Below are 57,671 nucleotides of genomic sequence, written 5' to 3'. Positions count from 1 at the left end.
AGTCGCAGCCCCTGTTTGAGTTGATTTAGCAAGATTTTCAACGGTTTTTCCCGATGTGTAATATTCAGAAATAAGCCCTATTGCCATACCAACAACAATCCCAGATAAAATTGTCCAAAATATACCCATTCTATCCGGCATTAAAAACATAACTAAAAAGTATGAAGAAATAATAAACAATATCCCTGAAATGTATGTTGCATACCTTAATGCAGATTGAGGATTGAGTTTTTGCAAAAAGTTCATAGAGAGCGTTCCGACAAAAGATGCCAAAGTTCCAAAAACAATTAAAAGCAGGGGAAGGGCCATCCATGCGAATGGATTTATCATCAAAGCACCAAGCGCGATTGTGGCAACAACAGCCCCTACATATGATTCAAAAAGATCAGCTCCCATCCCCGCGACATCTCCCACATTGTCTCCTACATTGTCAGCAATTACTGCAGGATTGCGAGGATCATCCTCCGGAATGCCGGCTTCAACTTTTCCTACAAGATCAGCGCCAACATCCGCCGATTTTGTGTAAATTCCTCCTCCGACACGGGCAAAAAGAGCGATAGATGATGCTCCCATAGAAAACCCGGATACAATCTGCGCCTTTAAAGCTATGTCAGGGACTAAAAGCCATATAAGACCTATACCCAACACTCCCAAACTTGCAACAGCCATACCCATGACAGACCCGCCACGAAATGCCATGCCTAACGCTTTGCCAATATCTTTTGATGATGCGGCATGAGCTGTTCTGACATTTGCTCGTGTGGCCGCGGACATTCCTATAAAACCCGCGATCATTGAAAAAAGTCCGCCGCAAACATAAGCGATTGCCGTATAAACGCTGATAAAATAAGAAATCGCGATAAAAACCACAACCATAAAAATAGCAATGCTTGTGTATTGCCTTTTTAAATAAGCCATGGATCCATCGTAAATTGCTTTTGAAATCTCCTGCATCTTAGCAGTGCCGGGATTTCCCCGAACTATAAGCCACAAAAGAAATAAAGAATACAAAACACCTAAAACTCCAACAACAGGAACCAATGACATGATATCCATCTTTTACCCTCTCCTTTTTTTATTTTTATCTATTCGAATACGCCTTAATTCCCAAATATGTTGCACTGCTTCCCAATTCTTCTTCAATTCGCAGTAATTGGTTATATTTTGCTACGCGATCGGTTCGTGCAGGGGCTCCGGTTTTGATCTGCCCGCAATTTAATGCTACGGCCAAATCGGCAATTGTTGAATCTTCGGTCTCCCCTGATCTATGGGATGTAACCGCGGTATATCCGGCTTTCTTTGCCATGTTTATAGCTTCTATCGTTTCGGTCAGTGTCCCTATCTGGTTGACTTTAATAAGAATTGAATTTGCAATACCCTTCGCAATGCCTTCTTTTAGGATCTTTGGATTTGTGACAAAGAGATCGTCTCCGACAAGTTGAATTTTTTTGCCGAGTTTGTCGGTCATAATTTTCCAGCCCTCCCAATCCCCTTCCGCCAAACCGTCTTCAATAGATACGATTGGATATTTTTCAACCCATGAGGCATAAAGATCGACCATTTCAGATGAAGTTAAACTTTTGCCTTCTGTTTTAAGTTCATATTTTCCGTTTTTAAAAAATTCAGACGATGCAGGATCCATGCAAATGCAAATATCTGTCATGGGTTTATATCCCGCTTTTTCGATAGCTTCCATTATAAGCTTGAGGTTCCCTTCATTAGATCCTGTCTTTGGAGCAAACCCACCTTCATCTCCCACAGTTGTCGGGAATCCTTTTGATTTAACAACAGATTTGAGCGCATGGTAAACTTCAGTTCCCATCCTCAATCCTTCTTTAAAAGATTTGGCACCAACTGGAGCAATCATATACTCCTGCATTTCAGTCGACCATCCGGCATGGGCTCCGCCATTTAATACATTCATCATAGGAACAGGAAGTGTAACAGCGTTATCCCCTCCCATGTATTTAAATAGAGATTTCCCTTGCGATTTTGCGGCAGCATGAGCAACAGCCATGGAAATGCCAAGTATCGCGTTCGCGCCAAATTTGCTTTTATTTTCTGTCCCGTCAAAAGAGATCATCTTTTTGTCTATCTCTTCCTGTTTTGTAATATCCATACCTATAAGCTCTTCAGCAATAACAGAAACATTTGCAACTGCTTTTGTAACTCCTTTACCCAAATATCTTGATTTATCGCCATCTCGTAGTTCCAAAGCTTCACGACTTCCGGTTGAAGCTCCTGATGGGACGATTGCGCGGCCTAAAACACCATTATCCAGAATAACATCGACTTCGACTGTGGGGTTTCCTCTTGAATCCAAAACTTCGCGGCTAACGATCCTTTTAATGCTTGCCATTTATCATTTCCCTCTCTTTCTTCTCCCCAAACCCTTTGGTACGGGAATAAAAAAACAATAATTTATTATAACATATTTTTGTCTGTCAGGGCATTTTAGGTGTTGGGGTAAACTTTTTACTTTAATCGGATTATATCCCTACTCGTATGATATTGCATATTTTTTTGACGACAGGAAGTTTTTTAAGACGTAAAACTGCCTCCATTAAATTTTTTTCTTTCACCTTATGAATAATAATAACTATTGTGGCAATATTATCTTTTGTCTCTTTCTGCAAAACCGTGGCAATAGAAACCTTATGATCGGCAAAAACTTTTGATATTTCCGACAATACTCCATGCTTATCAGCAACTTTCAACCTGATATAGTAACGGCTCTCAATTTCATCGATGGATTTTACTCTTAGTTTTTTAGAAGTGTAATTAGCAACTGTACTCTGTATTTTGTAATTAGCGCAAAAGATTATATCAGAAACAACGGCTGACGCAGTCGGATTTCCCCCCGCCCCCTGGCCGTAAAACATTAATTCTCCAACCATATTCCCCTTCACATAAATGGCATTCATAGGCCCAAAAACAGATGCCAATGGATGATCCTGCGCAATTAAAGTCGGATGGACTCTAACTTCACAGCTAGTATCGCTCTTTTTGGCAATGGCTAAAAGTTTTATTACATAACCTATCTCTTTTGCATAAACGATATCTTCCTGTTCAATTTTATCAATCCCTTCAAAAAAAACATCTTTCCAGTCAATGCTTGAATTGAAAGCTATCGATGCTAAAATTGCAGCTTTATAAGAAGAGTCATATCCTTCAATATCTTTTTTAGGATTTGATTCTGCAAACCCAAGTTTTTGAGCCTCTTTTAAAACATCAGAAAATTCCGCTTCCTCTTTGGTCATTTTGGATAAAATATAATTCGTTGTCCCGTTTACTATGCCATAGACCTCTTCTATCTCATTAGACAAAAGATCATGTGAAAGAGGCCCGATTATCGGGATGCCACCGCCGACCGCGGCTTCAAACTTAACAGAAACACCTTTCTCCTTTGCCAATTCAAGAATCTCATCCCCATGAAGGGCTATAACCTCTTTGTTGGAGGTTACAACATTTTTTCCGCTTTTTATAGCAGCAAGTATAAAATTTAAAGCGGGTCTCTCTCCACCGATTGCTTCGACTACAACATCAATTTGATCATCTTGTATAACATCAAACGGATCTTTAGTCAAAAATTTGTGCTTAACCTTTGTAGAATTGTCACATACCTTTAGAACTTGAAGATCTAATCCTGTGCGTTTTTGAATTAAATCGTGATTTTTTCTAATTAGTTCATCTACAGAAGAACCAATTGTTCCATAACCCAAGATTCCAATATTTATTTTTTTCATTTTTCCCCCATTTGTAGAAGTTGCTTCCTACATCTTCTATTGTGTTATAATTTTAATATTAAATGAAAGATTTATCAATAATAATAGTAAACACCAACAACAAAAAAATTCTCGGAGAATGTCTGGCATCTATTTTTCAAAACACCCATAAGAGATCGCTTGAAGTAATAGTTTCCGATAACGGATCAACGGACGGTTCGCAAGAGATGATAAAATCCAATTTTCCGCAAGTCTCTCTAATTGAAAACAGAGAGAATCTCGGGTTTATAAAAGCAACTAATAATGGGCTTAAAATCTCAACAGGTAGATATGTATGTTTACTAAATGACGATACAATCGTAAAAGAAGACGCTTTTGACAAAATGATCGAATTTATGGAAAAGTCTCCCAATGAGATCGGCTGCTGCACGCCAAAACTCTTAAATATAGACGGAACATATCAACATCAAGGCGGATTATTTCAAAGGAAATTCTGGCGATCAAAAGAGCCAACGGAAATTTCATTTGCTATTGGAGCTTGCTTGCTTCTGCGGCGGGAAGTAATGGAGAAAATCGGCTATTTAGATGAAAAGCTCTTTTTCTATAATGATGACCTTGATTATTGCTTGAGAATCAAAAAAGGGGGCTATAAGATTTACTATGTTCCCAACGCAGAAATAATACATTACGGAGGTTACAGCAGTAAAAGAACTTTTAACAGGAGATTGTTTGTTGAGGGATTTTACGGCGGGCTCTATTTCTGCAAAAAGCACCACGGCATAGCAGCATACCTTTTATATCGTCTTTTTCTATTTATAGGGGTTTTATTCTTTATCCCCATATTAATACTTTCTTATCCGTTTAAAAGAGAAAAGTTTTTGGATAGATTGCTCGCATATTTTGATATACTAACTATATCTTAATAAAAATACCTTCCGAATTACACACCCTTGCAAGCAGCCTCTTTGCTACAAAAGTATCGACGCTATTATACTCATCAAAAAAACCCCAATCATTTGGAAATGAAACAGCTTCATGCAATGATAAATTATTTGTATCCACAAACCCCCGCGCAAAAGAATGTGTTGATTCTCCAGCTTTCCTATTTGTCTCTATTTTTTCCATCCAGAGATTTGCTTCATGATAGGCGGTAGCATCAACATTTCGTATTTTCAACTGGAGAAGTTGCAAGAGGTTTTCCTTTTTTATCCCGGACAAAAACAACTTAGGATTAACAACCTTAGTTTGAACATCTATCCCCAACAATAAAAGGTTATTTTCAAGGGCAGTTACTAACTCCACATCATTATGAAGGTCGGGTGATAATAAAGCTAATGCGACGTCTCTCTCAGTTAACATCTCAGACTTTAAAGCCACCCGCTCTTTTCGCATAAAACCTTCACTAATAAGACGCCCCGCTCTCCTTTCAACTCCTGTATAAGATTGTCTTTCAACAGAACTAATCATAACCATACAAAATCTCCTCCTCTTTTATTTTTCAATACAGCATCTTAAAATGATTATCAAAACAAAATTTTAAAAATTTCAGATGATTTTTAAGAATTATTCACCAAAGTAAGCTATGAACCCCGATTAGGAAATCGGGGTTCATACCTGGGAAAAGTTCCAACCCTCTGCTAGAATTCTGTTCGTCCATGAATAATCGGGGTGTAATCTTTTTTATACTCTTAAGATAAGATCAATCTTTTCTTCATTAGTCGTGTCTCATTAAGTCATTCTTCATTCAAACTATGGCATAACAGTTAAAACCCAAGACTTGGGCTCAACTCTGACATTATGAACAGAAAGTCCCCAATGCAAATGAGGACCAGAAGATATCCCAGTATTTCCTGTTAATCCCAAAATATCACCCTTATTTAAATAATTCCCCGCTTTAACAAAAATTTTCGATAAGTGGAAAAATAAAGAGAAAACTCCTTGGCCATGATCCACTACCACCGTTCCTCCAAAAGCTTTAAATTTATCAGTCAATACAACCTTGCCATTATTGGGAACTTTTACTTTAGTCCCTATTGGCGATCTTAAATCCCAACCCCGATGACGATTTCTATATTTATTATTTATATATTCTCTAACTCCAAACGCCATTGTAGTTATGCCGGGAACCGGTTTTAAAAATTTTCCTTCCCATAACTTTAACGGAGATTCTTTTAAAAGAACTTCTTCAATGATTGCCCACTCGTCAACCATTATAGACCCTTTTGTAAGACTCTTTTTAGCAGGTGGCAGAGAAAAATCAATTCTTTTATAATCAAGAGGAATAATATTAACCGGAGTTTCACAAAAAAAGGCTCTTTTGTCTTTCATAACAACTTCAGCTGTAAGAATAAATTCTCCGGTCTTTTCTTCCGGCATAGTAGGAATATGAGCGCGAAAACCCTCATCACAGAGAAAAAAAGGATAGGTTTTATCTCTAAACAAAGCTATCGCACTTTCAACTTCTTTAGATTGGCTTAAAAAAGCTATAAATGTCTGGCCTTGTGGAATTTGAGCATGAGCTATAACTTGCACACTCGCAATTCCCTGCAATTGAAGAAAACCCATTATTATAAATGTTAAAATTATTTTGTACATAAGTAAATAAAAACAAGCATTACGCAACAAAATCAACACAGAAAACCAGATACTAACCCCAATTATCCTGATCGGGTTAAAGCTGAGATTCTTCTATCTTTATAGAATTATCTTTAGTTAACAACACAACTTTCGGACTATGTCTCTTGGCCTCTTCCTCGGAAAATATTCCATAAGACAGGATAACAACTCTCTCCCCTATTTTTCCCAATCGAGCCGCTGGGCCGCGAAACCCAATTTCGCCCTTTTCTCCTTTTATAATATAAGTTTCAAAACGGTTCCCATTATCAAAATTAAAAACAGCAACCTTTTCTCCGATATAAAAACCTGCAGCCGCTATTAAATCAGGAGAAACTGCAATGCTCCCTTCGTACTCAAGTTTTGTTGAAGTTATCGTCGCCATATGCAATTTAGATTTTAGTAATTGTATTAACATAATTTTAACCCCGATTATTCACCCCGATATAGATAATCGGGGTTAATCTCAGTTTTTTATAATATTTCATTTGGTTTAAGCATTGTCCTTTCAGCAACTTTTGTCTCTTTATGAATCTTACACCTATTACTAATTATACATTTTGGGTTGATTTTGACCCCTTCACTTATAAAGCACCAGTTCCCAACCACACTCTCTTTAATATCGCTATTTTTTGATATAAAAGTATCAGACCAAATAATGCTGTCTGATATTTTTGTATCTACTCCTACAACTCCCATTTTACCTATAATTGAGTCTTTAACAAATGCTCCGGCCCTTATTTCGCATCGATCGCCCACGATTACACACCCTTCAAACTTCACAGATTCGTCAATCCTGCAATTCTTTCCTATCCATACACAAGCAGAAACTTTTTTGCCAGGAATATTTATTCTAACCGTGCCATGCATTGCGTCATAATTAGCTTCTCTGTAAGCATCTAACGTGCCGACATCCGACCAGTATTCAATCATATGATATCCGTATACAGGAATATTCTCTTCCATCAAACGTGGAAATAAATCTTTGCCAAAATCATATAATTTATTTTGCGGAATCATATCAAGAATCTCCGGCTCAAAAACATAAATGCCTGTATTTACCAAGTTGCTGATAGCTTCTTCCTTCTTAGGTTTTTCCTGAAACTTAAGCAATCTATTATCGTCATCTATCTTTACAACTCCAAAATGCTCAACACTTTTAACTGGAGACAGAGCAACCGTCGCAAGGGCTTTCTTCTTTTTATGAAAATCAATCAGCCTCTGCAAATTGACATCTGTCAAAGCGTCTGAAGAGAGGACCAAAAACGTCTCATTAATTTTATTTACAACCCGACCCATCCGCCAAACTCCTCCCGCCGTTCCCATAAGCTCCTCTTCAAAAGAATAAGTCAAATCAACTCCAAAATCATCCCCGTCCGCAAAATAATTTACTATTTGTTCTGGATGATAATGAATATTTGCCGTAATCTGTCTTATCCCATTACGACGTAAAAGTTCGATATTGTGAAGCATTGTCGGCTTGTTGACAATTGGAACCATAGGTTTTGGCACGGCAAAAGTCATCGGTTCCAAACGGGTCCCATAACCTGCCGCCATTATAAAAGCTTTTGTAACCCTCTTATTCTTTTTCAATTTTCCTGATCCTTTTTTGATGTCTCTCTTCTCCAGAAAACAAAGTATCAAGCCAAACATCAACTATTTTTAGGGCCATTTTTGGATCAAGATATTTATCCCTCCCAGCCAAAGTTAAAATATTACAATCCCCGTGTTCACGACTCTGTTTAGCTATCTCTTCAGAATAGGCATTTACAGCACGAATTCCTTTAACTTTATTGGCAGTAATAGAAACCCCGACACCTGACCCGCACAAAAGGATTCCTCTTTCAAAGGCTCCTTTGGCAACAGCAGAAGCTACAAGATAAGCAAAATCAGGATAATCACAAGATTCTTTTGAATTTGTACCAAAGTCTTTTACTTTAAATCCTCTTTCCAGAAGATGATTTTTTATCTTTTCTTTTAATTCAAAGCCGGCATGATCGGAACCAACGGCTATTTTCATTTAATCTTCTCCTTCATTTCCTCCACAGCCTGTTTTATTCCAACAAAAACCGCGCGAGAAATCACACTAAAACCGATATTCAATTCTTCAATATTGCCGATTTTAACTATATCTCCTACATTCTGATAATTAAGCCCATGTCCCGCGTTGACACGAAGCCCTATCCAAACAGCCTTTTCTATCATTTTTTGAATTTTTAATAATTGAAAAGCTTTCTGTCTGACGGTTTTAGCATTCGCATAAGCCCCTGTATGAATTTCGACAAACTTTGCCCCAAGAACAGCAGATTCTTCGATCTGTTCAGGTTCAGGGTCAATAAACAGACTTACATCAATCCCTTTTTCCTGAAGTTTTCCAATTACAGGCTTGAGTTTTTTTTTGTTTTTTACAACATCAAGTCCCCCTTCAGTTGTTATCTCTCGCCTCTTTTCAGGAACCAATGTTACATAATCAGGTTTGAGTTTTAGGGCGATTCCAATCATTTCAGGGATAGCCGCCATCTCAAGATCTAAACGAGCTTCTGGAATTTTTCTTAGTCTTGCGACATCTTCATCCTGAATATGACGCCTGTCTTCTCTCAAATGACATACAATTCCATCGGCGCCGCCCTTCAACGCCCAAATAGCTGCTTCTACAGGATCAGGAAATTTCTCAAGACGCGCTTGTCTTAAAGTAGCAATATGATCAATATTAATTCCGAGTTTCATAAAATAATTATACTAGTAATTCTCTATGGGGTAAAGAGGAGGTTAACCCCGAAAAAAAAATTGCGCGGTTAGATCTTCCATATCTATTGCTGGCTTGGAGCATCTCTCCCCAACAGCTTCTAATTGCTTTTTAAGATAAGCAGCAACTTTTAAACTTCTTTCAAATCTTACATCTTGAGAAAGATGCTGGTCAAAGGTACTGGAACACGCACCTACTTTAAATGAGATTCTACCATCTCTATTTTGAACAACAATTCCTCCTCCTGTAAGCCTCTTTTCATCTAAAGAATCTCTCCCATTCAGCTGGAAGAAAGAAAATTTATCCGCAATCTCCCTATGATTACTCATACCTATAGGATCAATTACAAGATGGTTTTTCTTCAGATGAAAAATATATCCCAAAAAGAAAAAAGGTGTTTCACTACGAATCTGCTTAATAAGCCAAACCAAGTGTTCCGGTTGAAGAAGAAAGAGTTCTGATGGAAATTCTTTTGCAACAGGCAATGTCTCTCTCTTTTTTGAAACATAATCATAACCACAAACTTTTAATCTTAGCGCTGGAGAAAACATCCTGTGAAAAGGTGAAATTGACTGGCCCCTTCTATTATAGAATAAAGAAATATCCGAATTTCTTATTAATTTTACTATTGAAGGCTTCATAATACGCGATCACTCCTTTCTCTTCTATTTTATCGCGCACTTTCAACAAATATTTCACGGATTTTATTGATCGGAGTCTATCGTTTATAATTTAAAGAGAGGATATCATAATGGAAAAACAATTTCAAGCGCTTATTTACAAAATTTCATTATTCTTCCCTGAAATCAGCAAAATGCTTTCTCCATAAGCCTTTCTCTTTGTTAGTCAGGACAAAACCTAACGATTCAATACGGCTTTTTAAGGCACGACTCCCCGCAATTGTGCCGACATCAAAAGTTTCTATATTAAAAGGCTTCATATTTAAAGTAAAATAGAATAACTCTCTTTCTTTTTCTTTTAATAAGTTTATGACCATATCAAGATTTAAATTACACCCAGAAACAACTTTGTTACTTTTCGGATATACAACTTGAGAAATTCTCCCTTCTTCCAAAAACTCTCTAAAACGGACAGCAACATTTGAATCATCCTCTAAGCTGAAAACAGAACGCCCCAAGCCTGAAGATTGTAAGCCTCCACTTCCTGAAAAAGCTACAGACATCCCTCCGCGTTCATCAAAAGCCATTTCGCTAGATAAACTCCATGATAATACTCTTCCAACAGCCCCACCACCCCCTTCTAATCCATCTAAGATTACATCTTTTTGCAAATCTACAACAACCATTCCATAATGTCCTTGAGGCACAATTCCCTCAGGAGAACCAAAAAAATCTTGAAATTCTTCCATTATTTTTGCAAGATGTACAGGATCTTTTTTGAGCATCCTAACATTGTTGACTCCCCACCCATAGCCATCGGTAGCATTGCTTGCTCTCAAACGATGAACTACTCCCGACCCCTCCCTCATAATAAAACTTACAGGTGAACTCATTGGATCCTCCCTACTTAATTATTAATTCTTTTTCGAGAGAAACAACAAGGGATTTCAGCTTACTTTAAAACTTATAAAAAGACTACCTTTAAATCATACTTCGTACTATAGACGATTTTCTCCGCATCCATATCAAAATAGAGGACGTCTTTTACTCCGGGAAAATTTCTTTTATCTCCCGAGAAATTGGATATGGTTATCCCATTATCAGGCTTGGAAATATAAGCTATCTTGTTATTAAAAACAACAAGATTCCCAATATATTCAGGAGTCTCAAAAAGATCTGTTTCCGTTGAACCTGACAAAGTTATTTCCGAAACGAAAAGATTTGACGAATCTTCATAAAGCCCGCCTATAGTCTTTTTATATGCGGTAACTTTTTTCACCGAAATAATTCTACCGTCTTTTATCAATTTTGGAGAAAAATAAGTAGACGTCGTATGAACAACATTTCCGCAGCCAACCATAAAAAACATCCCTATTAATATTATAAAAACTGTAATTCTTGTGATCATCACATACACCATCCTTTAATAATATTGAGAAACAAAAAACAAGAAGCAAAATAGACGTAGTTATACCATAATATTTTTTTGTGTGGCTTTAAAAAATTAAACTTTATCAAGAAATTAAATGTACCCTTTAAATTGCAAAAACATTTCAATTCTTTTAAAGTTCAATTTGTATCTTACAAGAATTTTATTAATTATACAAGCGAAAAAAACAACATTGCCAATAGATAAAACTTTTGCCATAAGAAATAAAATATACTATACTTAAAAAGATCACTTTGAAGAAAAAAAACTTAAAAACACCAGAGCTATTAATACCTGCCGGTGACTTAGAAAAACTCAAAACAGCAGCACGATTTGGCGCGGATGCTATTTATGTAGGAGCAGGGCCCTACTCTCTTCGCGCCGCCCAAACATCTTTTAATATTAGAGAATTAACTGAAGGGATCGCCTTCGCACATAAATATAACGTAAAAGTATATCTTGCAATGAATATTTTTGCTTTTGACGATGACTTTATAAAAATGAAAGAGTACTTAAAAAAAGCAATCAAACTTAAAATTGACGCAATTATTATTTCTGATCCTGGTTTAATCCCAATTATAAAAACTATAGACAAAAAAACTAAAATTCATCTAAGTACACAAGCTAACACATTAAACAGTTATGCCGTTAAATTCTGGAAAAGTCAGGGGATAAAAAGGATTGTCTTGGGAAGAGAATTGACTCTTAAACAAGCCATAAATATTAAAAAGAATGTGCCAGACATAGAAATTGAATTGTTTATACACGGGGCTATGTGCATATCATATTCGGGAAGATGCCTTTTGTCAAAATATCTAACGGGGAGAAGCGCAAACCGAGGAGAATGTGCCCATCCCTGCAGATGGGAATATACGATAAAAGAACCTTCAAGAGCCGATGAGGAATTTGTCCTTGAACAAGACACAAAAAATACCTATATTATGAATTCAAAAGATTTATGCATGATTGAATATATTCCAAATCTTATGGCATCAGGCATTAATTCTTTTAAAATTGAAGGAAGAATGAAGTCGGTATATTATGTAGCAATAGTTACAAAAATTTATCGGGAAGCTATTGACTCTTATATGTCAGATCCTAAAAATTATAAATACCAACCTTCATGGAAAGAAGAACTTGAAAAAATATCGCACAGAAAATACTCAACGGGTTTTTATCTTGATGAAAAAGATAAAGAAAACACAGAAAGTAGCGCGTACACTGCCAACTATACATTTGTAGGGATAGTAAAAAAACACAGTTTAAAAAACAATACGCTGGAAGTAAAATGTCGAAATTTTTGTAAGGACGGAGATCTACTTGAAGTAATTGACCCAAACAAAGAAAAAACAGTTCAATTTACAATACTAAAAATAATAAACAAAAAAAACAATAAAACAATAGATAAAGCTCATAATTCATATCATGTAATTTTAAAAACAGATTTAAAACTAAAAATTTCTCCATATTCATTATTGCGGCGCAAAAAACAAAATATGGGTTAATTCATAAACTCATCTATTAAATCTATAAGTTCATCATGGCTTTGTACATTATTAATTTGACCTCTTAATTTTGCGGCTCCTTCAAAAGACTTGGTGTACCACAAAGCAACTTTACGCATAGAACCGACTACGCTATTTTCACCCCGATTATAAACCCCGATTAGAAAATCGGGGTGAATTTCTGGTTCTACCGTAAATAATCGGGGTTTATAGCCTTTTCTATACTTATTAATATAATACAGATGTCTTTTTAATGCTTTTTTCTTGGCAGAAAGAGTAATTTCTCTTGGTTCTTTCCCAGTTTTTAAATAATTCTCCAAATTTTTAAATATCCATGGATTGCCAAATGCCCCCCTCGCAACCAAAATCCCATCACATCCCGTCTCCTCAAACATTTTTTTTGCAAGTTCACAATTAAAGATATTTCCGGAACCAAAAACAGGGATGGCAACATTTTTTTTAACAGCTTCTATAGCCTCATAATCAATCTCTCCGGAATACAGCTGAGATCTTGTCCTTCCATGAATAAACAAAGCAGCAGCGCCGCTATCTTCACATCTTTTAGCAATTAATATCAGTTTTTTAGTATCCTTTTCAAGAAAACCAGATCTTAGTTTGACTGTTACAGGAACTGATAAATTTTGCGATAGTTTTTTTATGACCTTAAATAAATTCTCAGGCTCTTTTACAAGATAAGATCCGCAATTCTTCTTAATCACTTTATTAACAGGACATCCGGCATTAATATCAAGAAAATCAATCTTTACAAATTCTAAAAGTTTTAGAGCAGCCCTAAGCATTATTTCCGGATCACTGCCAAGCAATTGAGCCGCAATAGGCTTATCCTTAGGATGAGTTTTTAAAATATCAAAACTCTGCTTGGTTCCATATATTAAAGAATGCGCGTCTACCATTTCAAAAAAACAAAATTTTGCTCCATACTCACGGGATAAAAGCCTAAAAGCAAGATCCGAACATCCCGCAAGAGGAGCAAGAAATATATTGGTTTTAATTTTTGTCGAACCTATAGTAATCATATGGATAATTTCTCACAACTTATATCCTTGCCTCTACATTTCATCTAAACTATAATATCATTTATGCCAACGTTTTTGTTAATGCTCATAGGTTATCTGTTGGGATCAATCCCTTTTGGTTACGCAATTTCTAAACTCTACAATATAGATATAAGACAAAAAGGGAGCGGGAATATTGGCGCAACCAATGTAACAAGAACTCTTGGGTTTAAGATAGGAATACTTGTTTTTATTCTCGATCTGTTAAAAGGCTCTCTTGCTTTATTGATAGCATACCAGTATACAATGGATCCTATAGAAATAACGCTTGTAGCAATAAGCGCTATCTTTGGACACATGTTTCCTGTCTTTTTGGGGTTTAAGGGAGGGAAAGGTTCCGCGATAGGCCTTGGTATTTTACTTGTAATAGCTCCGGATATATTTATCTTTACCATGCTTTTTGCTATCCTTGTAATGTTAATTACAAGGTACGTATCTATGGCCTCTATTTTGGGAGCTTTTTGTGTAGTGGTACTTATGTTTCTATTTCAAAAACCATTGACTTATACTCTTTTGTCCATGCTAGCACTTATATTAAGTATAATAAAACATAAAGAAAATATAAAAAGATTAATAAACGGAACTGAAAGAAAAATCGGAGAAAAAGCATGAGTAAGATAACAATTATAGGAGCCGGCGCATGGGGGACTACGCTCGCAATCCTTTTAGCCCAAAACGATCATGAAATAACTCTATGGTCATATGAAACAGAGGTAATAGAAAATATTAAAAAATTCAAAGAAAACAAAAAATATTTACCGGGTTTCATGTTACATCAAAACATATCAGCAGAAGAAGATTTAAAAATGGCTGCAAAATCATCACAAACTATCATATATTCCACCCCGACTCAATTTATGCGAAAAACCGTAAAAGAATCAATAGGCTCTTTTGATGGTGAGATTATTATGTCTGCTGTAAAAGGGATAGAGGTTTCAACCCTTAAATTTCCATCGGAAATAATTTCAGAATTCACAAAAAAACCTGTCGCTGCATTATCAGGCCCAAATCTGGCAAAAGAGATAGCAAAAGGACTTCCCGCAACTTCGGTCATTGCTTCAAAAGACGAAAAAACATCTAAAGAGCTGCAAACCCTCTTCAAAAAGTGTCAAACTTTTAGAATTTATACAAGCGATGACCTTTTAGGGGTGCAAATAGGAGGAGCATTAAAAAACATCATAGCAATTGCCGCAGGGGCTTCAGAAGAAAAACAATTGGGGGATAATGCCAAAGCTGCCCTAATTATTAGGGGCATCTCAGAAATAACAAAATTAGGAATAGCTCTTGGAGCCAAAAGAGAAACATTCTCAGGGTTATCCGGATTAGGAGATCTTATCGCAACTTGTCAAAGCGGGCTTTCGCGAAATCATAGCGTCGGCGTAAAACTTGCAAAAGGAGAAAAACTCTCCTCAATTTTATCATCTTTAAAACAGGTAGCAGAGGGAGTTGAAACAACCAAAGCAGCGATAAAATTAGCACAAAAATACAAAGTGGAAATGCCGATAACTTACGAAATAAATGAAATTCTCTTTAATAATAAAAGAATTGATGAAGCGCTTTTATCTCTTATGACAAGACCCCATAAAAACGAGGATTAATCACATCATGGGACTGTCACGAAATGACAGTTTTTGCAATTTGTCATCCCCGCGAAAGCGGAGATCCATACCAAAGTTTTTTTATATTACAGTGATAAATCTAGTGCAAAAGAAAAGAAGAACCCTTTTTAGCATGATCATTTATAGTCGTGATATCATTTTGCATTTTTTCCAAATATTCAGGAGTCATTATTTTAGGAGTAATTGTAACTAACAACTCCCTCTTTTCATTATCAATATTTGTCTTTTTAAAGAGATTTCCTATTAAAGGAATATTCATCAATAAAGGGATCCCTACTTCTGTTCTTGTCTCTTTATTTTTAGTCAGTCCACCAATAACGATCGTCTGCCCGCTTTTAACCATAACTTCATTTTCTGTCTCTGTTGTATTCTCTGTAGGTAAATCATCTGTAACATATCCCTCACTAACCTTTGGAGCTATTTTCATGCGTATATATTCATCATCGCTAACATGCGGAGTTATAATCAATTTTGTTCCGACTTCTAAAAAATGAATTTCCTGCACAGTCCCTGTCGTTGTAACTGTCGTCGTCTTATATCCTAATTTCGAGCCAATAAGTATAGATGCTGGCTTATGGTTAATTGTAGCAATCCTGGGAGAAGCAACAAGATCATAGTTGGTCTCAGTTAAAACCGTTGATAAATAAGATTCTACATTTCCGGAAATGACCTGAGCATAAAAACCTAAACTCCCCGTATCCCCTTTTTCTGCAAAACCTTTTGTCTGCAATTTATTATTAGGATTGTTTTGCGAAGAATACTTGGCATTTAAACCAAGATTCCCGACATCTCCGGTTTTTATTTCTATAATATTTACCTGCACCATAACCTGGATCGGCGGAATATCCATATTTCTGATTGCACGTTCAATTCTGCTCATATTATCTGATGGGGTTTTAACTATTAAGGCATTATATGAATCGTTTACAGAAACCTGATCGCCTTCCACCATTAAAAGCTCCAAAGCAGTTTTAACTTCCACGGCATTAGCATATTGCAAAAGAAACGTTTTTACCGTCTTTTTATTTGAAACTACAATAGTATCGCCTTCCTCAAACCAATCCAAACCTTTTGCCCTAAGAACAGCCTCAAATCCTTCAAGAGGCTTAACATCAGAAAAAGATAAAGAGACAGTCCCTTTAACGCCATCTCCTGCCACAATGTTTTTATGAAGTTGTCTCGCAAAAATTTGGAGAATAGATTTTATATCAGCATCTTTTAATTTAAAGCTTAAAAGCCCGCCTTTAATTGAAACATCTCCAAGCGTGTCCTCTGACTGAGAAAACCCGGCAGAAGAAAAAAACAGAAATAACAAGATGCTGTTTATCAGAACATACCGAATAGATTTTGCCGCAATAAAATCTTTTATTCTTAAATAGATTTTTTTATTCATTATTCAACCCCCAATTTTAACCGCAAAGTCTTTCTAAGTCCACCTTTTTTTACTAAAACCTTATCCGAATATATTTTAACGACTGTCCAACCTGAAACTCTTTGGTTTACAGAAACAACCTTATCATCTATAAGCGCGACTTTTTCCCCCGAAGGCATATTAAAAATGCCCTGTAAAACTAAAATTTTAGGTTCTTCTTTTTCTTTAGCATCTGATTCAGTAGAAGAAGATATAATTTTCTCATAATTAAAACTTACACTAAAAGGATCCCTTGATATATAAGCTTTGTAATATATTTTCTTAATCTTCGCAGTCTCTTTTGAATTGCTCAAAATTGATGCAGATTGACCGTCAGCGGGCAAGAAAGAAACAGAGGGAACATCAACTTGATTGTAACCCCCATTTGTGCCAAATAAAATACTTCCCAAAGGAGTATAAAACAAAACATAAGTTATAACGATAAAAACCAAACCTATAATCAAAATATATTTAGAACTTTTTGTCATTTTTTTATGGTACCCCATTAATAATATACAGACAAAACCATCGATACCTCAACATCAGCATTTTCCGATTTTTTCATTATCATCGAATCAACAAGTATTAGAATCGGCAAATCGCTTATTTCTTCCATGAAAGAATATATGTTCTTGTAAGAGCCAATAAAATGAATATCAAAAAAAATCGCTTTTGCAAAATCGACGGGGACTTCTTGAGTTCTAGGCCTTATGGAAACCAAATCAATGTTAAGCTTTGACATAGAATGTGAAATATATTGTAAGGCCTCAATAGTTTGTTTTTCTTTTGTTTTGGCCGCCCTTAACTGCTCAAGAGGCGCCAGCTCTAGTTGCTTCAAAGCCTTTGACTTCTCCTCATAAATAGTTAATTGCTGCTTATCTAAATTAAGTTTTTGTGCCAATGAAAAAAAACTTTCAAGCTTAGGAAAGAAAATAAATTGAAAAAAAACATAAAAGATGGCAACTAAGACTACTAAAAAAAACAACCATTTTTCTCTCTCTGCAAAATTTACTTTCATTCTCTTTTACCTACAACGCCACTAATTTCAAAATTTAAAGCTTCATAAATAAAATCAGCATTTTTAACAGCATTTACAAGCTCAACCTTTTTAAAAGACGGAGAATTTGAAAGGGATAAAACAAAATTTGACAACACGTTTTCAGAAGATGCTCCTTTATCAAAAGATATTCCGCTAAGTCTTATCTCTTTTTTAGCCTCAATAAACGAAATAGATTCCATCATTATGGAAGGTGGGATATTATAACTAATTTCTTCCAATACTCTTGGTATCTCTATTCTTGAAAACTCAATCGTTTTAAAAATCCCCCGCCGCCCCTGTTCCTCTCTCATTACTTTTTCCACCTCTTCCAAACGCGCAACACGAGGCTTTAGTTCCGCGATTTTAAGATCAACACTCTCTAAGGCTCTCTTTGCATCATATGCGAGATAATAAACAAGTCCATAAATTAAAGAAAGAACAATAACAATGATTGAAACAATAGGAACTGGTTTGAAATATTTTTTCAGTAATATTTTCTTTCTGTCCTTAATCTCCAAAGGCAAAAGATTGACAGTTCTACTGCTAAAAACCATGGCAGCTCCGATGGCAGCCGTAAGTTGAGGCAACGCGAACTTAAAAGATTCTTTATCTGTTAAGCCCGGAGCAAGTTCAAGCCCCGATAAATTCTCAATCCTTTCAAATGGAATACCAAGACGCTGTGAAAGAAACTCCAAGACATTAGGAGTCTTACTCCCCCCACCCATAATTAAAATTTTCTGAATTAAGATTTCTCCTTCTTGGCTTTTGAAATATTCTATAGTCCTTAAAAATTCATCTTCTATTTTTTCCAATGCAGGACGGACTACCGCCTGTAATTGAGCTACAGGAATTTTATCCAACTTAGGGTATGTCTCCAAATCTAGAGGGATGCCATGTTCTCTTTTTATTTTTTCCGCTTCTTCAAAACTAAGCTCCAGGCGTCCTTCTGAAAAAGCCAAACCAGCTGTCATGGCTTTTGTAATATCTCCTCCTCCGACAGGTATTTCACGGTTAAGAACCAGTCGTTCCCCTTTAAAAAAACTTATATTTATGGATGAACGTCCAAAATAAACAATTGGAATTACAGAATCAGGAGACAAATATTCTAAACATAACGCCTTTAAAGCAAAAGGCATTGTAATAATGGAATTAATCTGAAGACCTGCATCTTTTATCACCTGCAACACATTCTCTATTGTAAAACGAGAAGCAGAAGAGACTAAATAATCCGATTCTCCCGAAGGAGATATCTTCCCAAGAGCAACAAAATCTACGATAGCATCTTCCACATGATAAGAAATATCATCTTTTATTTTCCATTTAACGGCTTCGTTCATCTCTTCAGGGGAGAGGCGCGGCATAGAAACCGGCTTTGAGATAACATCATTTCCACCAACAACAACAATAGCTTCTTTTGAAGAAAAAGAATTTGCGGCTAAAATTTGTTTTAGAACTTTAGCTTGATTTATCTCTTTGTCAGGATGTTTATCCGCAAGGTCATATGGAATTTCTTCCATTCCCCAGTTTAAAACCTTCCATCCGCTGCTCCCCTTTTTAAGTTCAACAACCTTAACAGAACAAACTCTAATATCTATTCCTAAAATACTTTTTTCAGCCATGCGCAATTAATATATACGAGAGTACAAACATTGTCAACTTCAACTTTTTCCCGCTCTATTAACCCAGATTATTCATAGACGAACAGAATCCTAGCAGAGTGTTGAAAATTTCCTCAGGTATGAACCACGATTCCCTAATCGGGGTGAATAATCGGGGTTAAAAAACTTCATACCAATTAGAAACCTCGCTTTCGGAAGAGCCTGTGACTTCCCCAAGACCTCTAGGTATCACTGCAGGGAGATAATCATAATCATAAGTTACTATACTTTGGTTGGATATTGAACCTAAGTCGGAGATACAAATAGACCCGTTAATATGAGCAACATCTGAAATGTCCTCTATATATTTGCCGTAAATCAAGCCTTTCAATTCTATATGATTCGGTAATATTATTTCACCATTAGGAACCAATGTTGAACCGTAAAAATGACCATCGTCATTAAATTCTAAATTTCCGTTTTTAACATAAAAAACTACTCCCTCATTAACAATCGTCTGATCCCGCATAATTATTCCATCATAAGAGAAAAGATTGCAATTTTTCTGAAGTTGAGTATTTCCCTCTAGTTTTATTTCTCCTTTAGCAATCAATGTAACGTTATCATTAAAAAATTTACCGTTACCATTAACAACTATATCCCCTTCGGTTGCAACAATCGTTCCTGAACCATAAATTTTGGCATTATCAGTAAAGATAACATTTTTATAATAATAGGTTCCACCATTCATTGTCCATGAACCATTTCCGCTAACAACCAAACTTTCAGAAGTTGAAACAGAAGTAGAAGCAAGTAGCAAATTGTCATAATAAGAAGAATCAAAACTAGGCATCTGTATATCAGGAGCAGCTTCCCAAGATCCTACTTTTGCGCCGGGATCCTTATCATATCCATCAGAAAACAATGTCCCATTAACAATAGTCCCATCAATATTCGTCCCAACTGTAGCCTGATTCAACACCTTAACATACCCATTATAATATAAATCTCCAATAACATGCGCATCATTTTGAATTTCTAAAACTCCCGTAGGATTGCCAACAAAAATCGCATGAGTAAAAGCGGTGTTGTATTCCAATTTGCCACGTTTAATAACAACCGCAACCTTACGTCTTACATTTCCAACAACACCGGTAGCTTCAACAGTAACAGTATCCCCTGCTGCTGAAGGATTATAGGCAATGATAAAAGATCCAGGATATAAAGCTCTAGAAAAACCTGAATTATCAGACCAATCAGAATCAGATGCCAAATCCGCAGAAAAAGCATAACGAATTCCAGCCTCTGCCAGATGTAAAGCCTGTATCCCTTTTAAATCATTAATATAAGCATCCCCTTCTCCAGAAATTAAAGAAGCAGAAATAACACCAAGCACAGAAAAAATTATCACTATAAAAATAGAGATAACCAAAACAAACCCGTTTTTTCTCACGAAAAACACATCCTTGTAAATTTTAAAAAAAACTACTTTAAAAAGAAAATATATTATATATAAAAGATGTCTTCTGGAGACAAATAAATTTTATCACTCTTATAAAAAAAATCAAACTAATCAAAAAACTCATACCAATTAGAAATACTATGACTTAATCCACCAGCGGAAGATTCCTGAGAACCAATCCCCATGGGAGTTTCAATCGGCAATTGCAGGGGATCATAAGTTATTATAACCTGATTAGATAACATCCCCACATCATTAACAACTATAGAACCATTAACATGAGTATTATTTTTAGCCTCAAAATAATCGCCATATATTAATCCGTTAATTATGGTATTATTCTGACAACTTATATCCCCTTGGGGAGCCAGAATAACACCATCAAAATGCCCATTATTGTTAAAAATAATATCTCCCGTATCCGTATAAAATAAAGCCTCAGCAAGAATATCAGAATTATTTCTAACATTTATATCTCCATGAGCATAAATTTTAAAATCCTCTTTAAAATTAGTATTATTATCCAAATTTACATCTCCCTGGGCAATAAGAGTCACATTATCATCAGAAAAAGTAGTGTTATTTTGTATCGAAATATCTCCATCCGTTGCGACAATAGTTCCAGATCCTTCAATTTTAGCATTGTTTTTTAAAGTTACACTTGTAAAATAATATATCCCTCCATTCATGGTAAATGAATCATTATTTTGAACCACTAAAGCGGTCGTCGCAGTTTGATTTATTTCAGATAAAGTTTCATCATAAGAAGAAGAATCAAATTCAGGCATTTGAGGCTCAGAAGCTTCCGCAGATACTGCCCTGGAATTATTTCGACAATCTAAACTGTCTGAATACAGTACCCCATCTATTACTAAAGCATTATTCTTCATTACAACATCTCCATTGTAATAAAGATCTCCTACAACATGGGCATCATTTTCAATATATAATGTTCCACTAGGATTAGACGCATAAAGAGCATGGGTAAAAGCAACATCATAACTAGCGCTACTCCCGCTACTCCTATTAAGATCGACAACAATCACTCTGGTTACACCGCTTACAATTCCAAGAGATTTAATTTTAAGGCTATCGGCGCTTTGAGCCTCATAACTTACGGTAAAAAGGCCTCCTCCAAAACTTTTAGAAAATCCTATATTATCTGACCAGTCAGAATCAGAGGATAAATCAGAAGTTAAAGCATAATGAACCCCGGCTTCTGCCAGATTTAAAGCCTGCAAACCCTTTAAATCCTTTATAATAACAACGCTATCTCCGGAAATTAACGAAGCAGCCACTACTCCTACAATGGCAAAAAGAATCACAATAAATATTGCAACAATTAAGACAAACCCCTTTTTTTTCATAAATTTCTTATTCTTGCCGCTGATTCCAAAGTAACAAGTTGAGAATGTTTTTCTATAGACAATTTACTTCGTATACTCCTTACTTCTGAACTTACAGCAGTTACAACCCCCTCATTGTCTAAATAAGTAAAAACAATTCCTCCCGGATTCAATAAGCCATCCACAAGCTCATCATTATTTCTATAAAGCACATCTCCTGATTGCCTGAAATCCACAATAATTATATTCCCATCTTTATCAAAAGCTTCAAAACTGCACTCGGTTTGAGACATAATTATCATACTTTCCGGACCAGCTATCCTTCGCATTTCTGTAATCACTCTGTTCATTGCATAGCGGGCGCTTCCAACGGCGCTATCTCGGGTTTTCACAAACACCCAGGCATCTATCCCTTTTGTAATAAACGCCGCAAAAGTAAAAGATATAATTCCCAAAACCACAATGACAAGAATAAGTTCTATAAGGGTATACCCGTTACCTTTATCAAAGCGCTTAAATTTATAAGCTTTCATATGTAGTCACCAATGTTACAACCTCGATAGTCGGAGATAACTTACTCCAAACCCTGGCTTTAACCCTTTTAAAATTAGTCCCATTAGCAGAAACAACATCAGGCTCTGCTGTAGTCACAAAATCAACTACTATTTCATAACTGAATTTATCAAAAGGAGAACTAAAATTTGTCGGAGAGACTGAAGAGATAGAATAAAAATCTTTGGACAGATCCTCTTCTATTAAAAGATTAGCAAGATAAGTAGATTTAGAAATGAATTCGAGGGCAATTCCTTTAGGCATTACACCCGTAAAAACAGATATAAGAGCCATAAAAGCAACTATTATAACCATAATGGCAACTATAAGTTCAATAAGAGTAAATCCCTTTTTATTCATTGTATATAAACCTTTCCTGTGTTAGGCGTTATTCTTACAGTTTTTGAAAGAGCTCCCGTACTTAAGGTAACTACTCCTTCGTTAGTTAATATAAAGCTGTTTCTATCAATATAAGGTTGTCCTAAAGGACTAAATTCAATTTTATTTCCTCCATCAATGTAAACATTTACTGATAAGCCAAATTGATCATAGACATTAACAACCATATCCTTGCCAAAACTTGCAGGATCATTTATAAGTGTATCAAGTGTTCCTGTTGTAGTATAAATAGCATATGAATTCCCTTCAAAGCTTACACCATACCATCGTGCCGTAGACATAGAAAGACTTTGTGCATAACGCAAATCCGAGGCAACTTTGGAAGCAGCTGAATCCAAATTAAAATCTCTGGAAAAATTAACATAAACAAAAATACTAGCTGACAGAATAAGAATAAGAACTATAACAATCACAACCTCTATAAGGGTATATCCATTTTTTTGCTTTAAGACCATCGGGTATGATTCTAACACTCCAGGCCACGTGTTGCAATAATTAAATTGACATAATTCACCCCGATTAGGCAATCGGAGTTTACTTACGGTATGAATAATCGGGGTTAAATTGAGGAATTAATTAAAAATTAATATAATTAGGATTATTAATCCAAACTTTCCCATTTACATTGTCATATGCCCACCCCACGCCACCTACAACAATATCTTCCAAAGAAGAAACAATTGTAACTTCATTTGTATTTGTTAATGGTTCTATTGGAACTTCACGATTCTGAAACATCTCCGGGGTAATATTATCAGGAACAGCATCAAAACCCTCGATAGTAGCATTTATGATATACCGAATAGCAACGGCAGATCTAATAGAACCTAAAGCCCCTTTAGCCGCAGCAAGACGAGTCTCATGGTTTAGACTAACAAATCTAGGAAGAACCATAGCAGCAAAAAAACCTATTAATACAATAACAATAACAAGTTCAATAAGAGTATAGCCAGCTTTCATATTGATTAATTTTAACATCAAGTTAACCCCGATTATTCATAGACAAACAGAATTATAGCAGAGTGTTGAAAATTTTCCCAGGTATGAACCCCGATTGCCTAATCGGGGTTAAATTCTATTCAATTCAGCATAATAATTTTTTTGGGGCTCATTTTATAAAAAAAGAGCAGAAGCACAACAGCTTCCGCTCTTTAAATAAAAAACTTAAAGATATTTTTAATTCCAAAACTTAGTAACTTACATAATTACTATTATATATCCAAACTCTTCCTTCCGAAGAAGAGTAGGCCCACCCCGCAGTACTTGTAGAACTAATATCAGATGCCCCACTAACAAGAGTAACAGAACTAGAATTTGTCAACGGTTCCACGGGTATTACTCCATCTTGGAACATTGAAGCTTCAATTGTAGACGGAATAGGATTTGATTCCACTGTAGCTCTTGTAGCATATCTTACAGCTACAGCTGAACGAATAGCGCCAAGAGCTCCTTTTGCTGCTGATATTTTGGCTTCATTTTGCAAACTAACAAACCTGGGCAAAACCATAGCAGCCAAAATACCTAAAATAACAATTACCATAACCAATTCAATAAGTGTAAAACCTTTTCTCATATCTTAATATCACCTCCTTGAAAAAAAAGTATTCTTTAAAGATTCACTACGGTGCATTATATTTTTAAAAACAACTTCTTGTCAAGGAGTTTTTTAAACTATGTCTGTACAAGTTTAACCATGTCCCACATAGGAAGAAATACTCCCAAAGCTAAAAGAACTACCAGAAAAGCCAACATAAGTATAAGCAACGGTTCAATAAGAGGAGTTAAGTTCCTTATTGTATAATCTGAATCACGATCAAAATAATCCGCAACTTTTGAAAGCATCTGCTCAAGTGAACCTGATTTCTCTCCAATAGCAACCATTTGAACAACTAAAGGAGGAAAAACTTTAGCATTTTTTATGGGATCAGTTAATCCCCCCCCCTGAACAACCTCCTCTTTAACCTTAATAACAACATCAGAAAGGATTCTATTTTCAATAGTATCTTTACTAATGTTTAAAGCTTCAACTATTGGAATTCCAGATTTTAACATAGCGGCTAACATTCTCGAAAAACGGGCCAAAATAAGTTTATTAATTAATTGTCCAAAAATAGGAAGCGATAAAACAATTTTGTCCCATAAAAGCCTCCCCTGGTCTGTATCTAAAATCTTTTTTATTAAAACCACAAAACCAATTAAGCCTAATATTATAAAAAGCCAATAATTTACTATCACATAATTTATCCCCAAAAGAATTCTTGTTGGGAGGGGCAACTCTGTTTTAAATGAAGAATATAGTTTTGAAAATTGTGGTATTACAAAAGTAATTACTACTACAAAAGCAATCCCCAGAGCAAAAAGAACAATTATGGGATATCTCATGGCAGATTTTATCTTCTGCATATTTTCAAAATCCTTCTCAAGCAGATTTGCCAGACGCTCTAGCACTTCTCCCAAAATGCCTGCTCTCTCCCCAGATTTGACCATAGAGATAAAAATAGGGCCAAAAACTTTTGAGTAATTTGATAAAGCATCAGAAAAACTAGCTCCTCCTTCTATGTTATGACGCATATCTAAAATGATTTTTTTAAAACGAGGACTTTGAACCTGTTCATAAACAGCATCTAAAGATTCTAATAGAGGAACTCCCGCGGCTAAAATAGAAGACAACTGTCTTACAAATACTATTAATTCGTCCAGTTTTACTTTTTGAAAACCCGAGAAATACTTTTCCAATAAATCAGAAAAAAGAGCCTCTTCTTTAGAAATTAATATGGGGGTACATTTCATTACCTTAAGGCGACTGGCAACAGCATCGGAAGATGACGACTCCATTTCACCTGTTATTGTAATGCCATGCTGATCTTTTGCTTTGTAAGTAAATTTAGCCATTTTTATTTGGTTTTGTAAGTTTAGCCTATCTTATTATTCAACTTAATTATAAAAAACTAATCAATTTGTGTTACTCTCATTGCTTCATCAAGAGTGGTAATACCTGCAAAAACTTTTGACAAACTATCTTCATAAAGTGTCCTCATTCCGGATTTGACAGCCGCCTCTTTAATTTTAGAAGTAGATTGTCTTGCAATAACAAGCTGTCGAATTTCTTCTGTCATTGTAAATATTTCAAAAATTCCTGTGCGGCCTTTATAGCCCGAATTTCTGCAAGATTTACAACCTTTTCCATGATAAAATGTGACGTCTTTATCCTTAAAAAAGCTTATGCTTTCAACAACTTTTTTGGGCAAATTTACTTTTTCTTTGCACTCCTCACAAATTTTTCTTAACAAACGTTGAGCTACTACTCCAACAGTGGCAGAAGATGTCAGAAACGGCTCTACACCCATGTCAGTCAATCTTGTCAAAGCTCCCGGGGCATCATTGGTATGAAGGGTTGAAAAGACAAGATGACCTGTTAAGGCAGCTTCTATAGCTATTCCGGAAGTTTCTATATCTCTTATCTCCCCCACCAAAATCACATCGGGATCCTGTCTCATAAGAGATCTCAGTGCATTTCCAAAAGTAAGTCCCGCTTTTGGATTAATTTGAGATTGCCTGATTCCAGAAAGTTCATATTCAACAGGATCTTCAATTGTAAGAATATTACGTTCCGGAGTATTTATATGACTCAAAGCCGCATATAAAGATGTCGTCTTTCCTGAACCTGTAGGTCCTGTCACTAAAATAATCCCGTAAGGATGCTTCAACATTTCTCCAAACAACTTTAAATTATCTTCAGAAAAACCCATATCACTAAGAGATAGCAACATTCCGTGCTTGTCTAAAAGCCTCAAAACAACTGCCTCTCCATGTATAGTAGGACACGTTGAAACACGAACATCTATTTCTCTAGCCTCAAAATTATAAGACAATCGCCCGTCTTGCGGAATACGAGTCTCCGCTATATCCAATGAAGACATAATTTTTATACGTGACACAAGAGCCAAATGAAGGTGAGAAGGAGGAGAAGAAGCCTCCTGTAAAATCCCATCTATCCGATAACGGACCCTTGTTCTGTTTTCTTCGGGTTCAATGTGAATATCAGAAGCCCTCTCTTGTACAGCCTGAATAATTAATAAATTTACAAGCTTTGAAATTCCCGACTCTTCAGCTATATCCGGCATTACAGATCCCGTATTCTTTTCCGGGACAGAGACTTCCGCAAGAACTTCTTCCAACGTTCCGGAAACGCCATAATATTGCGTTATAGCCTGGCTTATCTCCGATGGTGTGGAACACATCGCCTCTATATCAAACTTAGATTCCCTCCGAACTTCATCCAACGCTTTTATATCAAAAGGATCAACCATCGCAATCGAAAGAGATTTCCCAAGTAAAAACAAAGGAATAACGCCAAATTTCTTTGCGGTAGCTGGGGTTATGTATTCTAAAGTCTTTTGATCTATAAGGTAAGTAGATAAATTAATATGGGGAATAAACATCTCTTCTTCAAGAAACTTGATAACCGTCTTTTCATCAAGAAGACGCTTTTTAAGTAGAATCTTAATCAATGTCTCTCCGCTTTTGCGTCCCTCGGTAACCGCATCCTTTATCTGTTCAGAAGTTAAAAGCCCAGATTCGGCAAGCGCCTGCCTTAAATCTTTTTTTCTTTCCCCCATCTATTCTTCCTTTTTTTTAACAAGAACTTCTTCAATTTTAGACATTAATTCTTTAGGGTCAAAAGGCTTTAAAATATAAGCATCAGCGCCAACACATCCACCCATTTTTTTATTATCTTCACCAAATTTTGCCGTAATCATAATAATTGGTATATGTTTAAATTTCTCATCAAATTTTAAGATGCGGCAAACTTTATAACCATCAAGCTTAGGCAACATTATATCCAAAAGTATAAGATCAGGACGTTCTAAACGAGCTTTTTCAAGCCCTTCCATGCCATCGTAAGCGAAAATAACATCATATCCGGCAGCTTTTAACCTAATTGAAAGGGCGCTAACTATATCTTCTTCATCATCAACAATAAGTATTTTAGCCATAACAAGGACGATTATATGTTATAATCAAAACATAATCAATATGGAAAAAGCCCTTCTCGTCGAGGTAAAAATAAAATCAGAAGAAATTCCTTTAAAAGAATCTCTTCAAGAATTAGAACAACTTGTTAAAAGCGCCGGAGCACAAATTGTTGGCACATTAACACAACAAAAAGAGGCGCCTGATCTTAGATTTTTTATCGGCAAAGGAAAGGCCAATGAATTAAAAGATCTCTGCCAGACTTCAAATGCAAACGTCATAATATTCAATAACGATCTTTTACCGTCACAAAGTAGAAACCTTGAGGATTTTTTAGGTATTAAAGTAATAAATCGCACTGAATTGATTTTAGATATTTTTGCGCAACACGCGCATACTCGTGAAGGAAAACTTCAGGTTGAACTTGCCCAAAATGAATACCTCTTGACACATCTAACAGGCCATGGTGTAGAGCTTTCAAGATTGGGGGGTGGAATTGGAACAAGGGGGCCCGGTGAAACAAAACTGGAAATTGACAGAAGAAAAATAAATAAAATTATTGCAAATCTTAAAGAAGAATTGGAAAAAGTAAGAAAAACAAGAGAAATTGCAAGACAAAAGAGAAAATCATCTAATCTCCCTCTGATTTCAATAATAGGATATACTAACGCAGGAAAATCTACACTTTTAAATTCCCTTGCAAAAGCTAATGTTTTAACTCAAGACAAACTTTTCGCTACTCTCGATCCCGTAACTAGGCGGTTATATCTCCCTTCAGGAAAAATAGTATTGATAACTGATACTGTGGGATTTATAAGAAAACTTCCCCATACTTTAATATCAGCATTTAGAGCGACACTCGAAGAGACAGTTCAATCAGATATGTTGCTGCACGTTGTAGATGCATCTTCTCCATACATGGAAGATCAGATTAATGCAGTATATAATGTTTTAGAAGAATTAAAAATATTTTCAAAGCCAATAATAACTGTGTTCAACAAAATAGATAAAGAGACCAATAAAAAACAACTAGAAAAATTGGAGCAAAAATTTCATCCATCCACTTTAATATCAGCGTTAAATAAAGAAGGTTTAAATTCACTTTTGAAAATTCTTGATCAAGAATTTAACCCCGATTATGATAATCGGGGTTAATAAAACATAAAAGTTTAAGCTTCTCTGCCAATAGCATTTGCGATACGTTTAATTTTTTTCATAAGCTCTGCAAAAGTATCGGGCTTTAATGATTGTGGACCATCAGACAAAGCTTCTTCTGGCCTATTGTGCACCTCTATAATCAAACCATCGCAGCCTGCCGCAACAGCAGCCATAGCCATCGGAATAACAAACTCCCAGTTACCAGTGCCATGACTTGGATCAATAACAACAGGAAGATGGCTATATTTTTTTATAACAGGAACAGCCGAAATATCAAGTGTATTTCTTGTATATTTAGAAATTGTCCTAAGCCCTCGTTCACACAGTATTACATTGTTATTCCCTTCGGACATAATGTACTCAGCAGACATAAGAAGCTCTTCTATTGTAGCTGACATACCTCTTTTTAATAAGACCGGTTTTCTTAATTTCCCTACCTCTTTTAACAACTCAAAATTCTGCATATTTCGGGCGCCAATCTGTATTATATCCGCGTATTCAGCCACAAGTGAAACCGTTCTTGTATCCAACGCTTCCGTTACAACAGGCAAACCCGTCTTCTTTTTTACACTCCTTAACAACTTAAGTCCTTCTTCCCCCATCCCCTGAAAACTATATGGAGAAGTCCTAGGTTTAAAAGCTCCACCTCTTATCCCTTTTGCCCCAGCGCTTTTAACATCATCAGCAATCGTAAAGATTTGATCTCTGCTCTCTATGGAACACGGACCTGCAATCACAAAAATCGGGTTTTTGGAGCCTATAAATACATCTTTTAATATTTTTATCTGGCTATCTTCAGGTTTAAACTCCCTGCTAGCAAGCTTGTATGGTTTACGAATATTTACTATTTCTGAAACACCCGGCAATATCTGTATAGTTTCAAGCTCTATAGCGCTTTTATCTCCTATTGCGCCAATGACGGTCCTTTCTGTCCCTTTACTTAAATGAATTCCAAACCCATGTCTCTTCAACTTTTCAACCACATTATTAATTTGTTCCAGGGTAGCATCCTGTTTCATTATAACTATCATATTTTTATTCCTTTCTTAAATCCTTAGCATTTTTTAAATAAATATGTTTTATTTCCTTCTGCTGTTTATTACTATTTATATGCATTAAGACACGAATACATTTTTCAAGGCTTTTTGGAACAGCAATTTCTCTTGAACAGAGAAGAGGGACTTGATCTAAGCCCATTAATCTAGCCGCCTTGGCTGGAAATTCAGCGTTAAGATCATCTGTCGCGGAAAAAATAATAGAAGCAATATCATTGACATTAAGACTATTAGCATCCAATATCTCTTTTAACAATTCTTTTGTAGCATTTAAAACATCTGAAACAGTATTGTTTTCAACTGTTGTAGCGCCTCTAACGCCTCTTAACATGATTATCCTCCTATCATTTATATCATATCATATTTGTCTGTATTATTTATTTACAAAAAACAACTAAAAGGTAATGACAAAAATGTTTTTGCTTTTCATGTGAACATAAAAGACCCATAAAGTGACAAAAAAGGCGGCAAACTTGCAGGTCTGCCGCCTTTTAACAAAAACAAAAGACTACACTAAATTAAAGAACAACTCAAAAACAACATATTATAAACTCTTGTATAATTACCAACATTTAAAAACATTGTCTCTCCGGAATATCCAAAAAGCATAGGTATATTAAACATATTAACATCAAATCCGGCTTCATAATTTAAAATGCTTGCCGGCGCGCCAAGCACCGAGGTTGTATTAGGAACTGAAGGGAGTAAAGAATAATATATCTTGGCCATCATTTTAGTGCCAAACATAGGAACCTTCGCGACAATCCCTGCATTGGCAGCCCAAAAATTCATGGGAGAAATGGAATTGCTAAAATAAGCATACTTAACACCTAATAAAAGAAGGCCTTCTGTCCCATAAATGTTTGCTATTGTAGAAATTGTATTGATATCTATATCAGTACGATACTCATTAACAAATCCTCCGGTTACAGAACCTCCAGATGTTAAATAGACTATTTCATCGCGCAACACTCTTCCGGTTATTTCATAGTCTCCTTTTAAAAAACCTAAGTAATATTTATTACCATAAGAAAGAGACCCTCCGAAATTAGCCCAATTATTGGTCCCACTTCCTCCTTCATAAAGATTCCCGTATAATCCGGAAAGAAAAGCTCGCGGTTTGCCGATAAAAAGACGTTTGTCAACATTTAAAGAGAGGTCGGCATATCCTGTATATTTTTTACGAAGTTCTTCAATCTTTTCCGGACCTAAAGCATCAATCTTTGCAATTGCAATACCGATAAACTTAGCCGCAACTGTAGCTACAAAATATCTATCTGCCTCACCATTACCATTGAAACGGTCTCCTTGATTTAAAATCTTATATGTTGAAAGGATATCAATAGAACCCTTCGCCCAATGGGTGCTTTTCACGTCAGAAAAACCGCTATTCATCGACTTAACTGGTAATTTAACCCTGGCAAGAATCTTCTCAAATGCCCTTCCAACAACAACAGCCGCTTCATATTTAATAATGTTCTTTTTAGGCTTAAAGCTTCCATCAGGATATCCCTCAAAAACACCATATCTAACAACTAACTGTTCAACATAAGGATATGCCCAATGCCCTTCGCCTAGATCAGAAAATGAAATCTCCCTATCGCTTTTATTTATTTCATTAGCCAGGGGAAACCCATATCTCTTTTCAAGGTAATTGATAGAAGAAGCCATAACCTTTGAAAATTCAGCACGGGTTATAGTCTTTTCCCCTTTAAATGTCCCATCAGGATACCCTTCAATAACACCATATGAAACCATTTTATCCACATAGTTATACGCAGGGTTGCTGGTTTTTAAATCTTTAAACCTGGCATCTCCCTTTGCACTAGCTATCGGCTCCCCAAACGCAGGGAGCACAAATAACAGAACTAACAAAAAAACAAATATTTTCTTCATTACCTTACCTCCCCGCATAGTGGAAGATTCACCCCCACACCAAAATCTTTGGTGTGGGGGCTAGCCTTAGTTAAGAGTAAGTTGTTCCCCGGCAGCAACAGAATTTCCAGCTAAATCTGTCACCCCTTTTATATAAACTTTCTTGCCTGTTATATTATCACTCGAAGATATCCTTACAATTGAAAAATCATCAGCTGCTGCTGCCCCTAAATCAGAAGAGCTTTGAGTCAAAACGGAAAAGACCAAAGCCCCAGGACTCCCTTCCAAAGTAATGTTTGAAGTTGTTACTGATGCAGCATTAAGAGGCTCATTGAAAACTATATAAGCCACTCCAGTATCTGATCCTGTAATTGCAGGCAAATCATAACCATTAGTTAAAATAGTTCTCCCTTTTGGATTGGCAGCATCAAAATTGGAAGCCAGCCCAGTCGCTACATTTGGAGGATTTAATTCTGATACAGCAGCCTCTGAAGACACGGATTCCCCATCTCCATTGTAAGCGACAACTTTAACATACAGGGGATTGTTCACAAAAGGAATCTTTCCAGTATACAAAGGATCAAAACTCGCCATAACATTTCCATACAAAGCATTCATAATTTGATTCAATGTTACAGTAGGATTACAAGCAATAGTATTTGTTAAATATCTATAATTATTTGTACTCACGTCATTAACATAAACTTTATATCCTGAAACTTCTCCTGTAGATTGTTTCCAGTATAGCTGCACATTGTTAGTGCCAGTTATTGCATCTGCAAAATCTGCGCCGGAAGCATCACTTGTTATGATCTTGTTATTAAGAGTAGAAATAGATAGATTCGACGGCGCTCCAGGCAATCCGCCAACATCTATGCTATAGTCGGCTTTTAAAGATTGTCCTAATTCATTAGCTCCTGCTTGTCCGGCAACTAAGCTATAGCCAGCGGTATCAACTGCCGTACTCGTAGAATCAACCTCTAAAGTACAAGTCGTATTTGCGGGAAGAGTTGCCTGAGTGGTCAAAGTCAATACGGTTTTACTCGCATTCCAAGAAGCGGCCAGAGGAATAGATCCATTATCTGAAACAGAAGCTCTAATCCCTGTAATTGTTAGTTTTGGAAGAACTGAAAAAGCATCCATTGTTTCGTTAAATGTAACGACAAACGTCGGATTTCTACTTATTTCAGTATTAGGTGTAGGAGAATAAGACAAAATTACAGGAGATGAATCCAACACAATGTCGTCAACCTCAACACAATTATCAGTAACATCAACTAAATCAGATTTAATTAAAACTGTTGTCGTAGAAACTCTTTGATGTCCTTCGGCCGATGCTACAATTGTATAATCACCATCAGTAACATTTACAAAAGAATATTCTCCCAATGAATTTGTTGCTGTAGCGCTGGTTGTGGCTGCGCCTGACAAATAAACAAATGCTCCACTAAGAACATCCCCTCTTGCACCTGAAAGCTCATTAGTATAAACAGTCCCTTTAATTTTTATTCCCGATGGCTGAGCATTTGTCGTAGAGATACTCGGTTTTTCCTGGCTGCATCCTGCTAACACAAAAGCTCCCAACAAAAGAATTAAGCAGCTTACTAATAGATGTCTTTTCATTGTGGCCTCCTCTTATATAATCAATCAAACAGACTATTGAAAAACAAAAAAACTTAAATTTATTTCTCTTAGGATTCACCTCCTGTATAAAATTTTTCCAAATCTCTGGCACGTATTATAACAAATTTTTCTCCCACTGCAACTGCTTTTTATACCCTTATAACCGTTTTTTTTATACTCTCATAAAAGAAGGCAATTCTATATGTTCTTTCCCATGGGCCGTATTTTGTATAACTGTTGGAATTGATTTTTTTTCTTTTTGTTGGGCTCCCGGTTTAAATCCGGTTGCAATAACTGTTACCATAACTTCACCCTGTAATTTTTCATCTATCACAGCTCCAAAAATAATATTTGCATCAGGATCAACTGCATTATAAATTACTTCAGCCGCATCATTAACCTCATAAAGGGTGAGATCCGATCCACCAGTTACATTAAATATAACCCCCTTGGCGCCTGTAATTGTCTCTTCAAGAAGAGGACTTGAGATAGCTTGTTCCGCCGCTTCTGTCGCCCGATTTTCGCCGGATCCCGTTCCAATTCCCATCATGGCAGAACCTGCCTCATACATTATTGTGCGAACATCGGCAAAATCAAGATTTATTAATCCGGGGACTGTAATAAGATCAGAGATCCCTTTTACTCCCTGCCTTAAAACATCATCAGCAATTTTAAAAGCATCAATAATAGAGGTCTTGCGTTCAACAACCTGTAAAAGCTTGTCATTTGGAATAACAATTAGCGCATCGACTTTTTCTTTAAGGAGAGCTACCCCTGCTTCTGCCTGAGCTATGCGAACCGGACCCTCAAATCGAAAAGGCTTGGTAACTACCGCAATGGTAAGCATACCAAGTTCTTTAGCAATCTCAGCAATAATAGGAGAAGCCCCTGTCCCCGTCCCACCACCCATTCCCGCAGTCAAAAAAACCATATCTGCGCCAGTCAAAGCTTCTCTTATCTCTTCTCTTGATTCTTCAGCCCCTTTCTGTCCAACTTCCGGATTAGACCCCGCCCCCAATCCTTTTGTCAGTTTATTTCCAATTTGCAATCGATTGTCCGCCAAAGAGACAAAAAGAGCCTGGTTATCAGTATTTATCCCCCAGAATTCAACACCTACTACTCCGGAACCAATCATCCTGTTTACGGCATTAGTCCCTCCACCACCAACTCCAAAAACTTTTATAGTCGCGAAATTTTTATTACTCTTATCATTCATATTTTTTTGCATTTTAACTGATTAATTAAATCAAGTCAATCTTTAAATTCTACAACAGGAAACATTGGTACGCTTACATCAACATACTCTATATCATACTTGCGATCTTTTATTTTTGAATAAATATTTTCAAATACTTTAACTTTTTGAGAAAGCCCGTTAAGCTCACCCAGCTTAATGCTAATGATATCGTCGACAAGCAATTTCGCATTGTTTTTTTCAGAAATATCAATTCTAAGTTTTTTTGGCAACACCAGAGTTTTAAATTCAGCAAGCATATTTAATATCTCTCCGCCAATATCCGAACGAAGTTCTAATCCGCCCTCAAACCATGACTTATCAAGACCATTAATTACGGGAAGATCCGTTATGTCGGGGAAAGAGACTCCTACCGCCATAATTCCTTCCGGATTCATCACCACACCTTCATCATCTAGTATCAAAGACTGATTTTCTATCACGCAAACAACAGCAACCTTTCGTTCAACAACTTTTATAACAACAGAGGAAGGAAATCTCCTTAAGAAACTAACTTTTTTTAAAACAGGAAGATTCATCAATTTTTTTTTGGCGTTGTCAAATCTAAACAAAAAAATATTTTCCCCCACAGGTATATTTGCCAGACGTAAAACTTCATCTTGAGATAAAAGATCATTGCCAGAGACAGAAACATTGTTAATTTTAAAAACAGGCAAAGTTATAAGAAACGCAAAAATAACAACGGCAAAAAAAACAAAGAGAATTATTGCAAGTAAAGGATGTTTTTTCCTTCTATGTTTTTTTTCTTTATAACTGTTTTTTTTTACTGTTTTATTTTTTTTCATTAAAGCGAATTTTTCATTTCTTTTCAAATAAATGCGCTCTCTAAAATTCTTAAAACCAACTCATCAAAAGAGATCCCCGCATAAGCCGCCTGAGCGGGAAGATCAGACTTATCAGTCATCCCCGGTATGGTATTTATTTCACAAACATAAGGAGTATGATCTTTATTGCTTACTATTATATCCACTCTTGAAACACCCCGGCAGCCCAAGGCCTTATGCGCGGCAAGGGCGATCTCTTCTGTTTTCTTGTACAACGGAGGAGAAAGTTTCGCGGGTAAAATAAACTGGGTTCCACCTTCAGAGTACTTGGCATCATAATCATAAAATTCATTTTTTGGAACAAGCTCAAGAATGGGGATAATTTTTTCCCCCAAGATACCCACAGTTACCTCTCTCCCTTTTATATATTCTTCAACAAAACAATCATCATGTTTTTTTATTGTCTTTTTTAAAACTTTTTCAAAGTCTTCTCTTTTTTTTATAATAGAGACACCAAGGCTCGACCCTTCAGAAACAGGCTTTAACACAAGGGGGAAAGGGAAAATACTTTTTATACGCACCACTTCATCTGAAAGGCTTTTTTTATCACGGAGTCTGAAATTATCAATCCTAATAAACTTTGCGGTCGGAATACCACATGACTCAAAAACACGCTTGGCCGCAACTTTATCCATAGCAAGAGCAGAGGCTAAAACTTTTGATCCTGTATACGGAATTTTAGCTATTTCAAGAAGGCCCTGGATTGTACCATCTTCCCCGTACTTTCCATGTAAGGCAAGGAAAGCAACATCAATTTTTTTCTTCTTAAGTCTTGAAATCAGATCTTCTTCAAGATCAAATTGGACAACATCAAAACCCTGTTTTTTTAAAGAATCAAAGACCCTCTTCCCCGATCGTAAAGAGACATCTCTCTCCCCCGACCACCCACCGGCAATGACCGCAATTTTATTTTTTTTTAAAGATTTAATCGGCATAAAAAATATATTTGATCTATTTTAGCAGGAAAAGAATGAAAAATCTTGGGGATTTTAAGGAATGTGGGACTATTGCGAAATGTCACCCTGAGCTTGTCAAAGGGTGAGAAAACCTCTTGAGAATCCTTAAAAATTAAATAGCTGCAGCAACAGCATCCCCAACTTCCGTCGTCGACATCCCCATCTTCCCTGCAGCTTGAGACGGCATCTTTTGTACAACTTTAATTATTGCCTGTTCTATGGCGTCGGCAGCCTTTGCCTCTCTTACGGTTTCAAGCATCATCTGCGCCGCCCCTATCGCAGCTAAGGGATTTATTACATTTTTGCCTGTATATTTTGGAGCAGAGCCTCCTATAGGTTCAAACATGGAGACCCCTTCCGGATTGATATTTCCACCCGCTGCAATTCCCATCCCCCCTTGAATCATCGCCCCAAGATCGGTAATTATATCTCCAAAGAGATTGTCTGTTACAACAACATCAAACCACTCAGGATTTTTCACAAACCACATGCAGGTCGCGTCAACATGCGCATATTCACGCTTTATATCTTTATAATCCTTCTCCCCTATTTCATGAAATGCCCTCTCCCAAAGATCAAAAGCATAAGTTAAAACATTTGTCTTTCCGACAAGTGTAAGCTGTTTTCTCTTATTTCTCTTTCTACAATATTCAAAAGCATAACGGAGACATCTCTCAACCCCTTTTCTGGTATTTATTGAAACTTGAGTCGCAACTTCATCAGGGGTCCCTTGTTTTAAATATCCGCCTGTTCCAACATAGAGCCCTTCTGTGTTTTCGCGGACAACAACAAAATCTATATGCTCAGGGCCTTTATCTTTAATAGGGGTCCAAACATTCGGATAAAGTTTTACAGGCCTAAGATTGATGTACTGATCCAAAGCAAAACGAAGAGCCAGAAGAATCCCCTTTTCTAAAATACCTGGTTTAACATCAGGATGCCCGATAGCGCCAAGGTATATTGCATCAAATTTTTTCAGGTCGGAAACGGCAGAAGGAGGGAGTGTCTCTCCCGTCTTTTTATAACGCTCTCCTCCAAAATCAAAATGAGTATAATCAAATTTCATCCCGAATTTAACGGAGACAGCTCCCAAAACTTTTATCCCCTCGGCAACAACTTCAGGGCCTGTTCCGTCTCCACCAATTACAGCAATTTTATATGATTTTGACATTTCTAGACTCTCCTTTTCTTTATTAATTTTAACATGAAACTCTTAAAAATTAAAGAAGGCTTGCCAATTAAAGCATTGAAAGGTATAATCGTCGGAAATGGCAGACAAGGATAATATCCACGACGAAATGGAAGAGGCGTTTCAACTCTCAGCAGGAAATTGCCAGGCTTGCGGAGGCATATTAAAAGCTGAAAAAGTAAACCTTGAAGAGATTGAGAACGGAAAGCTTTATTTGATGGAAAATGTAAGCGCTTATGTCTGTGAACAATGCGGAGAAAAATGGATTCCGGAACCTATAATAAAAGAATTTGAAAAGATGATCGAAACTACGCATAAATTCCACAAAAAAACATCTAAAAAGAAATCTTCGAAAAATAAAAAGAGATAAAAAATCTAAATTTCTATACTATTAAAGCTTCCGCGGCTATAAATAACGAACCTGTAATAAGGATCGGTTTTCCTTTGGCTTTTGCAGTCTGAATTGCCTCTTTAACTGTAAACGGAGCTTTTTTTGCTTTTGGGTGTGAAGACTGCGCTTCTATTATGGAATCTGATATCTCAGATAAAATATCAATCATTGAATTAGAATCTTTATCCTCCTGAGAACCAAAGACTATGGTAAATTTCTCCCTCATTCCTAAGCTTAATAAAAATTCTTTCAAGATTTTCATGCCTGCCGGATTATGCGCTCCATCAACAATAGTTAAAGGATTTCTTGAAATTATCTGAAAGCGGGCCGGCCATTTTGTTTTAGTTATTCCTTCTTTCAAGTTTTCATCGCTTATTAAATATTTTTTATCTCTAAGTAAATCAATAACTTTTAAAATTATAGGCAAATTTAATTTTAAAAAATATTTTTCTTCCTCAAAAATATGTTTCCCTTCATGAGATTGTGGTTCTACTACATGCAGAGGTGATAGATTTTCCACCGCAACTTTTCTAAAAACTTTCAAAGCCTCTGTTTTTTGTTCCGCGGTAACAACAGGAATCCCTGACTTTATAATTCCAGATTTTTCATAAGCGATTTTTTGAATTGTATCTCCTAAATACCGTGTATGATCAAAATCAATATTTGTAATAACGGTTACAATCGATTTCACCACATTTGTAGCATCAAGTCGCCCTCCCATTCCAACCTCAATAACTGCAATATCCACTTTTTGTTCCGCAAAATATTGAAAGGCCATGCAGGTGATGACCTCAAAGGGGGTTAATTGGTGGATGGATGGTAAGTGTTGACTGATAGATTGTAGTAAGGGTTCAGAATCCTGACCCCTTACACCCCTTATATCCCTTACAATAGTTGCCTCTAACCTCTCAAAATCCTCATCTGATATATCCACCCCATCAACCTTGATCCTCTCATTCCACTTTAAAAGATGGGGGGAGGTAAAAAGTCCGATTTTATAGCCTGTTTCTTTTAATATAGAGGCGGTCATTGCGCAAACAGAACCTTTTCCGTTTGTCCCTGCAACATGGATTGCGGGGAATTTTAGATGAGGATTGCCGAGTTCTTCAAGAGCGACGGAGACCCGCTCTAAACCAAGATTTATATTAGTCGTGTCAAAGTCAAGCATAAAAAGATTATATCAGATATTACCCCGATTATTTATACCTCGAGTAAACCCCAATGATTCATAGACTAACAGAATTCTAGCAGAATGTTGGAAATTTTCCCAGGTATGAACGCCGATTTCCTAATCGGGGTGAATAATCGGGGTTAATCAGGCTCTGGGATGTGCTTTCATATAAATTTTCTTTAGCCTTTCACGCGATACTGACGTATAAATTTCAGTCGTAGCAATATTGGAATGTCCAAGCATCTCCTGAACCGTTCTAATATCAGCCCCTCTTTCTAACAGATGAGTCGCAAATGAATGACGAAAAGTGTGCGTAGAAGTTTTGAGCCTTATTCCCGACTTTAAAACATATTTTTTGATAATATTCCATAATGCCTGTCTAGACATCCGAGTCCCGTTTCTATCAAGGAATAATGTGTCTTGTATTTTCCCTTTAAGAAGTTTAGGCCTCTCGTCTTTCATATATTCCTCGATAGCCTTTTTTGCCGCGTCCCCCACAGGAACAATTCTTTCTTTATCACCTTTTCCGGTACATTTAATGAAGCCGGCATCTAAATTTACATCATTTAGCTGGACAGAGATCAATTCCGAAGCACGCATTCCTGTGGCGTACAAAAGTTCAATTATTGCCCAATCCCTCTTGTTTTTGATGGCTGATTTTATAATAGAAAAAACTTCATTAATAGGAAGAGCTTTTGGAAGTCTTCTTCCTAATTTTGGAAGTTTCAAATCAGAAGTTGGATCTTCTTTTATTTTTCCTTCGGCAATCAGATAATGAAAAAATGTTTTGAGCGCAGCTTGCTTGCGCATTCTCGTTGACGGAGAATATCCTTTTTCTTCCATTTGATCCAGATATTTTTTGAACAGTTCACGATCAACTTTTTTATCTTTTACAAATTTGAAAAACTGAAGAATATCCCGTTTGTAATTTGAAACGGTGTGCTTTGAAGCCCCTTTTTCAAAGTTTAGGAAGTCGATGAATTCTTGAAGATGTGATTGCATTATTTCCTAGTCAAATTAATCCCAACAATCGTCTTCCCATCCTTAATCTCCCCGTTTTTAATCATCTGCAAAGCTGTTTCAATCGGAGTTATCGCAACTTCAATATTTTCATCTTCATCGGGATTGTTTTTTGTTGCAACTAAATCCCTTGCAATAAAAATGTGGAGCTTTTCGGTCGAATAGCCGGGTGAGGTGTAAACCGTTAGAGCAAATTCGATCTTATTTGCTTTATAACCAGTCTCTTCTTCAAGCTCCCGTGCCGCCGCATCCTTTAGCTCTTCGCCTTTGTTGATTAAGCCTGCGGGAATTTCGTAGATTGCCTCTTCGATCGGTTTTCTGAACTGGCGGATCAGAATTATTTTACCATCATTTGTAATCGGGACGATTGCGACAGCTCCCGGGTGTTCACAAATTTCACGGTGGGAGATTTTACCGTTAGAAAGCTCAACTTCATCATCACGCAAGCCGAGCATTCGCCCTTTATATATTCTTGTAGATTTTATTGTCTTTTCAAACATTCTATTATAAACCTAGCGCCGTCATATAAATCATTTATCTTAATATACTCATCATTGCTGTGGATTTTATGGGCGCCGACACCCAGTATTAAGCATTTAACTCCGAGTTTGCTAAAATTGTTTGCATCAGAGCCACCGCCTGTCGGAACAAGTTTTGGAGTAAGACCGATTCTCGAAAGCGCTCTTTCCGCAAGTTTTATAAGAGGATCTTTTTTGCCGATATTAAACGAATCATAAACTTTATTTATATTAAGTTTGAGTTTTGCTCTATATTTCAAACAAGCTTTTTGCAAGCATTCTTCCATATGGTTTAACTGTTTTTGAAGTTTTGTGGGAGTGCGGCTACGCGCTTCTCCTTTTAAGAAGACCTTTTCGGGGATAATATTTGTCGCAGTACCTCCTTCAATAACGCCAATATTCGCGGTTGTTTCAAAATCGATCCTGCCCAGCTTCATTTTGGCGATTGCTTCTGATGCAACTTTTATGGCATTTATCCCGTCTTCGGGATGGACTCCTGCATGGGCCGGTTTACCTATAATTGTTGCTGTTACATTGAATTGTGCAGGGCCTTGATTGTGGATATTTGATATTTCTCCCCCATCCAAAACAAAGCCAAGTTTTGCTTTGATATCTTTTTTCTTGATCTCTCTTGAACCAAAAAGCCCGATCTCCTCCCGTACAGTTAAGATTACTTGAATATCAGGATGAGAATTTTTTTCTTCTTTTAAAGTCTGTAAAACCTCCAGAATAACAGCAACTCCGGCCTTATTATCCGCACCAAGGATCGTATCCCCTTTTGAAATAATCTTTCCGTTTTTAATTTGAGGTTCAATTTTTCCTTGATAAGCAACAGTATCTATATGGGCATTTAAGAGAATTGGTTCTTCCGTTTTTTTGTTTTTTAGTTTTTCAGTTTTTACGTTTTTTGATTGCTCGATTCTTCCGTTAAAATAAGCAAAAATATTGCCGATTTTATCTTGAGAGACTTTACCACCAAGCAATTTAAGCTCAAGCAACAAAAGTTTTCCAATTGTTTTTTCCTCACCCGACGGGCTTGGTGTTTTTATATATTTGATGAACCTTTTTAGCAGTCTATCTTTATTGATCACAATAAACGAATTATATCATCTAAGGAGGGACTATTCATAAAAAACCTTACCTGACCAAGACTTTATGACCCATGACTTCAGTTTTTAAAATGCTCCCAACCTTCTTTTGTCTTCGTAATTTTTCCATTAAAATCAACAAGCTTTACGCCCCATGATTTTTTTGTTATCTCCCCTACAACTGCTATTTTAGTTTTCAACTTTGGAAGTTTTGAGAATTTACTTTTTGGAACTGTAAAGACTAACTCATATTCTTCTCCCCCATAAAGCGCATGGTTAAGTGTAGCCTCTTTGGCAATTGGGATATTATTGGTGAAAATTTTCGCATCTGTATTGCTCGCCTTGCAAATTTCCGTGACAGAACGAATAAGCCCATCACTTGAATCAATCATAGAGGAACAAATTTTTGATTTCGCAAGTTTTCTTGCATCAAACAATCGAATTTGACATTTGACATTTGACATTGCCTGTCTGTCCGGCAGGCGGGAAAATTGGAAATTGGCGGAAGAAGGTCCCCCAAACTCCCCCGTTACGCAAATCAGATCTCCAACTTTAGCGCCTGATCGCAATAAAAGATTTTCGCGTTCAACCTCCCCAAGAAGAGTAACAGATACCATAAGGTCTTTTTTTGAAGCGGTGGTATCTCCTCCCGCAATCTCTATATTAAACTTTTTTGCTAATTGAGAAATCCCGCGATAAAGTTCTTTTATATCTTCTATCTTAGTCTTTTGCGGAGCGCACAAAGTCAGAAGAACAAATGTAGGATATCCCCCCATCGCCGCAATATCAGAAATATTTGCGGCAAGAATTTTACAACCGAGATTGAAAAAATAATTTTTTAAAGCTTTTTTAGGTATCTTAAAATGGACATGCTCCACAAAAGCGTCTGTAGTAACCAATAAATATTGGAAATTTGACATTGGCAGTACTGCGGCATCATCCCCAATACCAACCACAACCTTCTTGTTTTTAGTTGATAATTTTTTAAATAATTCGATAAGTCCAAACTCACCTAAAAAAGAAAGATTCATACACTATAATTATAACATCAAAAAACAACTCTGAAGCAAAAACTTACCAACAGATCAATTTTAGATTTCTCATTGCATAATCCCCTTTTAATGCGCAAAGAAATTCTTTTTTTCCCGTACAATCATCTATTTCATAAACTGACAAAATATATCCATATGCACTTGACTTAATGCGCCTCTCTTCTTTAGGCAACCCGCTTTCGCTCTCTTTTAAATACATCATATTAGGAGGAATAGGTTTTGATTCTATTAAGTATTTTTTTTGATTATGTTCTACTACACCAGAAGAACCTTCAAAAACAAATTCCCCCATCTGAGATATATTGTCAACATCCCTTATCTCCAAAGTTATTTCTCTGTTAAAATTAAAAATGCTATGAGATGAAGAAATATCAATAAAAGTACCCCCAACCAAAAAAGAATAAACTCTCAAATCATTTTCAGGATAATTAATTTGATGTTCAAAAATAACTTTTTTATCATAAACAAACCCAATAGTCCCCTTATCAAGTCCTTTTCCTCGCACATAACTTACAAATAAACGAATTCTCCCAATTTTAGAAAGTGTAATATCCTGGCAATAAAAAACAGTCCTATCCCCGTTTTTCGAAATAGAAGAAATTTTTTTCATGTGCAACGTCTCTTCTGAAGTTTGGATCAGAGGAACAACCTCCCCACTTAAAAATCTAAATGAAGAAGATTCATTAGGACGAACAAATCTTGAACTTAAAGAGATATAAGGCTTCCAAGCAACTATAGGATTAGAAGTTCTCGATAAATACCAAGATCTAAAAGTTCTATCTACCGCACTTCGCATATGCATATATAATGATATCGTTTTAACTCCAAAATAATTTCAATAATTATTATAAGTGCAATAAAAAAATAAGATTTATCGCCCTGTTCAAAAGACTATGAAGGGACTGTTGCGAAATGTCACCCTGAGCTTGTCGAAGGGTGTGAAAAAGCTTAAAGATATTTCGGTTTAATTTCATAAAAAAGCATGATAAAATACAGACATTATGTCACGTAAAATTTTTATATTTGATACAACACTTCGTGACGGAGAACAATGTCCTGGGGCGTCTCTCAATAAGGAAGAAAAACTTGAAATTGCTAGGCAGCTTGCAAAACTAAATGTTGATGCAATCGAAGCCGGATTTGCAATTGCTTCTACTGGTGATTTTGATTCTGTAAAAACCATAGCACAAAAAATCAAGGGGCCTATAATTTGCAGCCTTGCCCGCGCAAAAAAAGAGGATATTCAAATAGCATATGATGCCGTAAAATACTCCGATAAGCCTCGCATTCATCTCTTTCTTGCAACTTCCCCTATTCATATGGAGAAAAAACTTCGAATGACAAAAGATGAGGTATTTAATACTGCCATAGAAATGGTCAAATTTGCAAAATCACTTTGCAATGACGTTGAATTTTCTCCCGAAGACGCGGGAAGATCAGACATCGCGTTTCTCAAAAAAATAATCGCGGGAGTAATCGATGCCGGAGCCAAAACTATAAATATTCCTGATACTGTGGGCTATATTTTACCATGGGAATTTGAATCTCTTATTTCAGAGATTATAAGGGATCTCCCGCAAATAAAAGAAAAAGATATAATCATAAGCGTTCATTGCCATAACGATCTTGGGCTTGCAACAATAAATTCACTTGCCGCAATAAAAGCAGGCGCTAATCAGGCGGAATGTACAATAAACGGGATAGGCGAAAGGGCAGGGAATGCCTCACTCGAAGAAATCGTCATGAACCTTAAAACACGCAAAGACTTTTTTAAATGTGATACAAACATAAATACAAAAGAAATTTATAAAACAAGCAGACTCGTATCAACCCTTACAGGACTGCTTGTCCAACCAAACAAATCCGTAGTCGGAGCAAATGCTTTCGCTCACGAAGCAGGCATCCATCAAGCAGGCGTCCTCAGGGCAAGGGAGACCTATGAAATAATGAACCCTGAAGATATAGGTTTAACAGAAAGCAAACTTGTCCTTGGAAAACATTCAGGGCGTAATGCTTTCACAGATAAATTAAAAGATATGGGATACAATCTTGAAGGAACAGAAATTGAGAAAGCCTTTTCAAGATTTAAAAATCTTGCCGACAAGAAAAAAGAGATTACAGATCGTGACCTTGAAGCAATAGTCGCGGATGAAGCATATGTTGAAAAAGAGGTTTTTTCAATTGAAAGCATTGAAGTAGAATCAGGAACAAATAAAAAACCAAAAGCAACTGTTGTTTTAAAACATAAAGGAACTTCCATTTCTGCGACAGAAACAGGAGCAGGCCCCGTTGATGCTGTATACAAAGCTATTGATAAAATTGTACAACAAAATGCAGAGAGACAAAATTTTGTTCCTTTACTAGTTGATTACATAATACAAGCTATAACAGGAGGCACTGACGCCCAAGGCGAAGTAAATGTCCGCATAAAAGATGAAAAAGAAAACATCTTTGTTGGTCACGGAGCAGACACAGACATAATCATAGCATCAGCAAAAGCTTATCTCTCGGCGATTAACAGGTTTGTCTGTTCTTAACCCCGATTTCATACCTGGGGAAATTTTCAACTTTCTGCTAGAATTCTGTTCGTCTATGAACCCCGATTTCCTAATCGGGGTGAATATTCGGGGTTAAACTATCCAATTTTATTATTTTTGCATAATCTTTATAATTACAGTATAATTCATATAACTCATGACTTATATTGTTACAAAAAACCGATGAAAAACAATAATTTTATAATATTTTTGATTTTATTCTTAAGTTTCCTGCTTTCTGGATGCTTTTTTTCCCCTAAAACAGAGGTTTTTTTTTTCAAAAGATACCGCTAAATATCCGTTAGGAGAGTATGTTGTTAAAGCATCAAATAGTAACTGCACTATAAATTGGCATATCAGTAAAACTAGTAATATAAACGGCAAAAGGCGCTTAGATGTAAGATATGAAAAATATGAGAACAACTCTTTTATTGCAACCAAGGATCTGCATCGAGCTATTTTGAAGGAAATATTTAAAAGATGGAAGGCTGAAGAGTTTGATTCCCTTATATGGGGTCCATTTTCAAAAGACAAAGATTATTCCTGGTGCGTGCCAATAGCAGTTGCCTCTGCCAACTCTCCAGAATATCAAGATTATAAAAAAAATTATCCACAGTCAAAGATGGAAAGCACAAATTCTATTTTTGTAAAACTGGCAAATAAAACCAAACCATACAAAGAGCTTAACAATCTATTTAACGAATTTGGCGCAAGAATAGAACTTAAATCCGTTGAAAAAGTTTTTAGTAAAAAAGTATCTGATTTGCCCTTCAAAGCTGAACTGAATAAAAAAGGTATTTCAGACAATGAAAGAGTTTTGTATGATGCGGGAATGACTTATTTCAAAATAGAAAAACAAAAGTAAATTATTCTAATTTGATAATATTAAATTCATTGGATATTGAAATTTGGTCACTTGCCATTTTCTGATTGCCATCCATATTTTCCAACAAGTGGAACAAACATACAAGGGATAGACTCTTCTTTTTTAAATGTGTCCCCTTCCCTCACAATTTTAGTAAGTGTTTGCATGTGCCTATCACCAATAGGGATAACAGCCGTGCCGAAATTAGGACTAAGTTGATTCTTCAAGTCCAAAGGGAAAAATGGGGTTCCCGCGGTAACAAGTATCTTATCAAAAGGAGCTTCTTTTGCAAAACCTACTGACCCGTCTCCAACTATTTCTTCAACATTTATACAACCAAGTTTGTTTAAAATACTTTTTGCTTTCTTAGAAAGTCTTTCTATCTTTTCTATTGTAAAAACCTTTTGAGCTAATAAAGAAAGAATTGCCGATTGGTAACCCGAACCTGTCCCTATTTCCAAAATTTTATCTTCTTCTTTAATGGTCAATAGCTCCGTCATAAGAGCAACTATATAAGGCTGTGAAATAGTCTGCCCGTAACCTATAGGCAGTGGGCCATCATCATAAGCCACGGGTTTTAATTTTTCTGGCAAAAAAAGCTCGCGAGGAATTATTTTCATGGCAGATAAAACTCTTTTGTCCTTTATTCCTCTTAATACAAGCTGTTCCTCCACCATCTTTTCTCTCAACTCTTTAAAATAATACATATGATTATGATCTTTCATATTTATCGCCTCTGCAGTTCCTGCAGTTTTTTCTAATCCACATTACCATATAATAGTTGTATAATAAACATATGGACCCCGATAGTAGAGTGTTGGAAATTTTCTCAGGTATGAACTCCGATTTCCTAATCGGGGTTCATTTGGTTGAAAAATGCTGCAAATAAACAATCTGTCGTTATCTTTTTGTGGAGAACAACTTTTTGATGATATAAGTTTCAATATTCATAGCGGCGAACGGATAGGGATCGTTGGCCGCAACGGTTCAGGCAAAACAACACTATTTAAACTTATAACAGGAGAAATCCATCCTGATTCAGGGAGTGTCTCTACCCCCAAAAATTATACTGTCGGATATCTCAAACAGCATCTTAACTTTACTGAATCAACCATATTAGAGGAAGCTTCCCTCGGTCTCAAAAAAGAGGATAAAGATCAAATCTGGAAAGCAGAAAAAATTTTAAACGGCCTCGGGTTTTCCCAAGATGAATTTCATAAATCTCCTGCAGAATTTTCCGGAGGCTTCCAGGTTCGACTAAATCTAGCAAAAGTCCTTCTTGCTGAACCGCATCTTTTATTGCTCGACGAACCCACAAACTATCTGGACATCTTATCTATACGCTGGTTGACTAGATTCCTGGCACGTTGGGAAAATGAGCTTATGATCATCACACATGATCGTGATTTTATGAACAGCGTTACAACTCATACAATAGGGATACATCGCCAAAAGGTAAAAAAAATAGAGGGGGATACGATAAAGTTTTTTGAGCAAATCACAGTGGAAGAAGAAGTTTATGAAAAAACCCGCAGGAAAGAAGATAAAAAACGGGAAGAGACAATAGCATTCATCAATAAATTTCGCGCTCAAGCAGCTCGCGCCAGTCTCGTCCAATCAAGGATCAAAGCATTAGAAAAAATGGGAAAGAAAGAGGAGCTTAGAAAAATCTCCGAATTGGGGTTTAAGTTTAACTCTTTGGAATTTGAAGCAAAAAACCTTATGAATATTGAAAATTTATCATTCGGTTATTCTCCAGAACGGACATTAATAAAAAATCTCTCCCTTCATATTGGCAAAAATGACAGGATTTGCGTTGTCGGAAAAAATGGCAAGGGAAAATCAACCCTTCTTAGATTGCTGGCAGGAGAACTAAACCCCAATGAAGGAAAAATAACAAACCATCCAAACTGCAAAATCGGGTATTTTGGACAAACAAACATTGAACGACTCAATCCATCATTTACGATAGAACAAGAATTTTCCGCGTTGAGACCGGACTTGAATTATACCGATATTCGCAGGACATGCGGAGTAATGATGTTTTCAGGCAATGCCGCGCTAAAAAAGATTGCGGTTCTTTCGGGTGGTGAGAAAAGCAGGGTCTCTTTGGGAAAAATACTTCTTAACCCAACCAACATGCTACTTTTGGATGAACCGACAAACCATTTGGATGTGGAAGCATGCGATTCCATGATCACAGCCTTAGATGAGTTTCCGGGAGCGGTAATTATTGTAACTCATAGCGAAATGTTCCTTCATCATTTGGCTAAAAAACTGATAGTTTTTAATGAGGATCACGTATCTGTTTTTAACGGCACATATCAGGACTTTTTAGACAGGGTCGGATGGAAAGAAGAAGAAAAAAAACCAAAAAAAGCAAAAAAAGAACAAAAACAAAACCAAAAAAAATCAGAACAAGAATACCATAAAAGGCACAAGGAGCTTCTTGAAAACGTAAAAAAAATCGAAAAAAATATCGACAATGACGAATCCGTACTTGAAGCTGTAAACCTCAAAATAGCAAATTCTTTTGGGAAATTAAGGGGGGAGGAAATTGCCCAGCTTCAAATCAAGTCCCACAAGCATAAACAAGATGTTGATGAGGGATATAAAAAGCTAGAGACCCTAATCGCAGAATTAGACGAACTTGATAAATTAAAACCACTATAAAGATTCAAATGAACCCCGATTGTTCACAATAAAACCAGAAACTAACCCCGATTATCATAATCGGGGTGAAATTTCAACCAAAAGAGTTGTTTTATTTTTATAATATAATAAAGCAATCGTCAAAAAATCAAGCTCCTTTTCAACCTTGACACTAACTACAACTACATGCTTTAATTATGTATAAAAGCTTAAAAAGCATTGTCCGCGCATCACAAAGAAAATCCTCAGTCTCAAATTAACTGGAGGCAGGTGGAATGAAAAAAGCGTCAAAATTGTCGCTGTTAATACCCATATTGTTTTTTGTTTTAACTATATGCGGTTGCTCTTCTACAACATTAACAGTAAGCCTTACAGCCTCCCCTTCTTCTGTTGTTGTCGGTAAAACGGCAACAATTTCCTGTAGCGCATCTGTCACATCAGGGTCAAGTTCATCAAGCGTCTCTTCTGAAAATTTTACCTACTCATGGAGCGCGAACGGAGGGACTTTTTCAAGCACGTCATCAAACCCCGTCACGTGGACAGCCCCCTCAACCCCAGGGACATATCAGATAACTGTCAGAGCTAGCAATAGATCAGTATCAGGCTCAAATTCCTTAAATATCATTGTTGTATCCAGCACCCAAGAATCAGATCAATCTCCTGTAATAACAAGTCTTACAGCAACCCCTGCAACAGGAGTCCCCGGATTCAGCTCAACGCTCACATGTATTACAGCAGGAAGCAGTAGCAGTTCAACAGAGACAACAACCTCACTATCTATAACCTGGACGGCAGACGGAGGGACACTCTCAAGCAATACAGGAAAAACAGTCTCATGGACTGCCCCTACAACAGAAGGGACTTATACAGTAACAGTCTCCGTAAGCAATGGGACATATGTAACAATCGGAACCTTGAAATTGATTGTTTCAAGTTCAAGCTCTTCATCTGTAATAAAGATAACAAGCTTAAGTTACACTCCCACAACTTTGTATGGAGGAGATGTCGCAACCCTTACCTGCAGCGCAACAGACTCAAGCAATTTGGAGTTAACCTACTCATGGGCTGCAACATCAGGAACACTTGCAACGACAACCGGATCATCAACTACATGGACATCTCCAACGACAGAAGGGACATATCAGGTTATATCCAACGTTTCAGATACAGCAGGAAATACAGCCTCAGAAATATTAAGTATTGTAGTAAAGAAAAAAGTTGATCCTCCCGTAATAAACAGCATAACAGCTTCATCTTCTACTGTGACAATAGGAAATCAAATAACCCTCACATGCAGCGCAACAGATCCAAACAACCTGACTTTAACATACGCATGGAGCGGAGAAGGAAGTTTTTCTGAAGCAACAAAAGCACAAACTACTTGGACAGCTCCCGATACAACAGGCTCACGACAGCTAACAATTACCGTAAGCAACGGAACACTTACAACAACAGGCAATATTTTTATATCTGTTACAAATTAACCCCGAGTGGGATAATCGATCGGGCTTAAAGGTGTTAGGTTTAAAAAATCACGAAATATCCTAAGTTTGCTACTTAATTATCCTTCGTTTCATGAGAAATAAAGCCGCAAAAAAGGCTATAATGCCTGGAACAATCAAAGCAAGAAAATGCCAAATCAAATTTGGATAGACTATTCCCATAAAAAGAGCTCTTGATATTATTACCGCGTGAGATAAAGGAATAAAGTTTGACGACAGTTTAATTATATCCGGCATTTTATCCAAAGGGAAAAAAACTCCGGAAAAAAAGAACATGGGGGTTATAAATAAAGTTGTGTAATAACTAAAAAAATCGATATGAGGTGCAAAAGAGGTAATTATCATACTAAAAGAAGAAAAGACAAACCCTACCGATAAAATAAGCAAAAAGAGGAGAATAACAATAATAGGGTTTGTTGGAGCAACTCCAAGAAATAAGGAGACAATATACATTAATACCCCGCTAATTCCCGCACGCGTCATCCCCCATGCGATCTCGCCGGCAACTATATCTTCACAAGAAACAGGAGTAACAATTAACGCAGAAAACAATTTTTCATGAACCATCCTGACAAAAGTGCCATACAAACATTCAAAAGTCGCAGAAAAAAGAGCCGAAATTATTATTACCCCCGAGGCCAAAAACTTAAGATAAGAGATTCCTCCAAACCCTCCGATATAAGAGCCAAGCCCGACTCCAAGCGCCAGTAAAAAGAAAAGGGGCTCCCCCAAACTCACAAGAAGGGTTGGAATAATATATCTCTTATAAGAAACAAGATTCCTCTTCCAAACATGGTAAATTCTATATGATAAATTCATCATTCAATAAGACCTCTTCCCGTCAACTTCAAAAAGACATCTTCAAGTGAAGCCTTCCTGTGCAATACACTCGGAAGTTTTAATTCCACAAGGTTGCGCATGATGGATAAGTCATCTTTTGAATATATGTACAGGGTGTCTCCCGCCCTTTCAAATTCGCACGCACAGGAATTTAATATGCTTTTTATTTCGCTGTCTTTATCTTCAGAAATCCGGATTTCAACAACTTCGTTTCCGATCTCCTGTTTTATTAAAACAGAAGGGATCCCTTCGATTAAAAATTTTCCATTGTGCATAATAACAATACGGTCACAAAGTTGCGCGGCCTCTTCCATATACTGCGTTGTCAAGACCAATGTTACCCCGTTTTGCTTTAACTTACGAAGTCTTTGCCAAATAAGATGCTTTGCCTGGGGATCAAGCCCTGTTGTCGGCTCATCCGCTATCATGATTTTGGGGTTGTTAAGTAAAGCGCGCGCAATTAAAAGCCGTCTGGCCATCCCGCCTGAAAGCTCATCAATTTTACTATTTGTCTTGCTCTCAAGCTCCACAAATTTCAAAAGATCAACAACCCTTTTTTTTGCCTCTTTACGCGGAATATCAAAAAATTCAGAAAAAATCATCAAATTTTCATAAGCGGTAAGCCCTCCATCAAGATTGGTCTCTTGAGGAATAACACCTGTTAACTTTCTGACTTCCCTATTATCGATAGTCGCGGGCATCCCCAAAACGGTCAATTCTCCTCCATTTTTGGGTGATACACAATGGATCATTTTAATAGTTGTAGTCTTCCCAGCTCCATTTGGCCCCAAAAATCCAAAACATTCCCCCTCTTTTATTTCAAAGGAGATCCCGTCAACGGCTGTAAAGTCTTTATATTTTTTAGTTAGATTTTTAGCGTTAATAACAACTGTCATAATAGATAGTATAACTTATTTTAGATTTATTAACAAAAATATCAAATGAGGTTTTTGATAAAATCTGACAAACTAATCTGAAATTTTATAGATAACCAATCGAAGAGACCCTATAAAGGGCTTGTTGCGTAATGATAGTTTTTGCAATTTGTCATCCCCGCGAAAGCGGGGATCCATCTTGTTTTTTGAGAAATAGATTCCCGTTTTCACGGGAATGACCATTACGCAACAGACCCATAAAATAAAAGGAGCTGATTTTAAATGTTAAGTGTAAGTCCAATAAGTTATGGAAATGTTTTGCCTTCAATCCAAAAACAAAAAGAAGATGTTTTTTATGATGAAGAAAAAAAAGTTGCTGGAATATACAAATTCATAGAAGAGCCAACTTCTCCAGATATAGGAATAATAATCTCTTCATTTAATGATCTTAAAGAGATCTCGCTTAAAATAAAAGTCCTTAGCGAAAATTCGAGTGATGATAAAACTATATTAATTTATGGATTTTCATTTATTGATACTAAAACTAAAACAAAAAAACAGAATGTCGTCATTACAATAAACACAAAAACAGGTGAAATAAAGCCAGAAGACAATGTTAATAAAACTGTTTTATTGGAAATCATCTCCGGAATATTAGAGACAGAATTAATGCCCGTTAATGCTGAAATAGATCCAAAAGATAAAAGTATTTTAATACAAATAAAAGACGTGTTAATCAAAGCATCTCAACGACCTAAATAACTCATTTGTATTGTGTTGTTTATTGCAAATGAAAATACAATAAACAACACAACAAATTAGTCATTAAGTCATTTTTAATTCTTCATTCTCTTTTTATAGTTAAATACCTATATGCGGCCAAAGCGGCTTTTGACCCTTCCCCTGCCGCGATTATAATCTGCTTATCAGGAATGCTTGTCACATCTCCCGCCGCGAAAATTCCCGGGCATGAGGTCGCAGATCCACAATTTACATTGATCTCCCCAATATCATTTTTTTCCACGCAATCTATAAAATCAGAATTGGGCATTAATCCGATTTCGACAAATATGCCTTCAACTGACAAAAGCCTCTCTCCCCCATAAGCCAGAACTTTCATCCCTTCAACAAACTTATCTCCAAAAATTTCTATTGTCTTTGCATCATTTAAAATTTCAACATTGGAAAACTGTTTAATCTTTTCTATCATCACAGTATCACCCGTCAGTTTATCTGCTATATTTATTATATAAACCTTTGGTGAGATTTTCGCAAGAGAAATCGCCGCATCCAAAGCGGAATTTCCTCCTCCGACAACAGCCGTATTTTTTCCGGCAAATACAGGGGCATCACAGGTTGTACAATAGGCAACCCCTTTTCCTGTAAATTCATTTTCTCTGGGAACATTTAAGGTTTTTGGTTTTTTCCCCGAGGCTACTATAATTGTTTTTGCTTCTATTATCTCTCCGTTTGAAAGCAAAGCTTTAAAGCCCTTTTCTTTTTTCTCAACTTTAACAACTTCCATCCCTTCTAAAATATCAAATTTATATTGTTCAAGATGGTTCCTGAATTTTTGCACAAGATCAGGCCCTGTTATAAACTGGTATCCTGTATAATTTTCTATATTAGAAGACCATGCCGCCTGTCCCCCTATATCTTTTGATACTATGCAAAGAGAAAGCCCTTTACGCGCGGCATAAACAGCAGAAGTTATACCCGCAGGCCCCGCACCTATGATTAAGATATCTTTTATTGCATTCATTTTTTCTCGATTTAATTTAAGATTTTATTCTTAATAAACACAGATAATTGCTCTGTCAAACCTACTGCCTCTTTGGCTTGATCATGTTTTGCAAGAGGATAATGAGAAGGATATTTTAATGGAATATAATAATTATTTAAAATTCTGCAAGCATCTTCATGTTTTAAAAACTCTTGATCCTTATCTGAAAACTTAGCGCAATCTTTCAATAAAACAACTAGGTCATGAATTTTCTTGTATTTTATATTTTTAAAAATCAAATAAGCTTTTAAATATTTTTCAACAGCATCATGGCATAGCAAACACATTTGAGAGTAAAAATCATTGAATTCTTTCAGGAAAACTTTTGCAAAATAAAAATCAGAATCAGAATCAGCTCTTTTAATCCATTCAAGAACAACATTGGAAGCCTTACTTTTCATAAACAATCTTCCCATGTTCTAATATGTCTTTTACGAAAACATCGCCATCTTCAATTCTATTTTTTATTTCACTTGGTGTATATACAAGAAAATCCACAGGAAATTCATGGTCAACAAAACAATCTATATCTTTCATCCTATCCCAAGGGTTTTTAGTGGTTTTCTTTATTACCATAATATCAATATCGCTTGAAGCATTAATTTTACCGGTAGATAAAGAGCCAAAAAGAATTATTTTTTCTGGAAAATAACCCTCTCTTATCCTGTCAACAATAGATCTCAATGCATTATTTGCAAGCCTTAATTTTTTATTTTTCTTCTGCATATTTTTATTATATTATAAATAATCATCCGGCTCAATCTTTCGTTTTGCGCCATGTAAAATCTAACCTTACAGAGTTTTTTTTAGATATTTATTAAATTTCCAAGCTTGCTGAAATCCACTTCTCTCTTATACAAAGGCTCTTTGTTTAACGAATAAGCAGGCAGATTGTCTTCAAATGTTTTTTTCTTATCGTTTATGTAAAAAATGCCGAGCGGAAATTTTTCTGTTTCCAAAGACCGTTTAAAAGCCTCAACCCTGTCTTGCGGATTATAATTGTCTTCCAAATAGTAAGTATGATCCTTAAACCATTGAAAAGTATTTATCTTATTGAAAGAAATGCACGGTTGAAAGATATCTACCAACGCATAACCTTTATGCAAAATCGCCTTTTTAATTATCTCTTTTGTCTTGTCAATATCAGCCGAAAAAGCCCTCGCAACAAAAGAGGCTCCCAAAGATATTGCAACAGCTATCGGGTTAAAAGGCTCTTCAAAGACACCGTCAATCTGGATTGGGGTCTTAAATCCATCCTGGCTTGTTGGAGAAGCCTGTCCTTTTGTCAACCCATAAACCATATTATTATGAACTATGTTTGTAATATCCGGATTTCTTCGTATGGTATGGATAAAGTGGTTCCCCCCTTCTCCATACATATCCCCATCCCCGCCTTCAGCAATAACTGTAAGATTTGGATTGGCAGCTTTAATCCCCATAGCAGGAGGAAGAGCCCTTCCATGCAAACCGTTAAAAAAATTACAGTTTAAATAATGCGGGATTTTCCCTGCCTGGCCAATTCCCGAAACGATAACCAGGTTTTTTGGCGCAATCTCAAGTTCAACCAAAGCATCTTTAAGCGCGTTTAATATCCCAAAGTTCCCGCACCCTGGACACCAAGCAATTTCCGTCTTGCTATCGTATATATTTTTATCCATTTGACACCCTTTGCATTATTTCTTCGACCGAAAACGGCAAGCCATCATATTTTAGGATCGCATCTTTTATGACAATGCCCGTCTCTTTTGCAATCAGTTTTCCAAATTGAGCTGTAGCGTTATTTTCAATAATAATTGTTTTTTCCGCTTTTTTAATATAATCAACTATCGAATCATGCAAAGGATATACCTGTTTAAAATATAGAAAACCAAGATCATTTCTTCCAAGCTTTTCAATTGCTTCTTTGATAATTAAATAAGTCGATCCCCATCCTATTAAAAGTGTCTTATAATCATAACTTCCAATTAATTCAGGAGGAAAAATCTCGCTTTTTATCATGTCAATTTTTGAAAGCCTCTTATTGTTCATGCTCGTCCTCACAGCCTGGCTCTCTGTAATATGGCCGCTTTCATCATGTTCATCGCTGTCTACGCAAACAAGCCCCTCCCCAAATTGAGGAATCCCACGGGGAGAAATTCCGTTTTCTGTCATTTGATATCTCTTGTAATCCACCCCTGTTTCTTTGATAAAATGCTGGTTTTGAACATTAGAAAGATCAAAAGGCTTTATATTATAGTAGGAATCAACTAAAAATTGATCTGTAAGGACAAAAACAGGCACCTGATATTTATCCGCCAGATTAAACGCTTTTTGGGTAAGATAAAATGCGTCTTCCAGATTGCCTGGAGTTAAAATTATCCTGGGAAATTCCCCATGCCCGGCATATAAAGCAATATTTAAATCTCCCTGTTCTGTTCTTGTGGGGAGTCCTGTCGCAGGCCCTGGTCTTTGCCCTAAATGGATAACTATTGGCGTTTCTGTAATGCCTGCAAGACTCAATCCCTCCGTCATTAGATCAAATCCGCCTCCGGCAGTTGAAACCAATCCGCGAGCTCCCGCATACCACGCCCCCAAATTCATGTTCATCGCGGAAATCTCATCTTCCGCCTGCTCAACAACGATTCCAAATTCATGCTCCTGCGAAGCCAAATAGGTAAATACTCCCGTTGACGGAGTCATGGGATATGCCGCAATAAAATTACATCCGCCGGCAAGGGTACCCATTGCCACAGCTTGCGCCCCATTAATTAAAGTGTCATTTTTATCTGCTTTTGGTTCTATTTTTATCTCAATCTCTAAAGAAAGCTTCTTTCCGATTTCAAAACCTTTGTCTGCCGCTTCTTTGTTTTTTTGAACAACTTCTTCACCTTTTTTAGAAAATTTCTTTTCTATAAGATTGTAAAAAGTTTCGCGATTGATGCCAAATAAAGCCGCAAGGGTACTTGCCGCAATAACATTGGAATAGACCACATCCCCTATCTTCTTTGCCTCTTCTGTAAAATCCTCCTGGATGATAAAAGTTTCTTTTGAAATTCTCTCTCCGAGATGATCTACAGCTTCTTTTATTAAAGGGATAAGGATATCGGTTCTTTTGATATAAGCGGAAACGGGTTTTTCTGAAACTCTGATTTGGATGGAATTTGCACCGCCGCGAACACGGGACATATACTCTTTTGTGCAGAAGATATAAAAGCCAGCAGATTTTAGGGCTTCAATCAAAAGAGTTTCAACAGTTTGGATCCCCTGACCTGCTTCTCCGCAGATAACAATGGATATTTCATCTTTTATCTCGTTAACAGTCATAATTCTCTATCAGATTATCATACAT

The 57,671-nt window shown here is 36.4% G+C and carries 60 protein-coding genes (1 of these 60 only partly in view); 11 read left to right on the top strand and 49 right to left on the bottom strand.

All coding sequences use genetic code 11. From position 1 onward, the window contains the following. The 3 genes from A2290_05885 to A2290_05875 all read right to left on the bottom strand — a co-directional run. A protein-coding gene (locus tag A2290_05885; GenBank protein ID OGC15848.1) for a sodium-translocating pyrophosphatase crosses the window boundary here: on the bottom strand, positions 1–1,056 show its 5' portion. Its footprint begins 951 nt before the window's first position; the window shows 1,056 of its 2,007 coding nt (coding positions 1–1,056); the start codon lies at positions 1,054–1,056; its stop codon lies beyond the left edge, outside the window. A 25-nt stretch (positions 1,057–1,081) separates the two neighbouring features. Next, positions 1,082–2,359 carry a phosphopyruvate hydratase gene (locus A2290_05880; protein OGC15847.1) on the bottom strand — a complete coding sequence of 426 codons (1,278 nt, stop codon included), beginning with the start codon at positions 2,357–2,359 and terminating at the stop codon, positions 1,082–1,084. Between the two features lie 130 nt (positions 2,360–2,489). Continuing rightward, on the bottom strand, positions 2,490–3,746 hold the full coding sequence (locus A2290_05875) for a hypothetical protein (protein ID OGC15846.1): 1,257 nt from the start codon (positions 3,744–3,746) through the stop codon (positions 2,490–2,492). A 62-nt stretch (positions 3,747–3,808) separates the two neighbouring features. Here A2290_05875 and A2290_05870 point away from each other — a divergent pair, with 62 nt between their 5' ends. Then, positions 3,809–4,648, top strand: coding sequence for a hypothetical protein (locus A2290_05870; protein ID OGC15845.1), 840 nt, complete (start codon positions 3,809–3,811; stop codon positions 4,646–4,648). Here the strand turns inward: A2290_05870 and A2290_05865 are convergent. From A2290_05865 to A2290_05825, 9 genes are all read right to left on the bottom strand, one after another. Then, positions 4,638–5,198: a hypothetical protein gene (locus A2290_05865; protein OGC15844.1), complete on the bottom strand. Its 561-nt coding sequence runs from the start codon at positions 5,196–5,198 to the stop codon at positions 4,638–4,640. The genes A2290_05870 and A2290_05865 overlap by 11 nt on opposite strands. A gap of 276 nt (positions 5,199–5,474) precedes the next feature. Further along, positions 5,475–6,359, bottom strand: coding sequence for a hypothetical protein (locus tag A2290_05860; GenBank protein ID OGC15843.1), 885 nt, complete (start codon positions 6,357–6,359; stop codon positions 5,475–5,477). A 37-nt stretch (positions 6,360–6,396) separates the two neighbouring features. Then, positions 6,397–6,756: an aspartate 1-decarboxylase gene (locus A2290_05855; GenBank protein ID OGC15842.1), complete on the bottom strand. Its 360-nt coding sequence runs from the start codon at positions 6,754–6,756 to the stop codon at positions 6,397–6,399. Positions 6,757–6,812: 56 nt separating this feature from the next. Then, complete coding sequence (locus A2290_05850; protein OGC15873.1) at positions 6,813–7,895, bottom strand: hypothetical protein; 1,083 nt, start codon at positions 7,893–7,895, stop codon at positions 6,813–6,815. 22 nt (positions 7,896–7,917) lie between these two features. After that, complete coding sequence (locus A2290_05845) at positions 7,918–8,358, bottom strand: ribose 5-phosphate isomerase B (GenBank protein OGC15841.1); 441 nt, start codon at positions 8,356–8,358, stop codon at positions 7,918–7,920. Beyond that, positions 8,355–9,065, bottom strand: a complete 711-nt coding sequence (locus A2290_05840) for a pyridoxine 5'-phosphate synthase (GenBank protein OGC15840.1) — start codon at positions 9,063–9,065, stop codon at positions 8,355–8,357. Before A2290_05840 ends, A2290_05845 begins: the two co-directional genes overlap by 4 nt. Before the next feature lie 42 nt (positions 9,066–9,107). After that, positions 9,108–9,725: a hypothetical protein gene (locus A2290_05835; protein ID OGC15839.1), complete on the bottom strand. Its 618-nt coding sequence runs from the start codon at positions 9,723–9,725 to the stop codon at positions 9,108–9,110. Positions 9,726–9,874: 149 nt separating this feature from the next. Next, positions 9,875–10,573, bottom strand: coding sequence for a hypothetical protein (locus A2290_05830; protein OGC15838.1), 699 nt, complete (start codon positions 10,571–10,573; stop codon positions 9,875–9,877). Positions 10,574–10,668: 95 nt separating this feature from the next. Then, positions 10,669–11,112: a hypothetical protein gene (locus A2290_05825; GenBank protein OGC15837.1), complete on the bottom strand. Its 444-nt coding sequence runs from the start codon at positions 11,110–11,112 to the stop codon at positions 10,669–10,671. Between the two features lie 275 nt (positions 11,113–11,387). Here A2290_05825 and A2290_05820 point away from each other — a divergent pair, with 275 nt between their 5' ends. After that, on the top strand, positions 11,388–12,638 hold the full coding sequence (locus A2290_05820; GenBank protein ID OGC15836.1) for a hypothetical protein: 1,251 nt from the start codon (positions 11,388–11,390) through the stop codon (positions 12,636–12,638). Here the strand turns inward: A2290_05820 and A2290_05815 are convergent. Continuing rightward, entirely contained in the window at positions 12,635–13,675 is a 1,041-nt protein-coding gene (locus A2290_05815) for a tRNA dihydrouridine synthase DusB (protein OGC15835.1), read from the bottom strand. The genes A2290_05820 and A2290_05815 overlap by 4 nt on opposite strands. 63 nt (positions 13,676–13,738) lie before the next feature. On the opposite strand from A2290_05815, the gene A2290_05810 reads away from it, so the two are divergent. Together A2290_05810 and A2290_05805 are read left to right on the top strand one after the other, a co-directional pair. After that, on the top strand, positions 13,739–14,326 hold the full coding sequence (locus tag A2290_05810) for an acyl-phosphate glycerol 3-phosphate acyltransferase (protein OGC15834.1): 588 nt from the start codon (positions 13,739–13,741) through the stop codon (positions 14,324–14,326). After that, positions 14,323–15,312, top strand: a complete 990-nt coding sequence (locus tag A2290_05805) for a glycerol-3-phosphate dehydrogenase (protein ID OGC15833.1) — start codon at positions 14,323–14,325, stop codon at positions 15,310–15,312. The genes A2290_05810 and A2290_05805 overlap by 4 nt, the downstream gene beginning before the upstream one ends. 100 nt (positions 15,313–15,412) lie before the next feature. On the opposite strand, the gene A2290_05800 is transcribed toward A2290_05805, so the two are convergent. The 14 genes from A2290_05800 to A2290_05735 all read right to left on the bottom strand — a co-directional run bounded on the left by A2290_05800 (position 15,413) and on the right by A2290_05735 (position 28,137). Next, positions 15,413–16,726 carry a hypothetical protein gene (locus tag A2290_05800; GenBank protein OGC15832.1) on the bottom strand — a complete coding sequence of 438 codons (1,314 nt, stop codon included), beginning with the start codon at positions 16,724–16,726 and terminating at the stop codon, positions 15,413–15,415. Beyond that, complete coding sequence (locus A2290_05795) at positions 16,726–17,250, bottom strand: hypothetical protein (GenBank protein ID OGC15831.1); 525 nt, start codon at positions 17,248–17,250, stop codon at positions 16,726–16,728. The genes A2290_05800 and A2290_05795 overlap by 1 nt, the downstream gene beginning before the upstream one ends. Continuing rightward, a complete protein-coding gene (locus A2290_05790) occupies positions 17,250–17,762 on the bottom strand; it encodes a hypothetical protein (GenBank protein OGC15830.1) in 513 nt (170 codons plus the stop codon). The genes A2290_05795 and A2290_05790 overlap by 1 nt, the downstream gene beginning before the upstream one ends. Further along, the gene (locus A2290_05785; GenBank protein ID OGC15829.1) at positions 17,759–19,402 is read right to left on the bottom strand and encodes a hypothetical protein; all 1,644 of its coding nucleotides are present in this window, start codon (positions 19,400–19,402) and stop codon (positions 17,759–17,761) included. Before A2290_05785 ends, A2290_05790 begins: the two co-directional genes overlap by 4 nt. A 157-nt stretch (positions 19,403–19,559) precedes the next feature. After that, positions 19,560–20,834 (bottom strand): hypothetical protein, encoded by a 1,275-nt coding sequence (locus A2290_05780; GenBank protein ID OGC15828.1) that lies wholly within the window; start codon positions 20,832–20,834, stop codon positions 19,560–19,562. Between the two features lie 116 nt (positions 20,835–20,950). Continuing rightward, positions 20,951–22,210: a hypothetical protein gene (locus A2290_05775; GenBank protein OGC15827.1), complete on the bottom strand. Its 1,260-nt coding sequence runs from the start codon at positions 22,208–22,210 to the stop codon at positions 20,951–20,953. After that, on the bottom strand, positions 22,207–22,722 hold the full coding sequence (locus A2290_05770) for a hypothetical protein (protein OGC15826.1): 516 nt from the start codon (positions 22,720–22,722) through the stop codon (positions 22,207–22,209). The genes A2290_05775 and A2290_05770 overlap by 4 nt, the downstream gene beginning before the upstream one ends. Continuing rightward, entirely contained in the window at positions 22,709–23,101 is a 393-nt protein-coding gene (locus tag A2290_05765; protein OGC15825.1) for a hypothetical protein, read from the bottom strand. The genes A2290_05770 and A2290_05765 overlap by 14 nt, the downstream gene beginning before the upstream one ends. Further along, entirely contained in the window at positions 23,098–23,595 is a 498-nt protein-coding gene (locus tag A2290_05760) for a hypothetical protein (protein ID OGC15824.1), read from the bottom strand. The genes A2290_05765 and A2290_05760 overlap by 4 nt, the downstream gene beginning before the upstream one ends. A gap of 121 nt (positions 23,596–23,716) precedes the next feature. Continuing rightward, complete coding sequence (locus tag A2290_05755) at positions 23,717–24,118, bottom strand: hypothetical protein (protein ID OGC15823.1); 402 nt, start codon at positions 24,116–24,118, stop codon at positions 23,717–23,719. Positions 24,119–24,329: 211 nt separating this feature from the next. After that, positions 24,330–24,713 carry a hypothetical protein gene (locus tag A2290_05750; protein OGC15822.1) on the bottom strand — a complete coding sequence of 128 codons (384 nt, stop codon included), beginning with the start codon at positions 24,711–24,713 and terminating at the stop codon, positions 24,330–24,332. Positions 24,714–24,811: 98 nt separating this feature from the next. Beyond that, a complete protein-coding gene (locus A2290_05745) occupies positions 24,812–26,032 on the bottom strand; it encodes a hypothetical protein (protein ID OGC15821.1) in 1,221 nt (406 codons plus the stop codon). Between the two features lie 56 nt (positions 26,033–26,088). Then, a complete protein-coding gene (locus tag A2290_05740) occupies positions 26,089–27,759 on the bottom strand; it encodes a hypothetical protein (GenBank protein ID OGC15820.1) in 1,671 nt (556 codons plus the stop codon). Next, entirely contained in the window at positions 27,760–28,137 is a 378-nt protein-coding gene (locus A2290_05735; protein ID OGC15819.1) for a hypothetical protein, read from the bottom strand. Positions 28,138–28,177: 40 nt separating this feature from the next. Here A2290_05735 and A2290_05730 point away from each other — a divergent pair, with 40 nt between their 5' ends. Then, entirely contained in the window at positions 28,178–29,269 is a 1,092-nt protein-coding gene (locus A2290_05730; protein OGC15818.1) for a GTPase HflX, read from the top strand. Positions 29,270–29,283: 14 nt separating this feature from the next. Here the strand turns inward: A2290_05730 and A2290_05725 are convergent, their stop codons facing one another. The 8 genes from A2290_05725 to A2290_05690 all read right to left on the bottom strand — a co-directional run bounded on the left by A2290_05725 (position 29,284) and on the right by A2290_05690 (position 38,031). Continuing rightward, on the bottom strand, positions 29,284–30,303 hold the full coding sequence (locus tag A2290_05725) for a 3-deoxy-7-phosphoheptulonate synthase (protein OGC15817.1): 1,020 nt from the start codon (positions 30,301–30,303) through the stop codon (positions 29,284–29,286). Between the two features lie 4 nt (positions 30,304–30,307). Further along, a complete protein-coding gene (locus tag A2290_05720; protein ID OGC15816.1) occupies positions 30,308–30,658 on the bottom strand; it encodes a chorismate mutase in 351 nt (116 codons plus the stop codon). Positions 30,659–30,840: 182 nt separating this feature from the next. Further along, positions 30,841–32,223, bottom strand: coding sequence for a hypothetical protein (locus tag A2290_05715; GenBank protein ID OGC15815.1), 1,383 nt, complete (start codon positions 32,221–32,223; stop codon positions 30,841–30,843). A 66-nt stretch (positions 32,224–32,289) separates the two neighbouring features. Beyond that, the gene (locus A2290_05710) at positions 32,290–33,825 is read right to left on the bottom strand and encodes a hypothetical protein (protein ID OGC15814.1); all 1,536 of its coding nucleotides are present in this window, start codon (positions 33,823–33,825) and stop codon (positions 32,290–32,292) included. A 172-nt stretch (positions 33,826–33,997) separates the two neighbouring features. Further along, complete coding sequence (locus A2290_05705) at positions 33,998–35,041, bottom strand: cell division protein FtsZ (protein ID OGC15872.1); 1,044 nt, start codon at positions 35,039–35,041, stop codon at positions 33,998–34,000. A gap of 35 nt (positions 35,042–35,076) precedes the next feature. Next, entirely contained in the window at positions 35,077–35,892 is an 816-nt protein-coding gene (locus A2290_05700; GenBank protein OGC15813.1) for a hypothetical protein, read from the bottom strand. Further along, positions 35,889–36,839 (bottom strand): hypothetical protein, encoded by a 951-nt coding sequence (locus tag A2290_05695; protein OGC15812.1) that lies wholly within the window; start codon positions 36,837–36,839, stop codon positions 35,889–35,891. Before A2290_05695 ends, A2290_05700 begins: the two co-directional genes overlap by 4 nt. 133 nt (positions 36,840–36,972) lie before the next feature. Then, complete coding sequence (locus A2290_05690) at positions 36,973–38,031, bottom strand: 3-isopropylmalate dehydrogenase (protein OGC15811.1); 1,059 nt, start codon at positions 38,029–38,031, stop codon at positions 36,973–36,975. 97 nt (positions 38,032–38,128) lie between these two features. Between A2290_05690 and A2290_05685 the strand changes: the two genes are divergently transcribed. After that, on the top strand, positions 38,129–38,419 hold the full coding sequence (locus tag A2290_05685; GenBank protein OGC15810.1) for a hypothetical protein: 291 nt from the start codon (positions 38,129–38,131) through the stop codon (positions 38,417–38,419). Positions 38,420–38,432: 13 nt separating this feature from the next. On the opposite strand, the gene A2290_05680 is transcribed toward A2290_05685, so the two are convergent. The 6 genes from A2290_05680 to A2290_05655 all read right to left on the bottom strand — a co-directional run bounded on the left by A2290_05680 (position 38,433) and on the right by A2290_05655 (position 44,091). Then, entirely contained in the window at positions 38,433–39,608 is a 1,176-nt protein-coding gene (locus A2290_05680; GenBank protein OGC15809.1) for a hypothetical protein, read from the bottom strand. Between the two features lie 147 nt (positions 39,609–39,755). After that, a complete protein-coding gene (locus A2290_05675; protein OGC15808.1) occupies positions 39,756–40,613 on the bottom strand; it encodes a site-specific tyrosine recombinase XerD in 858 nt (285 codons plus the stop codon). Next, positions 40,613–41,131: an ADP-ribose pyrophosphatase gene (locus A2290_05670; GenBank protein OGC15807.1), complete on the bottom strand. Its 519-nt coding sequence runs from the start codon at positions 41,129–41,131 to the stop codon at positions 40,613–40,615. The genes A2290_05675 and A2290_05670 overlap by 1 nt, the downstream gene beginning before the upstream one ends. Then, positions 41,113–42,240: a hypothetical protein gene (locus A2290_05665; GenBank protein OGC15806.1), complete on the bottom strand. Its 1,128-nt coding sequence runs from the start codon at positions 42,238–42,240 to the stop codon at positions 41,113–41,115. The genes A2290_05670 and A2290_05665 overlap by 19 nt, the downstream gene beginning before the upstream one ends. Positions 42,241–42,317: 77 nt before the next feature. Beyond that, a complete protein-coding gene (locus tag A2290_05660; GenBank protein OGC15805.1) occupies positions 42,318–43,268 on the bottom strand; it encodes a thiamine-phosphate kinase in 951 nt (316 codons plus the stop codon). 43 nt (positions 43,269–43,311) lie between these two features. Continuing rightward, positions 43,312–44,091 carry a hypothetical protein gene (locus tag A2290_05655; GenBank protein OGC15804.1) on the bottom strand — a complete coding sequence of 260 codons (780 nt, stop codon included), beginning with the start codon at positions 44,089–44,091 and terminating at the stop codon, positions 43,312–43,314. A gap of 199 nt (positions 44,092–44,290) precedes the next feature. Here A2290_05655 and A2290_05650 point away from each other — a divergent pair, with 199 nt between their 5' ends. Both A2290_05650 and A2290_05645 read left to right on the top strand, forming a co-directional pair. Further along, a complete protein-coding gene (locus A2290_05650; protein ID OGC15803.1) occupies positions 44,291–45,826 on the top strand; it encodes a 2-isopropylmalate synthase in 1,536 nt (511 codons plus the stop codon). 460 nt (positions 45,827–46,286) lie between these two features. Further along, positions 46,287–46,691 carry a hypothetical protein gene (locus A2290_05645; GenBank protein OGC15802.1) on the top strand — a complete coding sequence of 135 codons (405 nt, stop codon included), beginning with the start codon at positions 46,287–46,289 and terminating at the stop codon, positions 46,689–46,691. A gap of 47 nt (positions 46,692–46,738) precedes the next feature. Here the strand turns inward: A2290_05645 and A2290_05640 are convergent, their stop codons facing one another. Continuing rightward, a complete protein-coding gene (locus tag A2290_05640) occupies positions 46,739–47,398 on the bottom strand; it encodes a protein-L-isoaspartate O-methyltransferase (protein OGC15871.1) in 660 nt (219 codons plus the stop codon). Between the two features lie 169 nt (positions 47,399–47,567). On the opposite strand from A2290_05640, the gene A2290_05635 reads away from it, so the two are divergent. Both A2290_05635 and A2290_05630 read left to right on the top strand, forming a co-directional pair. Then, the gene (locus tag A2290_05635; protein ID OGC15801.1) at positions 47,568–49,364 is read left to right on the top strand and encodes an ABC transporter ATP-binding protein; all 1,797 of its coding nucleotides are present in this window, start codon (positions 47,568–47,570) and stop codon (positions 49,362–49,364) included. A gap of 254 nt (positions 49,365–49,618) precedes the next feature. After that, positions 49,619–50,827: a hypothetical protein gene (locus A2290_05630; protein ID OGC15800.1), complete on the top strand. Its 1,209-nt coding sequence runs from the start codon at positions 49,619–49,621 to the stop codon at positions 50,825–50,827. A 69-nt stretch (positions 50,828–50,896) separates the two neighbouring features. Here the strand turns inward: A2290_05630 and A2290_05625 are convergent, their stop codons facing one another. Further along, positions 50,897–51,667, bottom strand: a complete 771-nt coding sequence (locus A2290_05625; GenBank protein ID OGC15799.1) for a hypothetical protein — start codon at positions 51,665–51,667, stop codon at positions 50,897–50,899. Next, positions 51,664–52,581: an ABC transporter gene (locus A2290_05620; protein OGC15798.1), complete on the bottom strand. Its 918-nt coding sequence runs from the start codon at positions 52,579–52,581 to the stop codon at positions 51,664–51,666. Before A2290_05620 ends, A2290_05625 begins: the two co-directional genes overlap by 4 nt. Before the next feature lie 261 nt (positions 52,582–52,842). On the opposite strand from A2290_05620, the gene A2290_05615 reads away from it, so the two are divergent. After that, positions 52,843–53,322 carry a hypothetical protein gene (locus A2290_05615; GenBank protein ID OGC15797.1) on the top strand — a complete coding sequence of 160 codons (480 nt, stop codon included), beginning with the start codon at positions 52,843–52,845 and terminating at the stop codon, positions 53,320–53,322. Between the two features lie 82 nt (positions 53,323–53,404). Here A2290_05615 and A2290_05610 read toward each other — a convergent pair whose 3' ends face one another. The 5 genes from A2290_05610 to A2290_05590 form a co-directional block, all read right to left on the bottom strand. After that, positions 53,405–54,313, bottom strand: coding sequence for a thioredoxin-disulfide reductase (locus tag A2290_05610; protein OGC15870.1), 909 nt, complete (start codon positions 54,311–54,313; stop codon positions 53,405–53,407). Between the two features lie 20 nt (positions 54,314–54,333). Then, entirely contained in the window at positions 54,334–54,744 is a 411-nt protein-coding gene (locus A2290_05605; protein ID OGC15796.1) for a hypothetical protein, read from the bottom strand. Then, entirely contained in the window at positions 54,734–55,069 is a 336-nt protein-coding gene (locus A2290_05600; GenBank protein OGC15795.1) for a hypothetical protein, read from the bottom strand. The genes A2290_05605 and A2290_05600 overlap by 11 nt, the downstream gene beginning before the upstream one ends. An 80-nt stretch (positions 55,070–55,149) precedes the next feature. After that, the gene (locus tag A2290_05595) at positions 55,150–56,001 is read right to left on the bottom strand and encodes a 2-oxoacid ferredoxin oxidoreductase (protein OGC15794.1); all 852 of its coding nucleotides are present in this window, start codon (positions 55,999–56,001) and stop codon (positions 55,150–55,152) included. Continuing rightward, complete coding sequence (locus A2290_05590) at positions 55,994–57,631, bottom strand: 2-oxoacid:ferredoxin oxidoreductase subunit alpha (protein OGC15869.1); 1,638 nt, start codon at positions 57,629–57,631, stop codon at positions 55,994–55,996. The genes A2290_05595 and A2290_05590 overlap by 8 nt, the downstream gene beginning before the upstream one ends. Between the last annotated feature and the right edge of the window lie 40 nt (positions 57,632–57,671).

Source organism: candidate division WOR-1 bacterium RIFOXYB2_FULL_36_35 (genome assembly GCA_001771505.1).
Taxonomy (GTDB): Bacteria; Margulisbacteria; WOR-1; order XYC2-FULL-46-14; family XYC2-FULL-37-10; genus XYB2-FULL-36-35.
The sequence above is the reverse complement of the archived record's forward strand: the minus strand, read 5'-3'. Positions and strand labels throughout refer to the sequence as shown.

Coding starts and splice junctions, on each gene's coding strand:
- A2290_05625 (OGC15799.1), bottom strand. CDS start 51,667: ATGATGAATTTATCATATAGAATTTACCATGTTTGGAAGAGGAATCTT.
- A2290_05695 (OGC15812.1), bottom strand. CDS start 36,839: ATGCCGATTAAATCTTTAAAAAAAAATAAAATTGCGGTCATTGCCGGT.
- A2290_05710 (OGC15814.1), bottom strand. CDS start 33,825: ATGAAAAGACATCTATTAGTAAGCTGCTTAATTCTTTTGTTGGGAGCT.
- A2290_05765 (OGC15825.1), bottom strand. CDS start 23,101: ATGAATAAAAAGGGATTTACTCTTATTGAACTTATAGTTGCCATTATG.
- A2290_05650 (OGC15803.1), top strand. CDS start 44,291: ATGTCACGTAAAATTTTTATATTTGATACAACACTTCGTGACGGAGAA.
- A2290_05770 (OGC15826.1), bottom strand. CDS start 22,722: ATGAAAGCTTATAAATTTAAGCGCTTTGATAAAGGTAACGGGTATACC.
- A2290_05830 (OGC15838.1), bottom strand. CDS start 10,573: ATGAGGGAGGGGTCGGGAGTAGTTCATCGTTTGAGAGCAAGCAATGCT.
- A2290_05760 (OGC15824.1), bottom strand. CDS start 23,595: ATGGTCTTAAAGCAAAAAAATGGATATACCCTTATAGAGGTTGTGATT.
- A2290_05775 (OGC15827.1), bottom strand. CDS start 22,210: ATGAAAAAAAAGGGGTTTGTCTTAATTGTTGCAATATTTATTGTGATT.
- A2290_05605 (OGC15796.1), bottom strand. CDS start 54,744: ATGAAAAGTAAGGCTTCCAATGTTGTTCTTGAATGGATTAAAAGAGCT.
- A2290_05740 (OGC15820.1), bottom strand. CDS start 27,759: ATGGGGGAAAGAAAAAAAGATTTAAGGCAGGCGCTTGCCGAATCTGGG.
- A2290_05735 (OGC15819.1), bottom strand. CDS start 28,137: ATGGCTAAAATACTTATTGTTGATGATGAAGAAGATATAGTTAGCGCC.
- A2290_05805 (OGC15833.1), top strand. CDS start 14,323: ATGAGTAAGATAACAATTATAGGAGCCGGCGCATGGGGGACTACGCTC.
- A2290_05785 (OGC15829.1), bottom strand. CDS start 19,402: ATGGCTGAAAAAAGTATTTTAGGAATAGATATTAGAGTTTGTTCTGTT.
- A2290_05675 (OGC15808.1), bottom strand. CDS start 40,613: ATGCAATCACATCTTCAAGAATTCATCGACTTCCTAAACTTTGAAAAA.
- A2290_05795 (OGC15831.1), bottom strand. CDS start 17,250: ATGGGGTACCATAAAAAAATGACAAAAAGTTCTAAATATATTTTGATT.
- A2290_05755 (OGC15823.1), bottom strand. CDS start 24,118: ATGTTAAAATTAATCAATATGAAAGCTGGCTATACTCTTATTGAACTT.
- A2290_05600 (OGC15795.1), bottom strand. CDS start 55,069: ATGCAGAAGAAAAATAAAAAATTAAGGCTTGCAAATAATGCATTGAGA.
- A2290_05630 (OGC15800.1), top strand. CDS start 49,619: ATGAAAAAAGCGTCAAAATTGTCGCTGTTAATACCCATATTGTTTTTT.
- A2290_05855 (OGC15842.1), bottom strand. CDS start 6,756: ATGTTAATACAATTACTAAAATCTAAATTGCATATGGCGACGATAACT.
- A2290_05745 (OGC15821.1), bottom strand. CDS start 26,032: ATGGCTAAATTTACTTACAAAGCAAAAGATCAGCATGGCATTACAATA.
- A2290_05725 (OGC15817.1), bottom strand. CDS start 30,303: ATGATAGTTATAATGAAACAGGATGCTACCCTGGAACAAATTAATAAT.
- A2290_05705 (OGC15872.1), bottom strand. CDS start 35,041: ATGAATGATAAGAGTAATAAAAATTTCGCGACTATAAAAGTTTTTGGA.
- A2290_05670 (OGC15807.1), bottom strand. CDS start 41,131: ATGTTTGAAAAGACAATAAAATCTACAAGAATATATAAAGGGCGAATG.
- A2290_05870 (OGC15845.1), top strand. CDS start 3,809: ATGAAAGATTTATCAATAATAATAGTAAACACCAACAACAAAAAAATT.
- A2290_05865 (OGC15844.1), bottom strand. CDS start 5,198: ATGGTTATGATTAGTTCTGTTGAAAGACAATCTTATACAGGAGTTGAA.
- A2290_05660 (OGC15805.1), bottom strand. CDS start 43,268: ATGAATCTTTCTTTTTTAGGTGAGTTTGGACTTATCGAATTATTTAAA.
- A2290_05825 (OGC15837.1), bottom strand. CDS start 11,112: ATGATCACAAGAATTACAGTTTTTATAATATTAATAGGGATGTTTTTT.
- A2290_05850 (OGC15873.1), bottom strand. CDS start 7,895: ATGGCGGCAGGTTATGGGACCCGTTTGGAACCGATGACTTTTGCCGTG.
- A2290_05800 (OGC15832.1), bottom strand. CDS start 16,726: ATGAATAAAAAAATCTATTTAAGAATAAAAGATTTTATTGCGGCAAAA.
- A2290_05835 (OGC15839.1), bottom strand. CDS start 9,725: ATGAAGCCTTCAATAGTAAAATTAATAAGAAATTCGGATATTTCTTTA.
- A2290_05615 (OGC15797.1), top strand. CDS start 52,843: ATGTTAAGTGTAAGTCCAATAAGTTATGGAAATGTTTTGCCTTCAATC.
- A2290_05815 (OGC15835.1), bottom strand. CDS start 13,675: ATGATTACTATAGGTTCGACAAAAATTAAAACCAATATATTTCTTGCT.
- A2290_05750 (OGC15822.1), bottom strand. CDS start 24,713: ATGAGAAAAGGTTTTACACTTATTGAATTGGTTATGGTAATTGTTATT.
- A2290_05595 (OGC15794.1), bottom strand. CDS start 56,001: ATGGATAAAAATATATACGATAGCAAGACGGAAATTGCTTGGTGTCCA.
- A2290_05640 (OGC15871.1), bottom strand. CDS start 47,398: ATGTATTATTTTAAAGAGTTGAGAGAAAAGATGGTGGAGGAACAGCTT.
- A2290_05810 (OGC15834.1), top strand. CDS start 13,739: ATGCCAACGTTTTTGTTAATGCTCATAGGTTATCTGTTGGGATCAATC.
- A2290_05730 (OGC15818.1), top strand. CDS start 28,178: ATGGAAAAAGCCCTTCTCGTCGAGGTAAAAATAAAATCAGAAGAAATT.
- A2290_05635 (OGC15801.1), top strand. CDS start 47,568: ATGCTGCAAATAAACAATCTGTCGTTATCTTTTTGTGGAGAACAACTT.
- A2290_05680 (OGC15809.1), bottom strand. CDS start 39,608: ATGCTTGACTTTGACACGACTAATATAAATCTTGGTTTAGAGCGGGTC.
- A2290_05790 (OGC15830.1), bottom strand. CDS start 17,762: ATGAAAGTAAATTTTGCAGAGAGAGAAAAATGGTTGTTTTTTTTAGTA.
- A2290_05690 (OGC15811.1), bottom strand. CDS start 38,031: ATGTCAAAATCATATAAAATTGCTGTAATTGGTGGAGACGGAACAGGC.
- A2290_05655 (OGC15804.1), bottom strand. CDS start 44,091: ATGCATATGCGAAGTGCGGTAGATAGAACTTTTAGATCTTGGTATTTA.
- A2290_05880 (OGC15847.1), bottom strand. CDS start 2,359: ATGGCAAGCATTAAAAGGATCGTTAGCCGCGAAGTTTTGGATTCAAGA.
- A2290_05875 (OGC15846.1), bottom strand. CDS start 3,746: ATGAAAAAAATAAATATTGGAATCTTGGGTTATGGAACAATTGGTTCT.
- A2290_05715 (OGC15815.1), bottom strand. CDS start 32,223: ATGAAGAAAATATTTGTTTTTTTGTTAGTTCTGTTATTTGTGCTCCCT.
- A2290_05685 (OGC15810.1), top strand. CDS start 38,129: ATGGCAGACAAGGATAATATCCACGACGAAATGGAAGAGGCGTTTCAA.
- A2290_05845 (OGC15841.1), bottom strand. CDS start 8,358: ATGAAAATAGCCGTTGGTTCCGATCATGCCGGCTTTGAATTAAAAGAA.
- A2290_05840 (OGC15840.1), bottom strand. CDS start 9,065: ATGAAACTCGGAATTAATATTGATCATATTGCTACTTTAAGACAAGCG.
- A2290_05720 (OGC15816.1), bottom strand. CDS start 30,658: ATGTTAAGAGGCGTTAGAGGCGCTACAACAGTTGAAAACAATACTGTT.
- A2290_05620 (OGC15798.1), bottom strand. CDS start 52,581: ATGACAGTTGTTATTAACGCTAAAAATCTAACTAAAAAATATAAAGAC.